The sequence below is a fragment of the Paraburkholderia sp. BR10141 genome (assembly GCF_056155635.1).
Map to the genome: position 1 here is coordinate 110,721 of NZ_JBMIQH010000013.1, position 56,665 is coordinate 167,385.

Annotated in this window: 49 protein-coding genes (1 of these 49 running past the window's edge); 20 read left to right on the forward strand and 29 right to left on the reverse strand. The window is 65.8% G+C overall.

Going from position 1 to position 56,665, the window contains the following annotated elements:
- The 7 genes from ACOJB8_RS19590 to ACOJB8_RS19620 form a co-directional block, all read right to left on the reverse strand.
- A protein-coding gene (locus tag ACOJB8_RS19590) for an SDR family NAD(P)-dependent oxidoreductase (RefSeq protein ID WP_069266094.1) crosses the window boundary here: on the reverse strand, positions 1-107 show its 5' portion. It extends 688 nt beyond the left edge of the window; only the first 107 of its 795 coding nucleotides appear in the window; it begins with the start codon at positions 105-107; its stop codon lies beyond the left edge, outside the window.
- Positions 108-254: 147 nt separating this feature from the next.
- Complete coding sequence (locus ACOJB8_RS19595; RefSeq protein WP_475013753.1) at positions 255-2,387, reverse strand: phosphocholine-specific phospholipase C; 2,133 nt, start codon at positions 2,385-2,387, stop codon at positions 255-257.
- A gap of 102 nt (positions 2,388-2,489) precedes the next feature.
- Complete coding sequence (locus tag ACOJB8_RS19600; RefSeq protein ID WP_069266092.1) at positions 2,490-2,999, reverse strand: PRC-barrel domain-containing protein; 510 nt, start codon at positions 2,997-2,999, stop codon at positions 2,490-2,492.
- An 87-nt stretch (positions 3,000-3,086) separates the two neighbouring features.
- Positions 3,087-3,293 (reverse strand): hypothetical protein, encoded by a 207-nt coding sequence (locus ACOJB8_RS19605; RefSeq protein ID WP_342947124.1) that lies wholly within the window; start codon positions 3,291-3,293, stop codon positions 3,087-3,089.
- A gap of 259 nt (positions 3,294-3,552) precedes the next feature.
- Positions 3,553-3,903, reverse strand: coding sequence for a response regulator (locus tag ACOJB8_RS19610; protein WP_368685097.1), 351 nt, complete (start codon positions 3,901-3,903; stop codon positions 3,553-3,555).
- Positions 3,904-4,070: 167 nt separating this feature from the next.
- Positions 4,071-4,373 carry a DUF2795 domain-containing protein gene (locus tag ACOJB8_RS19615; protein WP_069266089.1) on the reverse strand — a complete coding sequence of 101 codons (303 nt, stop codon included), beginning with the start codon at positions 4,371-4,373 and terminating at the stop codon, positions 4,071-4,073.
- Positions 4,374-4,505: 132 nt separating this feature from the next.
- Complete coding sequence (locus tag ACOJB8_RS19620; RefSeq protein ID WP_368603472.1) at positions 4,506-4,808, reverse strand: putative quinol monooxygenase; 303 nt, start codon at positions 4,806-4,808, stop codon at positions 4,506-4,508.
- A gap of 386 nt (positions 4,809-5,194) precedes the next feature.
- On the opposite strand from ACOJB8_RS19620, the gene ACOJB8_RS19625 reads away from it, so the two are divergent.
- On the forward strand, positions 5,195-5,392 hold the full coding sequence (locus ACOJB8_RS19625; RefSeq protein ID WP_475013757.1) for a hypothetical protein: 198 nt from the start codon (positions 5,195-5,197) through the stop codon (positions 5,390-5,392).
- A gap of 588 nt (positions 5,393-5,980) precedes the next feature.
- Positions 5,981-7,282, forward strand: coding sequence for an alpha-hydroxyketone-type quorum-sensing autoinducer synthase (cqsA, locus tag ACOJB8_RS19630; protein WP_368616280.1), 1,302 nt, complete (start codon positions 5,981-5,983; stop codon positions 7,280-7,282).
- A 60-nt stretch (positions 7,283-7,342) separates the two neighbouring features.
- On the opposite strand, the gene ACOJB8_RS19635 is transcribed toward cqsA, so the two are convergent.
- The 4 genes from ACOJB8_RS19635 to ACOJB8_RS19650 all read right to left on the reverse strand — a co-directional run bounded on the left by ACOJB8_RS19635 (position 7,343) and on the right by ACOJB8_RS19650 (position 12,461).
- Positions 7,343-8,368, reverse strand: a complete 1,026-nt coding sequence (locus ACOJB8_RS19635; RefSeq protein ID WP_475013760.1) for a response regulator — start codon at positions 8,366-8,368, stop codon at positions 7,343-7,345.
- Positions 8,365-9,687: a sensor histidine kinase gene (locus tag ACOJB8_RS19640; protein ID WP_475013762.1), complete on the reverse strand. Its 1,323-nt coding sequence runs from the start codon at positions 9,685-9,687 to the stop codon at positions 8,365-8,367. The genes ACOJB8_RS19635 and ACOJB8_RS19640 overlap by 4 nt, the downstream gene beginning before the upstream one ends.
- A gap of 324 nt (positions 9,688-10,011) precedes the next feature.
- Positions 10,012-10,833 carry an alpha/beta fold hydrolase gene (locus tag ACOJB8_RS19645; protein WP_475013846.1) on the reverse strand — a complete coding sequence of 274 codons (822 nt, stop codon included), beginning with the start codon at positions 10,831-10,833 and terminating at the stop codon, positions 10,012-10,014.
- A gap of 14 nt (positions 10,834-10,847) precedes the next feature.
- On the reverse strand, positions 10,848-12,461 hold the full coding sequence (locus ACOJB8_RS19650; RefSeq protein WP_475013764.1) for a benzoate-CoA ligase family protein: 1,614 nt from the start codon (positions 12,459-12,461) through the stop codon (positions 10,848-10,850).
- Positions 12,462-12,590: 129 nt separating this feature from the next.
- Between ACOJB8_RS19650 and ACOJB8_RS19655 the strand changes: the two genes are divergently transcribed.
- The 5 genes from ACOJB8_RS19655 (at position 12,591) to ACOJB8_RS19675 (ending at position 18,742) form a co-directional block, all read left to right on the forward strand.
- Complete coding sequence (locus ACOJB8_RS19655) at positions 12,591-13,547, forward strand: helix-turn-helix transcriptional regulator (RefSeq protein WP_368616277.1); 957 nt, start codon at positions 12,591-12,593, stop codon at positions 13,545-13,547.
- Between the two features lie 126 nt (positions 13,548-13,673).
- A complete protein-coding gene (gene boxC / locus ACOJB8_RS19660; RefSeq protein WP_475013767.1) occupies positions 13,674-15,350 on the forward strand; it encodes a 2,3-epoxybenzoyl-CoA dihydrolase in 1,677 nt (558 codons plus the stop codon).
- Between the two features lie 39 nt (positions 15,351-15,389).
- Positions 15,390-16,829, forward strand: a complete 1,440-nt coding sequence (gene boxB, locus ACOJB8_RS19665; RefSeq protein ID WP_475013769.1) for a benzoyl-CoA 2,3-epoxidase subunit BoxB — start codon at positions 15,390-15,392, stop codon at positions 16,827-16,829.
- A 52-nt stretch (positions 16,830-16,881) separates the two neighbouring features.
- Entirely contained in the window at positions 16,882-18,141 is a 1,260-nt protein-coding gene (boxA, locus tag ACOJB8_RS19670) for a benzoyl-CoA 2,3-epoxidase subunit BoxA (RefSeq protein WP_475013771.1), read from the forward strand.
- 151 nt (positions 18,142-18,292) lie between these two features.
- Positions 18,293-18,742 (forward strand): PaaI family thioesterase, encoded by a 450-nt coding sequence (locus ACOJB8_RS19675; protein ID WP_069266079.1) that lies wholly within the window; start codon positions 18,293-18,295, stop codon positions 18,740-18,742.
- Between the two features lie 20 nt (positions 18,743-18,762).
- On the opposite strand, the gene ACOJB8_RS19680 is transcribed toward ACOJB8_RS19675, so the two are convergent.
- Positions 18,763-19,674, reverse strand: coding sequence for a ketopantoate reductase family protein (locus tag ACOJB8_RS19680; protein ID WP_342947134.1), 912 nt, complete (start codon positions 19,672-19,674; stop codon positions 18,763-18,765).
- Positions 19,675-19,736: 62 nt separating this feature from the next.
- On the reverse strand, positions 19,737-20,594 hold the full coding sequence (locus tag ACOJB8_RS19685) for an NADPH-dependent oxidoreductase (RefSeq protein ID WP_342947135.1): 858 nt from the start codon (positions 20,592-20,594) through the stop codon (positions 19,737-19,739).
- A gap of 266 nt (positions 20,595-20,860) precedes the next feature.
- Between ACOJB8_RS19685 and ACOJB8_RS19690 the strand changes: the two genes are divergently transcribed.
- The gene (locus ACOJB8_RS19690; RefSeq protein WP_368727670.1) at positions 20,861-21,721 is read left to right on the forward strand and encodes an oxidoreductase; all 861 of its coding nucleotides are present in this window, start codon (positions 20,861-20,863) and stop codon (positions 21,719-21,721) included.
- A 9-nt stretch (positions 21,722-21,730) separates the two neighbouring features.
- Here ACOJB8_RS19690 and ACOJB8_RS19695 read toward each other — a convergent pair whose 3' ends face one another.
- Both ACOJB8_RS19695 and ACOJB8_RS19700 read right to left on the reverse strand, forming a co-directional pair.
- Positions 21,731-22,372 (reverse strand): hypothetical protein, encoded by a 642-nt coding sequence (locus tag ACOJB8_RS19695; RefSeq protein ID WP_069266075.1) that lies wholly within the window; start codon positions 22,370-22,372, stop codon positions 21,731-21,733.
- Positions 22,373-22,386: 14 nt separating this feature from the next.
- On the reverse strand, positions 22,387-23,781 hold the full coding sequence (locus tag ACOJB8_RS19700; RefSeq protein WP_342947137.1) for a selenium-binding family protein: 1,395 nt from the start codon (positions 23,779-23,781) through the stop codon (positions 22,387-22,389).
- A gap of 250 nt (positions 23,782-24,031) precedes the next feature.
- Between ACOJB8_RS19700 and ACOJB8_RS19705 the strand changes: the two genes are divergently transcribed.
- Positions 24,032-24,367: a DUF4148 domain-containing protein gene (locus ACOJB8_RS19705; RefSeq protein ID WP_321927677.1), complete on the forward strand. Its 336-nt coding sequence runs from the start codon at positions 24,032-24,034 to the stop codon at positions 24,365-24,367.
- 129 nt (positions 24,368-24,496) lie between these two features.
- Here ACOJB8_RS19705 and ACOJB8_RS19710 read toward each other — a convergent pair whose 3' ends face one another.
- Complete coding sequence (locus ACOJB8_RS19710) at positions 24,497-25,054, reverse strand: TetR/AcrR family transcriptional regulator (RefSeq protein WP_475013775.1); 558 nt, start codon at positions 25,052-25,054, stop codon at positions 24,497-24,499.
- Positions 25,055-25,164: 110 nt separating this feature from the next.
- Here ACOJB8_RS19710 and ACOJB8_RS19715 point away from each other — a divergent pair, with 110 nt between their 5' ends.
- The 3 genes from ACOJB8_RS19715 (at position 25,165) to pbpC (ending at position 34,613) form a co-directional block, all read left to right on the forward strand.
- Entirely contained in the window at positions 25,165-25,953 is a 789-nt protein-coding gene (locus ACOJB8_RS19715; RefSeq protein ID WP_475013777.1) for an SDR family NAD(P)-dependent oxidoreductase, read from the forward strand.
- A 336-nt stretch (positions 25,954-26,289) separates the two neighbouring features.
- A complete protein-coding gene (locus ACOJB8_RS19720; protein WP_475013780.1) occupies positions 26,290-32,340 on the forward strand; it encodes an alpha-2-macroglobulin family protein in 6,051 nt (2,016 codons plus the stop codon).
- 53 nt (positions 32,341-32,393) lie between these two features.
- Positions 32,394-34,613, forward strand: coding sequence for a penicillin-binding protein 1C (gene pbpC / locus ACOJB8_RS19725; protein ID WP_475013848.1), 2,220 nt, complete (start codon positions 32,394-32,396; stop codon positions 34,611-34,613).
- Between the two features lie 13 nt (positions 34,614-34,626).
- Here pbpC and ACOJB8_RS19730 read toward each other — a convergent pair whose 3' ends face one another.
- The 6 genes from ACOJB8_RS19730 to ACOJB8_RS19755 all read right to left on the reverse strand — a co-directional run bounded on the left by ACOJB8_RS19730 (position 34,627) and on the right by ACOJB8_RS19755 (position 40,883).
- Positions 34,627-36,171, reverse strand: a complete 1,545-nt coding sequence (locus ACOJB8_RS19730) for an efflux transporter outer membrane subunit (protein WP_475013782.1) — start codon at positions 36,169-36,171, stop codon at positions 34,627-34,629.
- Positions 36,168-37,148 (reverse strand): HlyD family secretion protein, encoded by a 981-nt coding sequence (locus ACOJB8_RS19735; protein WP_342947189.1) that lies wholly within the window; start codon positions 37,146-37,148, stop codon positions 36,168-36,170. Before ACOJB8_RS19735 ends, ACOJB8_RS19730 begins: the two co-directional genes overlap by 4 nt.
- Before the next feature lie 7 nt (positions 37,149-37,155).
- A complete protein-coding gene (locus tag ACOJB8_RS19740) occupies positions 37,156-37,365 on the reverse strand; it encodes a DUF1656 domain-containing protein (RefSeq protein ID WP_027818583.1) in 210 nt (69 codons plus the stop codon).
- Between the two features lie 37 nt (positions 37,366-37,402).
- Positions 37,403-39,541: an FUSC family protein gene (locus ACOJB8_RS19745; RefSeq protein ID WP_069266067.1), complete on the reverse strand. Its 2,139-nt coding sequence runs from the start codon at positions 39,539-39,541 to the stop codon at positions 37,403-37,405.
- A gap of 17 nt (positions 39,542-39,558) precedes the next feature.
- Positions 39,559-40,023, reverse strand: coding sequence for a MarR family winged helix-turn-helix transcriptional regulator (locus ACOJB8_RS19750; RefSeq protein WP_069266182.1), 465 nt, complete (start codon positions 40,021-40,023; stop codon positions 39,559-39,561).
- Between the two features lie 173 nt (positions 40,024-40,196).
- Positions 40,197-40,883 carry an HAD family hydrolase gene (locus ACOJB8_RS19755; RefSeq protein WP_475013785.1) on the reverse strand — a complete coding sequence of 229 codons (687 nt, stop codon included), beginning with the start codon at positions 40,881-40,883 and terminating at the stop codon, positions 40,197-40,199.
- A 197-nt stretch (positions 40,884-41,080) separates the two neighbouring features.
- Here ACOJB8_RS19755 and ACOJB8_RS19760 point away from each other — a divergent pair, with 197 nt between their 5' ends.
- Positions 41,081-41,827: a class I SAM-dependent methyltransferase gene (locus ACOJB8_RS19760; protein WP_475013850.1), complete on the forward strand. Its 747-nt coding sequence runs from the start codon at positions 41,081-41,083 to the stop codon at positions 41,825-41,827.
- 32 nt (positions 41,828-41,859) lie between these two features.
- Here ACOJB8_RS19760 and ACOJB8_RS19765 read toward each other — a convergent pair whose 3' ends face one another.
- Positions 41,860-43,005, reverse strand: a complete 1,146-nt coding sequence (locus ACOJB8_RS19765) for a pyridoxal-phosphate-dependent aminotransferase family protein (RefSeq protein ID WP_475013852.1) — start codon at positions 43,003-43,005, stop codon at positions 41,860-41,862.
- Between the two features lie 345 nt (positions 43,006-43,350).
- Here ACOJB8_RS19765 and ACOJB8_RS19770 point away from each other — a divergent pair, with 345 nt between their 5' ends.
- Positions 43,351-43,752: a PaaI family thioesterase gene (locus ACOJB8_RS19770; protein WP_069266065.1), complete on the forward strand. Its 402-nt coding sequence runs from the start codon at positions 43,351-43,353 to the stop codon at positions 43,750-43,752.
- A gap of 105 nt (positions 43,753-43,857) precedes the next feature.
- Here ACOJB8_RS19770 and ACOJB8_RS19775 read toward each other — a convergent pair whose 3' ends face one another.
- The 3 genes from ACOJB8_RS19775 to ACOJB8_RS19785 all read right to left on the reverse strand — a co-directional run bounded on the left by ACOJB8_RS19775 (position 43,858) and on the right by ACOJB8_RS19785 (position 46,689).
- Positions 43,858-44,652 (reverse strand): ABC transporter ATP-binding protein, encoded by a 795-nt coding sequence (locus tag ACOJB8_RS19775; protein WP_475013788.1) that lies wholly within the window; start codon positions 44,650-44,652, stop codon positions 43,858-43,860.
- Between the two features lies 1 nt (position 44,653).
- The gene (locus tag ACOJB8_RS19780; RefSeq protein WP_475013790.1) at positions 44,654-45,550 is read right to left on the reverse strand and encodes an ABC transporter permease; all 897 of its coding nucleotides are present in this window, start codon (positions 45,548-45,550) and stop codon (positions 44,654-44,656) included.
- 149 nt (positions 45,551-45,699) lie between these two features.
- A complete protein-coding gene (locus tag ACOJB8_RS19785) occupies positions 45,700-46,689 on the reverse strand; it encodes an ABC transporter substrate-binding protein (RefSeq protein ID WP_475013792.1) in 990 nt (329 codons plus the stop codon).
- A gap of 1,014 nt (positions 46,690-47,703) precedes the next feature.
- Between ACOJB8_RS19785 and ACOJB8_RS19790 the strand changes: the two genes are divergently transcribed.
- From ACOJB8_RS19790 to ACOJB8_RS19810, 5 genes are all read left to right on the forward strand, one after another.
- A complete protein-coding gene (locus ACOJB8_RS19790; RefSeq protein ID WP_069266179.1) occupies positions 47,704-48,819 on the forward strand; it encodes a branched-chain amino acid ABC transporter substrate-binding protein in 1,116 nt (371 codons plus the stop codon).
- A gap of 147 nt (positions 48,820-48,966) precedes the next feature.
- Complete coding sequence (gene livH, locus ACOJB8_RS19795; RefSeq protein ID WP_069266061.1) at positions 48,967-49,893, forward strand: high-affinity branched-chain amino acid ABC transporter permease LivH; 927 nt, start codon at positions 48,967-48,969, stop codon at positions 49,891-49,893.
- A 7-nt stretch (positions 49,894-49,900) separates the two neighbouring features.
- Positions 49,901-51,172, forward strand: coding sequence for a high-affinity branched-chain amino acid ABC transporter permease LivM (locus ACOJB8_RS19800; RefSeq protein WP_475013795.1), 1,272 nt, complete (start codon positions 49,901-49,903; stop codon positions 51,170-51,172).
- Entirely contained in the window at positions 51,169-51,939 is a 771-nt protein-coding gene (gene livG, locus ACOJB8_RS19805; RefSeq protein WP_158760306.1) for a high-affinity branched-chain amino acid ABC transporter ATP-binding protein LivG, read from the forward strand. The genes ACOJB8_RS19800 and livG overlap by 4 nt, the downstream gene beginning before the upstream one ends.
- Positions 51,939-52,640 carry an ABC transporter ATP-binding protein gene (locus ACOJB8_RS19810; protein WP_069266058.1) on the forward strand — a complete coding sequence of 234 codons (702 nt, stop codon included), beginning with the start codon at positions 51,939-51,941 and terminating at the stop codon, positions 52,638-52,640. The genes livG and ACOJB8_RS19810 overlap by 1 nt, the downstream gene beginning before the upstream one ends.
- 95 nt (positions 52,641-52,735) lie before the next feature.
- On the opposite strand, the gene ACOJB8_RS19815 is transcribed toward ACOJB8_RS19810, so the two are convergent.
- Complete coding sequence (locus tag ACOJB8_RS19815) at positions 52,736-53,947, reverse strand: helix-turn-helix transcriptional regulator (RefSeq protein ID WP_342947148.1); 1,212 nt, start codon at positions 53,945-53,947, stop codon at positions 52,736-52,738.
- 365 nt (positions 53,948-54,312) lie between these two features.
- Here ACOJB8_RS19815 and ACOJB8_RS19820 point away from each other — a divergent pair, with 365 nt between their 5' ends.
- Positions 54,313-54,915 (forward strand): DUF4337 domain-containing protein, encoded by a 603-nt coding sequence (locus ACOJB8_RS19820; protein WP_069266055.1) that lies wholly within the window; start codon positions 54,313-54,315, stop codon positions 54,913-54,915.
- 4 nt (positions 54,916-54,919) lie between these two features.
- On the opposite strand, the gene ACOJB8_RS19825 is transcribed toward ACOJB8_RS19820, so the two are convergent.
- Entirely contained in the window at positions 54,920-55,456 is a 537-nt protein-coding gene (locus tag ACOJB8_RS19825; protein WP_256094817.1) for a hypothetical protein, read from the reverse strand.
- A 93-nt stretch (positions 55,457-55,549) separates the two neighbouring features.
- Complete coding sequence (locus tag ACOJB8_RS19830) at positions 55,550-56,032, reverse strand: YjjA family protein (RefSeq protein ID WP_069266054.1); 483 nt, start codon at positions 56,030-56,032, stop codon at positions 55,550-55,552.
- Positions 56,033-56,665: the final 633 nt, after the last annotated feature.

Consider the following 56,665-nt stretch of genomic DNA (forward strand, 5'->3'; position numbering starts at 1 on the left):
ACGATCACGTCGGCGCCCGCGAGCGCGAGGCCCTTGGCCGCGGCAAGGCCGATGCCCGCAGCCGAGCCGGTGACGAGCGCGAGTTTTCCAGTCAGATCGATTTTCATGCGGGCTCCTTGAGGGGGAAGGCTGGCCGCGCTTTCCAACGCGCGTTGAATGCGTATCGAACGTCCTGGACGCAACGTCGCGCGCGGCCATCGTGAAGGGAACGGGCAGTGTACTGCGTGCGCGCTTCGGATGCGTTCTCAGGCGCCTCACGCACCCATCGCCGGATCGCTCACGCTGTCCCTGCCGGTTTCTACCCGGCCCGCGAAGCGCCTTAGCACGCCGTTCTCCGCGGTCAGCGTGAAGTCGTACCAGCCGCCCGAATCCGCGAGCGCCCAGTTCGACTGCACCTGTTCGCCGGCGCGCAACGCGTAAGTCCAGGGCCCGTCGCTGCGGTAGGCATTGGCCGCCACGCTCACGTTCGAAGCTGCGCTCGCGCGATTCGCGATGCTCAGCTCGAGTGCATTGCTCGCGGCGTCGTAGCGCACGCGCACTTCGGGATTGGGGCCATGCGCGGCCGCGCGCACATTGCCCTCGAAGGCGCGATGGAAACCGTTCGGGCCAAGCACCCACAGGTGGTAGCCGCCGTCGTCAGCGGCGCTGGGCGTCCACGTGTCGCGCAGTGTCTTGCCGGCTTCGACGGTGTAGCGGCGGGGCGACCTGTCGAGATGAAGCGTGTCGTACACGTGGAAGACGGCGCCGGCGTTGCCTTCGTTGCCGAACGCCAGTTGAACCTTGTGATGACGCCCGTCGACGCTCGCATCCACGTTGAGGCGGTACGGCAGCGCGCGCGAGGGCCGCGCGCGGCGCGCCTGCTGCGGCATGGCTTGCGTGCCAGGCTGCGGCACCGGCACGGGCTTGAGCGCGTTCTGCTGCTTGTTGAGCGCATCGGCGTCGGCCTTCGTGGGTGCCGAAAACGCCTGCACGGGCTTTTCATTCGGCGTGCTGAAGTTGAACGCCGAGGTGAAATCGCCGAATACCGCGCGCCGCCACGGGCTGATATTCGGTTCGCGCACGCCGAAGCGCGTTTCGATGAAGCGCAGCACCGACGTGTGATCGAAGACTTCGGAGTTCACATAGCCGCCCGTGCTCCACGGCGAAACGACGATCATCGGCACGCGCGGCCCCGGCCCGAACGGCAAGCCGTCTGGCTTGACCGGCTTGCCGTCGCCGGGAGGGTTCGGCATGGTGAAGTATTCGTGGCGCGTAGTGGCCGTGGATTTGCCTGCGTACTCGCCGTCCTTGATGGGCGAGGGTGGGCAAGGCGGCGGCATGTGATCGAAGAAGCAATCGTTCTCGTCGAAGTTCACGAAGAGCACGGTCTTGCTCCAGATGTCCGGGTTGCGCGTCAGCGCTTCGAGCAGCCGTTGAAGATAGTACGCGCCCTGGCCCGGCGTCGAAACGGCGGGGTGTTCGGAATAGGCTTGCGGCGCGATGATCCAGCTCACCTGAGGCAGCTGGTTTGCCGCAATGTCGTCATTGAGCGCCTGCAGGAAGCCGCCATCGGGCATGGTATTGCCTACCCCTTTATAGAGCGGCTCGCGTGCGTCGAGCGCCTGGGTCCACGGCACGTTGGGCGAGCCATCGATCGCCTCGAGCACCTTGCGATAGTTCGCGAACCCCACAAGCGGATTGTCGGTGTAGTTATCGGGCTGGTTTTCGTACACTTTCCACGTCACGCCTGCGGCCTGCAGGCGTTCCGGATAGGTGGTCCATTTCAGGCCCGTGGACGGCGCGCCGATGTTGTCCCAACCATTGTTGTCGACCACGGCATAAGGCGAGGCCGTAGGGCCGTTGGTGCCGGTGAACAGAAAGAGCCGGTTCGCATTGGTGCCGCCATGCAGCGAGCAGTAGTAGGCATCGCAGATCGTGAAGGCGTTGGCGAGCGCGAAATGAAACGGCAGGTCGGAGGCCTGGAAATAGCCCATCGAGGCGGCGCCCTTGAACTTGGGCCAATGCGTCATGCGGCCGTGGTCCCAGGCCTCGTGGGCGTCGGCCCAATTGTGCGCGCCGCCCGCGAGCAACGCGTTGCCCTTGCGGCTGTCCAGGTAGAACGGCATCAGCGTGCGTGTGCCGTCGCTCTGTTGCCATACATTGGCGCCGTGGGGCAGGGGAATCGTGATGCGGTCCGAGAAGCCGCGCACGCCGAGCAGCGTGCCGAAGTAGTGGTCGAACGCGCGGTTTTCCTGCATGAAGACGACGATATGCTGCACGTCTTCAATCGTTCCGGTTGCGTTGTTGGCAGGAATGGCCAGCGCCCGCTGGATGGCGGGCGAAGCCAGGCTCAGCGTCGCGCCCGCGGCGGCGGCGCGAAGGAAATCACGGCGGTCCATCGAAGTCATGGTGTGTACGCGTTGTTGTCGTTGTGCTCGCGACCATCAGCATGACACGTTGGCGCCGCCGCGGGCGCCCGATGAACGGTTACGGGTGCACGTGCGCGCCCGTCAGAGCTTTACGCCTCCGGCCTCCGGCGGCTCGCGACCCGGCTCGTCCAGCGGCAGGCTCGCGGCGTCGTCGCTCCAGTACGGCTCGCGGCCGAAGTACTGGTGCACGGAGCTGGCCCAGGTACGATCGGCCATCGAGGGCCACTGGCCCTTGTCGAAGCCCGGTGCGTTCTTCACGCGCTCGGAATTGAGCGCGATCACGAAGCATTTGCGTGCCGCGTCGAGCGTGAGGGCATTCCACGGCACCGCGAGCAGCTTGTCGCCAATGCCCAGGAAACCGCCGCTCGACATCACCATGTAGGCAATGCGGCCGCTTTCCACGTCGAGCATGATTTCCTTGACCTTGCCGACTTCGTCGCCGTCCGAACTCATCACGCGGTCGCCGTCCAGCGTACTGGCCGCCATCACTTCGGGGCCGGGGCCACGCGTGTCCGACTGGTCGCGGCCGACGATACGAGCACCGTCGCCGCTGCGCGGCGCCGAACCGATTGGGGTTTGCGAGTAGGTCATGACGTTCTCCTTTCGGTTATCCAGAAGACTGCGGAAGTTGATGGCGCAACCATGCGCCATGGCGATCGTGGTGGCTTGAAGGAAGATTCACTTGCTCTTGCCGCCGCCGTCCAGGCCCGCGCCTTTGCGCCACACTTCCTTGCCTTGCTCGGAGAGCTCGCCGCTGCTGTGGGTGGCGTCTGGCTCGGTGCCGTGCACGGCCATATCGCCGCCCGGCGGCTCTGTGGCGCCCTTCTTCTCGCGCTTGCGTTGCGCCACGCGCTCGTCGTGCGAGCGGCCTGCGTATTCACTCATTTCGACCTCCCTTGAATATGCGCATCGCATCTCGACGCAATGCGGCTAGGGTTCGATCCCATGCCGGCCCGAAATGGACCGGCCACGCCGATTAGGAGCATGGGTCATGCCGTGACGTGCAGGGCGCGGCTATCGATCGAGAACCGGTCAGGAGGCCGAATGAAGGAAGCGGCCGTGAGTGGTCGCGTTGCGCGCCCCGAGCGTCAGTCGCTACAACGACGATGTAAATCGTTCATGCGGTGGACGAGGCTGGAGCGCGTCACGGTGTGGCGAGCCGGTGGAGGATGTCGAGCAGTTGCGAAACCGCGAAGGGCTTACGCAGGAAGCCCACGACGTCGGCGTCGGGGGGCAGGGTGACGAGCGCGGAGACGAGCACGAGCGGCACGCCCGCAAGCTTGCTGCTGCGCCTCATTTCGCGCATGAGGGAGAGACCGTCCATGCGCGGCATCATGCAGTCGGAGATCACGACATCGGGAGGGTCGGCGAGTGCGCTTTGCAGGGCATCCGAACCGTCTGCGGCAGTTCTGACGCGATAACCTTCCTGCCCGACCAGTTCTTTGAGCGCATCGAGCGCGTTTGTGTCGTCGTCGACTAGTAATACGGTAGCCATACGTCTCTTGCGTGAGCGGCCCGGCCGATCATGGCGGCTGGGCCTTTGTTCTTCGCGATCGCGTCGCCGCGGGCCGAGGGTATCCGGCGGCCGTCCCGCAGCGCGCAATTTCTGTTCCTGCGGCGTGCAGGAACGATCCTCGCCCGGCATCGTTGCCGCTTCGGTCGTCATCTTCGCGTCGCCGCGCCCCGTTGGGCGGTCGAGCCGCGCGCGCCCAGTTGCGCCGCGACGATGAGTGCCGAGACTTCGGGAAAGCTGCCGAACGCCTCGTCCGGCAAGCGGCGCAAAGCGTCGATCACGTCGCGCGGCGCGCCGCTGCGCTCGGCGTTTTCGATCAGCGTGGCGGGGTGCGCGGGCCAGGTGACGCGTTCGAGAGCATGCAGCACACGATCGCTCAGCGCCTCTGCATTCGAACGCGCCTCGTCTGGGGTGTCAGCTCGTGTGGCCTCGCAAGCGGAAGCAGGCTTCATCGGCTCCTCCTTCGAAGATCTTGACGGCTCGCGCAGTTGCCGTTCCCGGCGCCTTGACCGGCGCGCGCCCCATTTACAGGCAGGGAAAGGACGTGACCGCGCGCACGTCCTGTCGGGCAATCTGGCGGCCGTTCAGGCGGGAAGCTTGTCGGCGAGCACTTCGGCGCGGCGGATCTGCGGCGGCGCGGCCAGCAGTTCGCCCGCGCGCGCCATCAATGCCGCGGCCACCTGGCCGTTCAGATGCGCGTTGCGGCCGGCTTCGTCGTCGAATGCATCGAAGATCGCAAACGTCGTGGCGTCGAAGCGCACGCCGAACCAGGCTGGCGTGCCGGGCTCCGCATCGACCAGCGGTTTCGCGCTCGCGAGAAATGCCGCGAGGTCCTCTTCCTTGCCGGGCTGCGCGTGCAGCTCGACGTACAACGCATGCTGGGTCATGACATGGCTCCTGTTACGTCGTGGCGACTCAGGCATGGTCGCGGTCCTGCGGGGCGTTCGTCAAGCGGCGGGAGGGGGCGGCGAGCTTTTCCCGCCTGCCGTGCGAAGATTACGATTCGTAGTCCAAATAGAGTCGCGTGGCTTCGCCGTTTTGTCTGACCACGCCGGGTCACCGCCGCGCGACGGCTGACCAGCCATGCGGTCTTGAATCTCCCCGTTTCATGCGGCCTTCTACGCGTCGCTCGGCTGGCTCTCACTGCGTTGCCCCCCGCCCGAGCGCCCCGTGTACAGCTACCGGTTCGTGACCCTGGCGGCCTGGCTGGGCGCGTTCGCTCACGCGCCGCGCCTTTCTCGCCCAGGCGAACGCATCGCTCGATGAATTGCGCGTGTTGACGCTCTCCGTTCGCCGCAGCGCCGACGCTCACGCCCGCGACTCCGGCGAAGAGCCCCACGACGGACTGACGGTCAGCGCCGGCGTCGATGAACTGCAAGCGCAAGACTCGCTCGCCGCCTTGATGGCGCGCGCCGACGCCGCGCTCTATGTCGCCAGGTCACGCGGGCGCGACCGCGTCGTGGCCATCTGACGATTCCGTCGGTCCCCTTCGCGCGATCTATGCGTGATGAATCAACGCTCGCGTCCTCTCGCGGCGCGACGGGCAATCCTTGTCGAAACTCCATGCGCTACGCATAGTTGCGCACTGCGAAAGCTTAACAGCGCTGTTTTTAAACGATAATTATCAATGGCGCGACCGACGTTGCGTGCAGCGTGAAGGCGCTTTCGCTGCATGACGTATAGGGTCCAGGTGGCCTGCGTGGCGCGCCTCAAAAATTTTCGGGCGGGCGTTTCTTCCCTTGTAACCAGTGGCGATCACGCGAAGCGGGATTCGTGCGGATATGAAGGCGCCTGCTCCCGGCGCCCCGCGCCCGCATTGGTTTTCTCTCAAGCGCGCTCTGGCGCCGCCGGCCGTGACCACTCCCCGCCGCGCGCCGCGACTCACGCGCTCGCCAGTCATTGCATCACCCACATTCATAAGTCCGCTGCCGGAATGCGCACGTCAGGCCTCATCGCGCGTGTCGTTTCGTTGCGGACACATTACGGGCCTGCCTTTCGGAATCCTTCCTGACCAGACAAGTCGCCTCCGGGGCCGGCCTTTAACCACAAGGAGCCTGAGATGAAAGTTGGCAGCAACTGGCGTAACGCACATAACAACGACGCGGCATTGCCCGCATTCCTCGCAGCACGTGTCGATCGCTACTACACCGAGCGCGTGCAGGAAAGCTGGGCCGGGGGCCACATTATGAAGGGCCGTGTTGCCGATGCTGATGCCTTGCACCTCTCGAGTAATGATTACCTTTCGATTGCGCGCCACCCAGAGATTCTTGATGCAATGTGCATGAGCATCCGCAAGGAGGGCAACGGGCTTCTGATGTCGGGTGTCTTCCTCCACGGCGACGACTGCCCGCAACTCGCGCTCGAAGACCGCTTCGCGTCATACATGGGGGCTGAAGCGAGCGTGCTGTGCCAGTCGGGTTTTGCCGCGAATACGGGGCTGATCCAGTCGATCGCCAATGCGCAGACGCCGGTGTACGTCGACATGATGGCGCATATGTCGCTGTGGGAAGGCATCCGCAGCGCCGGCGCGCGCGCGATCAGTTTCTTCCACAACGATGTCGATCACCTCGAGCAGCGCATCCAGCGCTACGGGGCCGGGATCGTGATCGTCGATTCGGTGTACAGCACGAACGGCAGCGTGGCGCCGCTCACGGCGATCGCCGAAGTGTGCGCCGAGCACGAATGCGTGCTGGTCGTCGACGAGTCGCATTCGCTCGGCACGCACGGCCCGCACGGTGCGGGCATGGTGGCCGAACTCGGGCTGATCGACCGCGTGCATTTCCGTACCGCGAGTCTTGCGAAGGCGTTTGCCGGCCGTGCGGGCATCATCAGCTGTTCGCGGCGCTTCCAGGAGTATTTCAAGTGCGAGGCGCTGCCCGCCATTTTCAGCTCGACGCTGCTGCCGCATGAAACGGCGGGTCTCGCTGCGACGCTCGACGTGATCGAGCGCGAAGACTGGCGGCGCACGCGCGTCGCGGCCAACGCGCGTTACGTGCGCTCACGGCTTGCCGATCTCGGCTACAACCTGAACGGCAGCGAAACGCAGATCATCGCGCTGGAAGCCGGGCCTGAGCCGCAGACGATCATCCTGCGCGACGCGCTCGAAGCACGCGGCATTTTTGGTTCGGTGTTCTGTGCACCTGCCACAGCGCAGAACCGCTCGCTCGTGCGGCTCTCGCTCAATGCGGCGCTGTGCGAGGAGGAACTGGAGCGGCTCGTCGAAGTGTGCGCGGAAATTCGCGACGAGGTGCAGATGTGGAACTGGCCGTCCACGCGCCGCAACGAACGCAATGCGGGTCGTGCGCGCGTGCGTCTGCCGCAGGCTGTGGTGAACATGCCGATGGTGGCTGTGGCGGCCTGAGCCGTGCGCGATTGAGGCAGCGTGGAGCGAGACAGCGGTAGCGTGGGGTGCGCCCGATTATCAGGGCGAGTCCCACGCCGCCTGGATCTCGCGGTCCAACTGGTCGAGATGCCGGTCGTAGGGCAGCACGTTGTCGAGCGCGAGCCCCGCCGGCTTCTTCACCAGGGCGTAGAGATAGCGGCGGTCGCCGTGAAACTCCGATGCGGGGTGCATATACGGCTGCCATTCGATGCACTGCGACGGGTAATAGCCTTCCGTGCGCCAGAAATACGGCAGGCTGCGACGGCTGTCGAGCTCCGCGAGAAAGCTGATGGGCGCACCTTGTTCGACGGCGATTTCGCGCACGCCGCGCAGCGATTCGTCGGTGTGAATGACGAGCAGGTATGCGGTGCCGACACCGTCGAACATCAGGAGTCCGTGCGGTTGATACGAGAGATAGTGCTCGACGATGCCCAGTGAATCGGCAATGCCCTTCACGTGCGCGGCGAGCGCATGATCCTTGAGGAATGCATATTCGGATACGGCGAGCGCGTCGAGCACCGTGCTGCAGCAGCGGTCGAAATACGCGCGCTGCATATCGTCGATCGCCTGGTTCAGCGTTTCCACCGCGTCGACTTCATGCTTGCGGATGAAGCGGTCGATCAGCCCTTCGTTGAAGCTCTTTACGGCCACGTGCTCGTCGGCTTTGCCGGTCAGCACGATTTTCCTGATCGACGGGTCGGTAATGCGCCGGCAAAACTCCATGCCGTTGAGTTCTGGCATGTCGTAATCGACCACCACGACCGAAACCGACTCGAAGCGCGAGGCGTTATGTACGAGACTACGTATCGCATCGACGCGCATGGCGATGACCTGGTGCGCATCGTTTTCTTCAGTACGGTCCAGATAGGGGCTGAAGATAGGCTCCGCCGCGCGGTCACGCGGCGTACGGCCATTGAGGAATTTCAGCGCCTCAGAGGGCGAACTGAACAGGCGGAAGGCCAGGTCGGGGTCGAGTTGCAGGCTCAGGTTCGAAAGGAACGCGGCGCTGTCGTCGACGAAGGCGACGGTGGTCGGATAGGAGAACGGCTGAATGGCTTTCGTCATGGCGCAGGGAATGTCAAAACGAACTCGGTGTATTCGCCTTTTACGGAAGAGCAGGTGATCGCTCCACCCATCGCTTGCATGACATCGCGGCAGAATGCCAGCCCGATTCCTGCTCCGAGCGTCACGTCATCGGTGGCGGTTGTCGAAGTATAAAAGCGCGTGAAGATGTGCGGCAATACCTCAGGGGAAATACCGGTGCCCGTATCGCTGAAAATTAAACGATTGGCCCTTTGCCCTGATTCAAGACGAATCGAAATCTGCGCGCGGTCGATGCTGCCCATATGCCTGAAGGCATTTTTGAGCAGATTGAAGAGCACGTGAACGGTAAGCATCTCAGATCCGTGGAATTCGAAATCGGGGCGCAGATTGCAGATTACCCGACGCCGGTCGCCTTCGCGAAACGGAAAACGCGCGAGTGCGGTTTCGACGCAATGTACGATCGAACACATCGTTGCGTTTTGCATGTTGCCGCCCGTGAAGCGCGCCGTGGCGAGCAGCATGTCGATGATCGCGTTCGAATGCAGTGCTTCCTGTTCGATGCGGCCTGCCACGCCTTGCAGGGAATGCAGATGCGCCACGCGTATTTTTGGCACGGGCAAGCGGCTGCGCTGGGCGAGTTGATAGGTGTCGAGCAGCGCGGGCAAATAGCGCATGAGGCCAGCGGCGCCCACGCGTATCGCCACGAGCGGCGTGCGCAGTTCGTGCGCCACGCTGCCCGCCGTGGCCAGCATGGCGCGCTCCTGTTCGATCTGAATGCGGTCCTGATCGTAATTGGCCACCGCACCGATTGCCACCGCGAACGAAAAGATCGCCAGATGGGTGAAATAGTTCGGCCCGAGCACGATGGGGTAGGTGGTGAGGCAGTAGGCCACCACCGCGAGGCTGATGCCCACGAGGAACTGCAGCACGAGCATGAGCCAGTCGAGCAGCAGCACCATCACGAACGCCGCGATCAGCGCGCTTTCCACCCACACTTCGTTGCCGTTGTTCTTGAGCAGCATGAACGTGAAGAAGAACGGCAGTGCGTAGAGCGTGCAGAAGTACCAGTACCACGGCAGCAGCTTTTTCAGCGCGGCGGGCCAGCGCTCGAACGCCAGGATCGGTATGAACAGAAACGAGCCGATCAGGCGCAGCGTGAGATTTTCATACGGCTGAGGAAAGAGGTCTTTCCAGACGTAGTAGTAAAGCGGGAAGCCCACGCTCGCCACCACGGCGAGCGGGCGCATGCGGCGCTTCACGTATTGCAGGTTGCGCAGCGCGGGCGCGAAGGCGCGCACGAAGCGCGGGCGCATCGACGCCCAGGCTCGCCTCAGTCTCACCGAGGTTCTTGAAACGTTCATCAGAATGGAATCGCTCATCGTTCTGGCCGGCGCGCGTGTTCCGGCCGGTCTTCTTGCGTCTCGCTTTTTTTGGTGCCCCGTTTTGCTATGGGTTTCGCGTGGTCGGACCCCGTCTCCACCGTGCAAAGAAAGACAATATCACCAAAGGATTGCAGCGATGAGGCGGGTTTGGCCCTTAGTTTGGCCTTCGATGGGCTGAGGTACCGCGTTGGCGGGGGAGCGTTATGCGCGGTGCATCGATTTGACCCTGCCTGGAGGCATTCGGCGCGCGCTGGAGGGTGTTGCGGGGACGCTGAGTTGTTTTCAGGCCGCGGGCTTGCGCTGTGCCCAAATGAATGGCTCGATGACGTCGTCCAGCGGCTGCGGCGCATCGCGATGGGGAGAATGGCCGCCCTGCGCGAGCGCGTGGACGCGCGCGTGGGGCACGGCCGGGCCAATCGCTTCGACTTGCGCCATGGTGCCGTAGTGGTCGTCGAGCGCCTGCACGGCGAGTAGCGGCGCGCGAATCGACGCCAGTTCGCCGACGATGTTCCAGGAACGGAAGGCGGGATCGAGCCAGATATCGTTCCAGCCGTAGAACGCGGAATCGACGTCGTCGTGATAGCGCGCGAGCTTTTCGCGCAGGCGGGTCGTTTCGTACGCAACCTTCGCCTCGCCGATGCTGTCGACCGAAATGTCTTCGACGAACACGTGCGGCGCAATCGCCACTGCACCCGCGAGTGCTTCGGGGAAAGCGGCGGCGTAGAGCAGGGCGATGGAGGCGCCGTCGCTATGACCGATCAGCCACATGCGTTTGCGTTCGCCAGCGCTTACGCCGAGTGCGTCGAGCACCGCAGGTAGAACATCGCGCGCCTGCGCCGACATGAAATCGACCGGCCATTTGACGCCTTGCGCGCGCGGTGTGGAACGGCCGTAACCCGGACGCGAATAAACGAGCCCGCGCATGCCGAGGCGTTCGCAAAGCGCGGTGGGCCAGTCTTTCCACATTGCGATCGAGCCGAGACCCTCGTGCAGGAACACGGCGAGCGGCACATCGCTGGCGGCCGTGCCGATCCAGCGATATTCGATGCGCAGTGCATCGCGCGTGGACGTGGCGGGCAGATCGGCGAATTCGCTTTCGTTCATGGCGTTTGTCACTGTCACGACTGAAACTGCTGACGCAACCGGAAACGCTGGATCTTACCGGTGGCCGTCTTGGGCAGATCGTCGACGAACAGGATGTCGCGCGGATACTTGTGCGGCGCGAGCCGTGTTTTCACGAACGCCTTCAACTGCTCGGCCAACGCGTCGTGCGAAGTTTCCATGGCCGTTTGCTTGAGGACGACGAACGCGCAGGTTTTCACGAGGCCGCCCTGATCGACGCCGATCACGGCCGCTTCGAGCACGGCGTCGTGCTGCATGAGCACCATCTCCACTTCGATGGGCGAGACATACTGGCCGCTCACCTTGAGCATGTCGTCGCTGCGGCCCGCATAGACATAGGCGCCGCCCGGCAGGCGCCGGTACTTGTCGCCGCTCCTCACCCAGTCGCCGAGGAAGGTCGCGCGCGACTTCTCGCGATTGCACCAGTACATCACGGCCGCGCTCGGCCCGCGGATGAAGAGGTCGCCGATCTCGCCGTCGGGCACGAGCGCGCCGCTCTCGTCGCGCAGTTCGATCTCGTAGCCGGGCACGGGGCGCCCCGTGGTGCCGTATTCGACCGCGCCTGGCCGGTTCGAGAGGAAGATGTGCAGCATTTCCGTGGAGCCGAGGCCGTCGAGAATGTCGCTGCCGAAATGTTCCCTGAAGCGCTCGCCCAGTTCGCGCGGCAGCGCTTCGCCTGCGGACGTGCACACGCGCAGCGCGACGTCGGCGCGTGCCGGGAGGTTCGGCGCGGCCATCATGCTCGCGTAAAGCGTGGGCACGCCGTAGAACACCGTGGGCCGATGCTGCACGAGGCGTGCGAATACGGCGTTGGCAGTGGGGCGTTCGGCCATCAGGATCGTGGTCGCGCCTACCGAGAGCGGAAACGAAAGGCCGTTGCCGAGGCCATAGGCGAAGAACAGTTTGGCCGCCGAAAACACGATGTCGTTTTCGCGTATGCCGAGAATGGGCTTCGCGTAAGTCTCGACGGTCCAGTAGAGATTGGCATGCGTATGCACCGTGCCTTTGGGCTTGCCTGTCGATCCCGACGAGTAGAGCCAGAAGGCGATGTCGTCACAACCCGTTTGCGCGGCGCGCGCGGCGGGCTCGGCGCGTGCGATCAGATCGGCGAGAACATGTTCGGGTTCATGCGGAAGCGACTGTGAAGCGCGCGGAGAAGCAGGCGGCGAAACGATTAACTGGCAGTCCTCACATTGTGCTTCGGCCAGCGCGGCGCTCACGGCGGGCAGCACCGCGCCCGAGGCGATCACCACGCGCGCGCGGCTGTGCGTGAGCATATACACATAGTCGGCCGGCGTGAGCAGCGTGTTGACGACTACCGGCACGATACCCGCATAGAGCGCGCCGAGAAACGCAGTGGGCAACTCGACGGTATCGAGCATCACGAGCAGAACGCGCTCTTCCGCGTGGACGCCCAGCGCGCGCATGGCGGCCGCAAAGCGGCGGGCCTGCATTTCGAGTTCGCCGTAGCTCAGCGTGAGCGTGTCGTCGATATAAGCGGTCTTCGCGGCGCGCGCGGCGTTGAGCGCGAACAGATGCGTGGCGAAGTTGAATTGCGCGGGCGGCGGCACGGCCGTGGCGTGTTCCTGCGATGCTGCTGGGATTGTCACGGTGTTGTCTCCGCTCAGTCTGATTCGATCGGATTTGTCGTCGATCAACCTTTTCGCGGAAAATTAGCCGTTAGTAAAATGCATGTCAAGCACTATAGTACATAAACACGGATTCAGGGATTCCCTAAGATGAAGCAAACTTACATTGCGGAGCTGCCAGCCGAAGCCGCCGACGACGCCTCGCGCGGCGAGCGCACCGAACGCGATCCGTTCCTGACCGCCATGGGCGAGCGCGTACGCATGCTGCGCGCGCGGCGCGGCATGACGCGCAAGACGCTGGCGGCGGAAACCGGGCTTTCGGAGCGGCATCTGGCGAATCTGGAGTCCGGGGTAGGGAATGCCTCCGTGCTGGTGTTGCGGCAGATCGCGACCACGCTGAACTGCCCGCTCGCCGAGGTGATCGGCGACGTCACGACATCCTCTGCGGAATGGCTCCTGATCCGCGAGTTGCTGCAGGGGCGCGATCCGGCCGCCTTGCAGCGCGCGCGCGTGGCGCTCGCGGAGATGTTCTCGCACACGAGCGCCGACCCGCACCGCAACGAGCGCATCGCGCTCATCGGGCTGCGCGGCGCGGGCAAGTCTACGCTCGGGCGCATGCTCGCGCAGGAGCTGAAGGTGCAGTTCGTCGAGCTGACGCGGGTGATCGAGCAGCTGGCGGGCTGTCCGCCTTCGGAAATCCATTCACTCTATGGCGCGAGCGCTTATCGTCGCTACGAGCACCGGGCGCTGGAGGCCGTGATCGCGGAACACCCACGCGCCGTGATCGCCTCGCCGGGCGGCCTCGTTTCCGAGCCCGCCACGTTCAACGTGCTGCTCGCGCATTGCTTCACGGTCTGGCTGCAGGCCGCGCCCGAAGAGCACATGCGCCGCGTCGTGGCGCAGGGCGACCTGCGGCCCATGTCGGGCAACTCGGGCAACAGCGAGGCGATGGACGACCTCAAGCGCATCCTGGCTGGCCGCAGCGAACTGTATGGCCGCGCCGACATGACCTTCGACACCAGCGAAAAGACGCTCGCCGACGCTTACCTGCAACTGCGTGACCGGCTCGCCGCCCGGCTGGCCGCGGAGGCGCCCCGCATCGAATGAGTGGCGGGCGCGGACCGCGGCATCGCGGGTTTACCCCGTGCATGCACTAAAATGCACTAATGTGCTTTACATGAGCATTCCATTGCACTATCGTTCATTGAAACGATGTGTAGACAGGAGACGCTCATGGCCGCAGCCGAAACCGCCGTCGCCCCGCAGCGGGTCGATTACCGCACCGATCCCTCGCAGTACCGGCACTGGAAGCTCACGTTCAATGGCGCGGTGGCGACGCTCGGAATCGACATCGCCGAAGACGGCGGCATTCGCGACGGCTACAAGCTGAAGCTGAACTCGTACGACCTCGGCGTCGATATCGAACTGCACGATGCACTTCAGCGCATTCGCTTCGAGCATCCGGAAGTGCGCACGGTCGTGCTGACCAGCCTGAAGGACCGCGTGTTCTGCTCCGGCGCCAACATCTTCATGCTCGGCCTCTCCACTCACGCCTGGAAGGTCAACTTCTGCAAGTTCACCAACGAAACGCGCAACGGCATGGAAGATTCGTCGCGCCATTCGGGCCTGAAGTTCATCGCGGCGGTGAACGGCGCGTGTGCCGGCGGCGGCTACGAACTCGCGCTCGCCTGCGACGAGATCATGCTCGTGGACGACCGCTCGTCGTCGGTGGCGCTGCCGGAAGTACCGCTGCTCGGCGTGCTGCCGGGCACGGGCGGCCTCACGCGCCTCACCGACAAGCGCAAGGTGCGCCACGACCGCGCCGATATCTTCTGCACGGTGGTGGAAGGCATTCGCGGCGAGCGCGCGAAAGCCTGGCGTCTCGTGGACGACGTCGTGAAGCCGAACCAGTTCGGTCAGGCCGTGCAGGCGCGCGCGCTCGAACTGGCCGCCGCGAGCGATCGTCCCGCAGACGCGCGGGGCATCGCGCTCGCGCGCATCGAACGCGTGCAGCACGACGGCGGCCTGAGCTATGCCACTGTCGATGTCACGATCGACCGCGCGAAGCGCACCGCGACGTTCACGGCGAAAGCGCCCGCCGCGGCACCTGTTTCGGATATCGAATCAATCGTCGCCGCCGGTGCATCGTGGTGGCCGCTGCAGTTCGCGCGCGAGCTGGACGACGCGATTCTCTCCATGCGCACCAACGAACTCGACATCGGCACGTGGATTCTCAAGACCGCAGGCGACGCGCGCATCGTGCTTGCCGCCGACGCCGCGCTGCTCGCTCACCGCGACCACTGGTTCGTGCGCGAGACCATCGGCATGCTGCGCCGCACGCTCGCACGCATCGATGTCTCTTCGCGTTCGCTGTTCGCGCTGATCGAGCCGGGCTCGTGCTTCGCCGGCACCTTCGCCGAATTCGCGTTCGCCGCGGACCGCACGTACATGGCCGCGCTGCCCGCGAACGAAGACGAAGCACCGGCCATCACGCTCTCGGAAGCGAATTTCGGCCTCTACCCGATGGTCACGCATCAATCGCGCCTCGCGCGGCGCTTCTATGAGGAAACCGAACCACTCGATGCCGTGCGCGCGAAGATCGGCGAAGCGGTCAAGCCGGTCGAGGCGGAGCGCCTGGGCCTCGTGACGGCCTCGCCCGACGACATCGACTGGCCCGACGAAATCCGCCTCGCACTGGAAGAGCGCGCGGTCATGTCGCCCGACGCGCTCACGGGCCTGGAGGCGAATCTGCGCTTCAACGGGCCGGAGACCATGGAAACGCGCATCTTCGGGCGGCTCTCCGCGTGGCAGAACTGGATCTTCAACCGGCCCAACGCCGTGGGCGAGAAAGGCGCGCTCAAGGTGTACGGCAAGGGTAGCAAGGCGCAGTTCGACGTCGCCCGCGTCTGATCTCCGACTCCGCCAAGGCGTTTGCCACAAGGAACCGCAATGTCCACGATCAACTCTACGATTAACTACGGCGAAAAGATCCCGAACAACGTCAACCTCGCCGACGACCGCGCGCTGCAGCGCGCGCTCGAGCAGTGGCAGCCGAACTTCCTCTCGTGGTGGGGCGACATGGGGCCAGACGGCTCGCACGGCTACGACGTGTATCTGCGCACGGCGGTGAGCGTCGACGCGGGCGGCTGGGCGCACTTCGATCACGTGAAGATGCCTGACTATCGCTGGGGCATCTTCCTCACGCCGGGCGATGCGGACCGCAAGATCCATTTCGGCGCACACAAGGGCGAGGCCGCGTGGCAGGACGTGCCGGGCGAACACCGCGCGAACCTGCGCCGCATCATCGTCACGCAGGGCGACACGGAGCCCGCCTCGGTCGAGCAGCAGCGCCATCTCGGCCTCACTGCGCCCTCCATGTACGACCTGCGCAACCTGTTCCAGGTGAACGTGGAGGAAGGCCGGCACCTGTGGGCGATGGTGTATCTGCTGCATCGCTACTTCGGCCGCGATGGACGTGAGGAAGCGGAAGCATTACTGGAGCGCCGCTCGGGAGACGACGACAACCCACGCATTCTCGGCGCGTTCAACGAGAAGACGCCCGACTGGCTGGCGTTCTTCATGTTCACGTACTTCACCGACCGCGACGGCAAGTTCCAGCTTTCGGCGCTGTCCGAATCCGGCTTCGATCCGCTCGCGCGTACGACGAAATTCATGCTGACCGAAGAGGCGCATCACATGTTCGTCGGCGAATCGGGCATCTCGCGCGTCGTGCAACGCACCGCGCAGGTCATGAACGAGCTGAAGACCGACGACGTGAACCGCTTGCGCGCCGCGGGCGTGATCGACCTCGAAACGATCCAGCGTTACCTGAACTTCCACTACTCGGTGACGATCGACCTGTTCGGCGCCGATCACTCGTCGAATGCCGCGACCTTCTATAGCTCGGGCCTGAAGGGTCGCTACGAAGAGACCAAACGCGACGACGACCATCAGCTCGAAGGCCAGCAATACCGTTTGCTCGACGTGCAGGACGGCAAGCTCGTGGAGCGCGAGGTGCCGATGCTCAACGCCATGAACGAAGTGCTGCGCGACGACTACATCAAGGACTCGATTGCGGGCGTGAACCGCTGGAACAAGGTGCTGGAAAAGGCTGGCATCGATGTTCGTCTCACTGTGCCGCACAAGGCGTTCAACCGCCAGATCGGCACGTTCGCGGGCGTGCGCGTGTCGCCGGACGGCCGCGTGATCGGCGAGACCGAATGGGCCGCGAACGAAGCGAAATGGCTGCCCACGGCGGAAGACCGCGCCTATGTGGCCTCGCTCATGGGCCGCGTGATCGAGCCAGGCAAGTTCGCCAACTGGATCGCGCCGCCGCCCATGGGCATCAACCGGCAGCCCGTCGATTTCGAATACGTGCGCTTTAACTGAGGGGAGCGGCGGCGCGCAGCCACGTGTTCGCGCGCCGCGGTGGGAGACAATCATGAACGGTCCGCTACCCGTGGGAATTATCAGGCAACACCTGATCGATCCTGAAATCTGCATACGCTGCAATACGTGCGAGGAAACGTGCCCTGTTGACGCGATCACGCACGACGGCACCAACTATGTGGTGAAGGCCGATGTCTGCAACGCCTGCATGGCGTGCGTGCCGCCGTGCCCGACCGGCGCGATCGACAACTGGCGCAACGTGCTCAAGACCGAGACGTACACCATCGACGAGCAGTACACGTGGGACGAACTGCCCGCGCACAATGCATCGGTGGGCGCGCCGGTCGAAACGGAGGAATCGAGCGGTGTGGCCGGCGAGGCGCAAGCGGCGCCGAATGCCGCCGATGCGCCCGTGGGCGGCTCCGACATGCTGCGTGGCTCGACCGTGCCGCCGTGGTCGGCGGCGCGCCCCTATGTCCAGCTCTACACGCACAAGGCGCCGACCACGGCGACCGTGGTCGGCAACTATCGCCTCACCGACGACGCCACTGAAAGCGATATCCATCACATCGTGCTCGACTTCGGCACCATGCCGTTCCCGGTGCTGGAAGGCCAGTCCATCGGCATTCTGCCGCCGGGCGCGACCCTGGAAGGCCGAGCCCATCACGCGCGCCAGTACTCGATTGCGAGCCCACGCGACGGCGAGCGCCCCGGCTACAACAACGTTTCGCTCACGGTGAAGCGTGTGACGCGCGATCACAGCGGCAACGCAACCGATGGCGTGTGCTCGAACTATCTCTGCGATCTGAAGAAGGGCGACGTGGTGACCGTGATCGGGCCGTTCGGCAATACCTTCCTGATGCCGAACCATCCGAACTCGCATCTGCTGATGATCTGCACGGGCACCGGCTCCGCGCCCATGCGCGCGATGACCGAATATCGCCGCCGCCGCAGGCTCAAGGGCGCGACCGGCAAGCTCATGCTTTTTTTCGGCGCACGCACGCAGCAGGAATTGCCTTACTTCGGACCGCTGATGAACCTGCCGAAGGATTTCATCGACACGAACCTCGCCTTCTCACGTACGCCGGGCCAGCCGCGGCGCTATGTGCAGGACGTCATGCGCGAGCGCGCCGTGGACGTCGCGCAACTGCTCAAGGACGGCAACACACACGTCTATGTTTGCGGATTGAAGGGCATGGAAGATGGCGTGCTGCAGGCGCTCCAGGAAATCGCCGAAAAACACGGAATGGGCTGGGAGGCGTTGTGGGATCGACTCAAGCGGGAAGGGCGGCTGCATCTCGAGACGTATTGAAACGTCCGCTGCAATGAAGCGAGGCCTGATTCGAAACACATGAGAGGCCCCCGATAGTTTAAGCACGATCGTGCGAAAAGCGTTACGATGGCGCATCGCTCAGGCGTGGACAGTTGCGAACCGACGCGCGCCGCAGATGGAGACTGCCTCGATGAACCTCGTTGCCGAAATGCCCGCCGGCCTGACCGGCGTCGAACAATTGCAGCACTTGCTGCACGGGAGCCGTGGCCCGGCCATCGGCGAAACGCTCGGCTTCAGGCTGGTCGAAGTCGAGGAGGGCCGCGTCGTGTTCGAGGGCACGCCCGGGCTGCACGTGTACAACCCCATCGGCACGGTGCACGGCGGTTATGCGGCCACGCTGCTCGATTCCGCGTGCGGGTGCGCGGCGCATTCGCGGCTCAACGCGAGTCAGGGCTACACCACGCTAGAGCTAAAGGTCGCGTACCACCGCCCCATGACTGCCGACACCGGCACCGTGCGCGCGGAAGGGCGCGTGCTCAGCATCGGCCGCCGCGCGGCCTTCACGGAGGCCAGCATCACGGATGCACAGGGCAAGCTTTACGCGTCCGCCACCTCCACCTTGCTCGTGTTCGACCGCTGACTCAACGAGACCGGAGCGAACTAGATCGCCGCGCGCGCCTTGTCCTCGATGAGCCGCACGAGCGTTTGCAGCATCCGGTTCGCAGGCGTGGGCACGCCCAGCGCCGTGCCGCGCTGCACGACATAGCCGTTGAGGTGATCGATCTCGCTGAGCTTGCCGCGCGCGAGATCCTGCGCCGTGGACGAGTATTGGCCCGGCATGGTCTGCGCGATGCGCGTCACGGCGCTGTCCATGTCCGGCGGCAGCGTCACGCCGTCTGCCTGCGCGACGGCCATGCATTCACCGACGATGTCGCGCATCGTCTCGCTCACGCCCGCACCCTTCACGAGACGTCCATAAGGCAATTGCGTGATCGCCGAAAGCGCGTTGTACGCGCAGTTCACGATCAGCTTCGCCCAGAGCGCACCGCGTACATTAGGTGAGATTTCCGTGGGCACGCCTGCGTCGATGAGCGTGCGCGCAACGGCGTCGCTCGCGCGCGAAGGCTCGATCACCAGCTCGCCGCGGCCGTGATGGCGTACGTGGCCGGGCCCCGCCATCTCCGTGGCGACGTAGACCACGGCGGCCGCCACGTCCTGCGGGATCACCGTGCGCAGGCGCTCGGCATTATCGGCGCCGTTCTGCAGCGTGAGCACGAGCGTGCCGGCGCCCAGATGCGGTTTGATCGCGGCGCCTGCGCTTTCGGTATCGGTCGACTTCACGCAGAACAGCACGAGGTCCGCGCCCGCGACGGCGGCGGCTTCGGTGCTGGCCGAGAGATGCGGCGCGCCGATGCGCTCGTCGAACTGCTGCGCTTCGAGGCGCAGCCCGTCGCGCGTAATGGCCTCGACGTGCTGGGGCCGGCCGATCAAGACCACATCGTGTCGCGCGCGAGCGAGCATGCCGCCGTAAAAGCAGCCTACTGCGCCTGCGCCCATGACGGCGACTTTCATTTGCGTCTCTCCTGTGTGGCGTGCTTCGTTGCCTGAAATGTTCCGCGGCGTGCCGGTGCGCTTCAGCGCAGCTCGAAGCCGAGCGCGTTGAGCGCGTCGCGCAGGCGGTCGCGGCCGTGCAGCGACTCGCGGCTGCGCCAGCGCGCGAGCGATCGCACGGTCCAGCCTGCCGCGCTCAATCCCTGGGCGGTCTGGAAGCCGCCCATGACTTCGTCGTAGCGGGCAATCGCGGCCGCTTGCGACGGCGCGTCGTATTGCTCGCGATGGAGCACGACCTCCTGCGGCAAGCGCGGCTTCACATCCGCAGGGCGCGTTTCGTCGGGATAGCCCACGCACATGCCGAATACGGGGAGCACGCGCGGCGGCAGACCCAGTTCCGCGGCAACCTGCTCAGGCTGATTGCGGATGCCGCCGATATACACGGCGCTCATGCCGAGCGATTCGAGCGCGACCACGGCGTTTTGCGCGGCGAGCGCCGCGTCGATCATGCCGACGACCAGCGTCTCCATGTAGTGCAGACCTTCGACGCTCGCCCCGCTGCGCGCGCCGGCCGCTTCGAGACGCGAGAGGTCCGCGAGCCACACGAGAAAGAGCGGTGCTGCGCGAACGTGCGACTGGCCGCCCGCCAAGTCGGCGAGGCGCGCACGGCGTTCGGGGTTTTCGATGGCAACCACGCTCCACGTTTGCAGGTTCGACGAAGTCGATGCCGATTGCGCCGCGGCGATCAGCGTTTCGAGCGTGCCGTCGGGCAACGGACGGTCCGCGTAGTTGCGCACCGAGCGGTGCGCGAGCAGGGTGTCGAGCGTATCGTTCCAGGCCGGCAGCGGCGCGGACCACGGCGTGCCATAGCGCGCTTCGAGGGCGCGTACAGCATCGGCGAAATCGGCAGCGGGTCGTGCGGGCGTGGTGACGGTGGACATCGGGTTTCTTCTCCGGCAACTGACAGTGGATTCTTGGCGCTGAAATTCGGGGCACCAGGCGCCGTATGGTACATGGCCCGCGCGATCCGCGCAGGCGTTCATCGGCGCGGGCCCACGGACCCACGGGCGCGCCAGCAGAGTTCGTGCGTGACCGGTATCATCAGAGGCTGCGCATGCGTTCGAAAGCGACCTGCTTCGTGCGGCGCCATCTTCCGCTTCCCCCTGTCTTCGGCAGCCCTGTCTGCCCCTTCTTCCGAGGCCTTCCCATGTCCGTTGATTCCCCGAATGCGTCGCCGGTCTGGTTCGTGACCGGCTGTTCGACCGGCTTTGGCCGCGAGCTCGCCCGCGCCGTGCTCGCGCGCGGCTGGCGTTGCGTGGCGACCGCGCGCAACAAGGCGTCGCTCGACGATCTCGCGCCCGAGGCCGGCGATCGCCTGCTGCCCGTCTCGCTCGATGTGACCGACGCCGCGCAAATCGACGCCGCCGTCGCGGCCGCGCAACAGCAGTTCGGCGCGATCGACGTGCTCGTCAACAACGCGGGCTACGGCTATCAGAGTTCGATCGAGGAGGGCGAGGAACGAGAGATCCGCGCACAGTTCGATGCCAACGCATTCGGCCTGTTCGCGCTCACGCGCGCGGCGCTGCCTGGCATGCGTGCGCGCCGCAAGGGCCACGTCATCAACATTACGTCGGTGGCGGGGCTCGCGGGCTTTCCGGGTTCTGGCTACTATGCTGCCTCGAAGCACGCCGTGGAGGGATTCTCCGATTCGCTGCTGTCCGAAGTTGCCCCGCTCGGCATCAAGGTGACCTGCGTGGAGCCGGGGCCGTTTCGCACGGACTGGGCAGGCCGCTCGCTCGTGCAAACGGCGAGCCGTATCGACGACTACGCCGAAACGGCGGGCGCGCGTATGCAGCGCACGGCGCAAGGCAGCGGGCATCAGCCGGGCGATCCCGTGCGCGCGGCGCAGGCGATGATCCGCATCACCGAAACCGAAAAGCCGCCGCGGCATCTCGTGCTGGGCGCATTCGGCGTGGATGCAGTGGCGAATCGCTTGCGCGCGGCGCTGGCCGATATCGAGGCATGGCGCGAGGTGAGCCTCGGCACGGACTATCCGGCGGGGAGTTGAGCCGGCGGCTCACGCCGTTGCGATCAGCAATGTGCCCGTTGCCACGAGCGCGCCGCGCCAGAGCCAGTCGAAGTTGATCCAGCCTCGCCGCAGCACGCCGAGACCGAGATACTCGTAGGCGAGCAGCGCGATGACGGCCGTGGTGGCGAGCGTCGTGGCGGTATGCAGCGCGGTGAACGCGAACGACAGCGCAAGCGGGTTCGCAAGGCCCGCTGCGCCGGCCGCTCCACCGCACAGCGGCAGCATGGCGGGCATCAGCATGAGCCCCGCGCCGTGCAACGTGGCCATCAACGCAGACCACGCCGCAAGCCCGGCAAAGCCCACGGTCATCCCCACGCGCACGCGGTGCCGGTGCCCGTACGCGTACTGCCACGCGGCCCACGCGATCAGCAGCGCGCCCAGGCACGCGTGCAGCGCCGCGCCGGGCAGATGCGCGCCGAGCGCCGCGGTGGAACTCGTGAACAGCAGAATGGACGCGGCGTGACCGAGCGCGATGGGCGGCAAGGCGAGCAGCAGCGCCGTGCGGCTCCCGCGCTGAAGCCCGAGCGCGGTCGCGAAGAGCCAGCCCATCGCCGGATTCACGCCGTGAAAGACGCCGCTGCCCACCACGGCTGCCCAGGCGCCCCAGTGCGCGCCGAAGACCTCCTCCATATCGTGCTCCGCGCTTATGGGTAGCAGTACGAATCGGATGAGCAGTCGCCGCCTTCGAGCCGGATCTGGTGCGGCCGGTGCGACTTCGGCCATTCGACGAAGAAGCGCTCGTCGAATTCGAGGCCGCCTTCGGGTGCGGCGTCCAGCTTCACCATCCAGCCGTCGATGCCTTCGGGATAGAACTGCGCGTCGATCGCGCCATAAAGCGAGTTGCTGAAATAGACGCGCCGGCCGTCGCGGCTCACTTCGACCATTTGCGGGCCGCCGTTCAGCGCGCGCTCGGGCGCAAACGGATGCGCCGCGCGCGCGGCGATGCCGCCGATGCGCACGCAACCCGTCAGGCGCGCATTCTCAGGGTCCGACACATCGTATTGGCGCAAATCGCCCGTTCCCCAGCACGCCGCGTAGAGGAAGCGGTCGTCGAGCGAGAGCGCGATATCGGTGACGAGCGGCGGCACCGCGGCAAATCCCTTGAGCATGGGCGGCAGATGCTCGGGATCGGCCGGCTCGGCCGGAATTTCGATGATCTTGCGTGCGGCCCACTGGTCGCCGTCGAGATACCACTGCCAGATCGAGGCCGAGAGGTCCTTCAGGCTGATCACGGAGTTCACGAAACCGTAGGGGCGCGTGGGATTGTGCGCGGGGCGCAGCTCGAACACGAGCTGGTTTTCCGCGCCGAAGTCGAGCACCTGCTTGTGCTGGCGCGTATGCAGATCCCAGAAGTGCAGGCGATGGCCATACTGGCCGCCGAGCAGGACCTCGGGCACGAGGCCGTTTTCGAAAGTCGCGGGCAGTCCCCACTCGCTCGTCACGAGCGTGTCGTAGCCGAGGTGCCACCAGCCGTCGTAGGCGAGCTGTTGCGGGCCGCGGTCGATCTCCCACTGGCCGAGAATATCGAAGCTCTCGTGGTCCATCAGGAAGACGCCGCCGGGCGCCTCGCCTTGCGCGTTCGCAAGCGACGTCACATAAATGCCATCCGGCCCGCAATGCACGGTGTGCGGGCGCGTGTAGCCCGCGCGCTGCGCGACGCTCTCGGGCTCGTGCACGCGCGCGATATGCGGGCGGCGCGCGTCAGGCTTGGTGTCGACAATATGAATGCGCGACGAGCGCAGACCGGGCACGATGAGATAGCGGCGCTCGGTATGCGCGTGGGGGGCGTTGGGGCACAGGCACGAACTGCAGGCATTCCAGCCGAAATGGTGGAGCTCGTCGCCGACGTTGGGCATTGCCAGCCGATGCACGATGCGCCCGAAATCCGGCGAGCGGGGGTCCAGATCGACCACGTCGAGCGAATCGGGCACGCTGCGCGTGGGGTCGAAGCTGGCGACGTATGCCAGTGTCTCCGCTGGGGCTTCGCCTGCCATGCGCGCAGACGGGTAGAAGGTCGGGTCCGGTTGCCACGTCGCCATTGCTGCCCCCTCATCGAAGATTCGGAAGAGCCCCTATCATGCATCAGAGTGGCACAGTGCGTTGCATACGTGTTCCATATTCCATCCGGATAGAAGCTTATGCATTGGAGCAGTGAAAACCGATTAGGTGCGCTGCGGGAATAGTAAATTCGCTTTTGCAGCATTTATTCGCGACGCCAACGTTCCTAGACTTGTACTCAACGGATGCAGACAAGCCGCTGCGCCGATTTCAAGTTACTGGAGGTTAGTCATGAGAACGCTCATCAAGGCCGTTGCGATCGCTGCGGTGCTTGCAGTGCCGGCCATTTCATTTGCACAGTCGCAAGGCACCAATGGTCCTGTGACGCGTGCGCAGGTGCGTAGTGAGCTGAAGCAGCTCGAAGCCGCGGGTTATCGTCCCTCGGTGAACGACCTGTATTACCCCGCGGATCTGCAACAAGCCCAGGCGCGAGTGAACGCACAAAACGGTGGGGCCGTTGCGCAGGCAACCGGCTATGGCCCGGCCACCAGCGGCTCGTCGGAAAGCGGTGCACGTACCGACGGCGCGGTTAGCAGCTATTCGCCGCCGGTATATAACGCGCACTGAGTTTTACGGCGGCAGGAAGCCGATTCATACCGCATGAAGATATTCAGCCCGCGACGGCACGAAAGCGCCGTCGCGGGCTGATTCATTTGCTGCCTGCTTACACGGCGCACATATCGGCCGCTTTTCGTTTTAGTCGTGCGGCGCCCCACGCTCGCCAATCCACTTGCGTGTCGACTCGAGGATCTCATTCGATAGCACGGGCTCGTCGCACAGCCGCGCAAGCACGACTGCGCCCACCATCGCGGCCCAGCCGCCGATCGCCGCCTGGCGCGCCGCTGCGCCGCCGGCGCCGTTCATGCCCCCGCTCAGGCGCTCGATTTGACGCTCCAGACCGGCCGCCATGACGGCGCGCGCTTCCGGCGTTTGCCGCGCGGTCTCGGCTGCGAGCGCCGCGGTCGGGCAGCCGTCCGCCACGTTGTCGCGATGTTCGGCACTGAGGTAGCGCGCCGCATAGCGCACCAGATCGGAATCGCCGCCTTCGCCCTGGGCAAAGACGTGGGCGAGCGTTTGCGCGATCAACTCGTCCTTCGATTTGAAATAGCCATAGAAGCCGCCGTGCGTCAGACCGGCGGCGCTCATCACGTCCGCGACGGTGACCGCATCGTAGCCGTGCTCGCGAAAAAGGCGGCCGGCGGCTTGCAGGATCTGCTGGCGATTCATTTCTACCTGTTCGCGACTGACCCTCATTGTTCTCTCCGCTCTCCATCATTCGACGCTTGACATTATATATGATGGTCATCATGATTCTGTTTACATGACGCTCATCATGAAAACAGAATTCCCAAGGAGAAGTTTCGATGTCTGCTAAACCTGCTGTCTTGATCACTGGCGCGTCCACGGGTATCGGCGCCGTCTACGCCGACCGTTTCGCAAAGCGCGGTCATGACCTCGTGCTGGTGGCGCGCGATCGCGCCCGCATGGAAGACCTCGCTGCGCGCCTGCGCGAGCGCGATGGTGTGAACGTGGATGTCGTTCGCGCCGATCTGGCCTCGCACTCGGATCTTGCGCTGTTGGAGACGCGCCTTGCCGATGACGCACGCATCGGTGTGCTCATCAATAACGCGGGTGCGAGCCTGCCGGGCACGTTCGTCGAGCAGGGCCCGGACGCCGTGGCCGGCCTCATTGGTCTGAACGTCACGGCGGTTGCGCGCCTCGCCGCGGCAGTCGCGCCGCGTTTCGCGCGCGAAGGCAAGGGGGCGATCGTGAATGTCGGCTCCGTCATTGGCCTCGCACCCGAGTTTCGCTCGAGCGTGTACGGCGCAACGAAGGCGTTCGTGCTGTATTTCTCGCAGTCGTTGAATCTGGAACTCGGCGGCAAGGGCGTGTACGTGCAAGCCGTCGTGCCGGGCGCCACGCGCACCGAAATCTGGGAGCGCTCGGGCAAGGACGTGAATGCGCTGCCGGCCGTGATGGAAGTGGACGACCTCGTCGACGCGGCGCTCGTGGGCTTCGACCGGCGCGAGACGGTGACGATCCCGCCTCTGCCCGACGCGCAGCAGTGGGACGACTACGAAGCGGCGCGATCCGCAATGTTCGCGAACTTCGGGCAGTCGCAGCCGGCGGCGCGGTATCGCGAAGCCATGTAGTCCGATGTATTGCGGGCGGCCAGCGACCGCCCGCGTTGCATGGCGAGCCGCGAGGCGCGGCCGCCGTCACAGCGCACCTTCGCTCCCACTCTCACCGGCTCGCGTCCGCAAGCCCGGCCAGCCTCTTCCCAGCAGTCCTCGCTTCGCCTTAACCCGTTCGCAAAATCAGCGGTTTCCGATATCGCGAGTGCCCGATTCGCGCAATGCTGCGCGCGAGGCTCCCGCGTGAGCGCGTGGCCGGCCATTCCCGGCGCGCGGGCGCGCGGCGCCCTGTACCATTCACCGCACGCCGCCCGGCAATGGCCACGCGGCGCGCGCGCAAACGAGGACCGGTCGATGCAACGAATAACACGAACAACTGGCGGGTGGTGGACGTTGGCGCTTGCCCTGGTGCTGGGCTTATGCATGGCGTGGGCGTGGCGCGCCTACGCGGCGCGCGCGGTGAGCGTATCGCCGCAGGGCACCGTGGCGCAGGTGCGCCAGGTGGTGGTGAAGTTCGATGAGGCCATGGTGGCGTTCGGCGCGCCCGATGCAAAGGACCCCGCGCGCCTGCAATGCAGCAATGCGGCGGCCAGCGCGGGCCAGGGTCGGTGGATCGACGGGAAAACGTGGGCTTATGATTTCGCGGCCGACCTGCCGCCCGATGTGCAATGCAGCGTGACGCTAGTCGACGCGCTCAAATCGCAGGCGGGCAACGTCGTGACGGGCGTGCGCCGCTTCACGTTCTCCACGGGCGGCCCCTTCCCGCTGAGCTTGCGTCCCTATGGCGGCGAAATAGAGGAAAACCAGGCTTTCGTGCTGAAGCTCAATGGCCCCGCCACGCCGGCTTCCGTGCGCGAACACGTGTGGTGCGAGTCGGGCGGACTCGGCAACCGCATTCCGGTGCAGCCTGTCGATGCGTCCACGCGCGCGGCGCTGCTCAAGCATTTCCGGCTCGAAAAGGACAGCGCGAGCGTGCTCACGCTCACGTGCCAGCAAACGCTGCCCTCCAGCGCGAAGATGCAGCTCGTGTACGGCAAGGGCGTGCTCGGACCGAACGGCACGCCCAACGACGTCGAGCGCCGCTTCGATTTCACGGTGCGCGAGCCGTTCACCGCGAGCATGAGTTGCGAGCGCGAGAATGCGAAGGCGCCATGCACGCCGCTGCGGCCTCTGCGCATCGACCTGAGCGCGCCGATTGCGCGCGCCGACGCGCAGAAGTTCCGTCTGCAAGGCCCGAAGGGGGAAGTCGCGCCGGCTTTCCGCCCCGATGACAAGAACAACGAGGTCGGCTCGATCTCGTTCTCCGCGCCTTTGCCCGAGCGCGCGACGCTTACGATCACCGCACCCGCCGGGCTCAAGGACGTAAGCGGCCGTGCGCTCGCGAACGCCGATCTTTTCCCGCTGCATACGGCGACCGCGCCAATGCCGCCGCTCGCGAAATTCCCGTCCTCGACCTTCGGCATCATCGAGCGCTACGCGGAGCCCGGCACGCCGCCGCTCGTGCCGGTCACGCTGCGCAACGTAGAAGCCGACCTGCACGTGCAGGGGCTCAACGCGGGCGAGGCGAAGTTCGCGAAGCTCGCGGTGCAGTCCGATACCGACATGCGCCGCTGGATGCGCCTCGTCGACCAGTTCGACAATTTCGGCATGAGCGAGACGTCGATCGACAAGCAGATGCCGGGGCTGCTCGCGCGCGCGAAGTCGCCCGTGGTGATTCCGCGCACGACGGGCGAGGGTGACGACGACGCGAAGGAGCGCATCATCGACGTGCGCTCGCTCTCACTGCTCGATGGCCAGCCAGGCGTAGAGACGCTCACGCTGCCCAAAGCCGATCCCAAGGCGTTGCGGCCGTTCGAAGTGGTGGGCATTCCCGTGCCGAAGCCGGGCTTCTACGTGATCGAACTCGCTTCGCCTTCGCTCGGCGCCTCCTTGCTCGGCAAGCCGGCGCCCATGTACGTGCGCACGACCGTGCTCGTCACCAACCTGGGTGTGCACTTCAAGCAAGGCCGCGAGAATAGCGTGGTGTGGGTCACGTCGCTCGACAAGGGCGAACCGGTAGCCGGCGCCGAGGTACACGTATCGGATTGCAACGGCGAGATGCTCGCCACGGGAAAGACGGATTCCCATGGACTCCTGACGATAGACGGACCGCTCTCGAATCGTCGCGACTGCGGCGAAAACAGCTTTAGCGGACTGTTCGTTTCGGCGCGCATCGACGACCCGAAAACGGGCCCCGACATGGCCTTCGTGCAATCGGACTGGAATCGCGGCATCGAGTCGTGGCGCTTCAACGTGCCGACCGACACGAGCGTGCAGCCCACGGTGCGCGCGCATACCGTGTTTGACCGCACGCTGCTGCGCGCGGGAGAGACGGTGTCGATGAAACACTACATCCGCGCGCAGACGATGCATGGTTTCGCGCTCCCGCAGCAGTACCCCACACGCGTGACGATACGTCATGCCGGCAGCGGGCAGACATGGCATCTGCCACTGAAGTGGGCCGCCGACCATACGGCGGACTCGACCTTCGTGTTGCCGCCCGAAGCGAAGCTCGGCGAATATGACGTCTCGCTCGACGACGGGGACGCGAACGCGAGCACGGCAGGCGACGGCAACGACGAAGCCGACAACAGCGCGGACGCCATGCATATGAGCTACGACAGCGGCAGCTTCCGCGTGGAAGCCTTCCGCTTGCCGGTGCTCAAGGGCACGATCGCCGTGCAGAACGAGAAGACGTCGCCGCTCGTCGCCGCTACGCAGGCGAGCGTGGCGGTGCAGATCGATTATGTGTCGGGCGGCGCGGCTTCGAATCTGCCTGTGCAGGTTTCGGCGCTCGTGAAGGACACCACGCCGTCGTTCGCCAGCACGTACAGCGATTTCAGTTTCGCACCGTATGTGAGCCGGAGCCCGGCCGATAACGCGTCGGAAGACGAGGACAGCGGCCCGCGCGAGGACAACGAGGTCGCGAAGCTCGTGGCCGACAAGGAGCCGCTCACGCTCGACCGCAACGGTGCGGGCACGCTCGTGCTGAAGAACCTGCCGGCCGTGGACGCGCCCAAGCGCCTCGCGCTCGAAGCGACCTTCGCGGACCCGAACGGCGAAGTGCAGACCATCAGCGGCGCGGCCACGCTCTGGCCCGCTGCCGTGGTGGCGGGCATCAAGTCGGGGCATTGGGTCTCCGTGGGCAGGACCGTGCCGGTCACCGCACTCGCGCTCGATCTGCAGGGCAAGCCGCACGCGGGCGTGAAGCTCGAGGTGCGCGGTGTGGCGAAGATCACGACGACTTCGCGCAAGCGCATGGTGGGCGGCTTCTACGCCTACGACAACCACACGGAAACACGCGATCTCGGCACGCTGTGCAGCGGCACGAGCGACGATCACGGCTTGCTCACCTGCGACGCGAAGCTCAAGGAAGCGGGCAATATCCAGCTCGTAGCCACGGCGCGCGACGGCGACGGCCATGCCTCGACGGCCACGACCTCGGTATGGGTCACGCGCGAGGACGAGCTCTGGTTCGGCAGCGAGAACACGGACCGCATCGACGTGTTGCCCGAAAAGACGAGCTACGAGCCCGGCGAGACCGCGCGCTTCCAGGTGCGCATGCCATTCCGCTTTGCGACGGCGCTCGTGGCCGTGGAACGCGAGGGCATCATCGAAACGCACGTGGTGCAACTCGACGGGCGCGATCCGACCGTCGAACTGAAGGTGAGCGACACGTGGGGGCCCAACGTCTACGTTTCGGTGCTCGCGCTGCGCGGGCGTATTCACGAAGTGCCGTGGTATTCGTTCTTCACCTGGGGGTGGAAAGCGCCGCTCGAATGGGCCCGTGCGTTCTGGTACGAAGGGCGCCAGTACGAGGCGCCCACGCCGCTCGTCGATCTTTCGAAGCCGGCTTTCCGCTACGGGCTCGCGCAGATCCGCGTGGGCGACGCGGCGCACCGCCTCGCGGTGAGCGTGACGCCCGACGCGAAACGCTACGCGGTACGCGCGACGTCCCACGTCCAGTTGCGCGTGCAGCTTCCGGGCGGCCAGCCGGTGCCGGCGGGCACGCAGATCGCCGTGGCAGCCGTGGACGAAGCGCTGCTCGAACTCATGCCCAACCGCAGCTGGGATCTGCTCGACGCCATGCTGCAGCAACGCGCCTACGGCGTGGAGACGGCGACGGCGCAAATGGAGATCGTCGGGCGGCGGCACTTCGGGCGCAAGGCGGTGCCGGCGGGCGGCGGCGGCGGGCATGGCGCGACGCGCGAACTCTTCGACACGCTGCTCTACTGGAACCCGCGCGTTACGCTCGATGCGAAGGGCGAGGCGCAAGTGAGTGTGCCGCTGAACGACTCGATCACGCGTTTTCGCATCGTCGCGATTGCGGCGAGCGGGGTGGCGCGTTTCGGCACGGGCAGCGCGACCATCGAGAGCACGCAGGACCTGCAGCTGATCTCGGGCCTGCCGCCACAGGTGCGCGAGGGCGACACCTTCCGCGCGCAGTTCACGCTGCGCAATACGACCGCGCGCGCGATGAAAGTGCTGGTCGCGCCGAACGTACCGCCGCTCGCGCTGGCCGCGCAGACCGTGGAGCTCGCGCCCAATTCGTCGCGTGAGATTGCGTGGACGGTTGCGGTTCCCGACGATCTCGCCGAGGCGGAGCGGCCCGCGCTCGTGTGGAACGTGAGTGCGGCGGAGCAGGGCGGCGCGCATGCGGCGGATGCGGTGAAGCTCGCCCAGCAGGTGAGCGCGGCGATACCCGTGACGGTGCAGCAGGCCACGCTCGCGCAGGTGGACGGTACGCTGTCGATTCCGGTTGCGCCGCCGGCTAACGCGAGCATGACACGTGCAGGCGCGGTGCGTGGCGGCATTGCGGTGTCGCTGCAGCCGAAGCTCGCGGACGGCCTGCCCGGCGTGCGCCGCTGGTTCACGCGCTATCCGTATTCCTGCCTCGAGCAGCAGACGTCGATAGCGATCGGCTTGCGCGACCCCGCGCGCTGGCAGGCGGAGCTTGTGCGCCTGCCGGTGTATCTGGACCGTGACGGCCTCGCGAACTACTTCCCGCCCGCCGACGACAGCGCGAGCCGCGGCAGCACCGCGCTCACCGCGTATCTGCTCACGATAAGCGACGAGGCGTCGAAGCTCGACCCGCGCTTCGCGCTTCCCGATGCCTTGCGCGGCAGGATGGTGGAGGGCCTCACGCGCTTCGTGGAAGGCCGCATCGAGCGCAATTCGTGGGCGCCGCGCCGCGATCTGGATCTGCGCAAGCTCGCCGCCATCGATGCGCTGTCGCGCTACGGCGCGGCGAACGCGCGCCAGTTCGGCTCGATCGAGATTGCGCCGAACCAGTGGCCCACTTCGGCGGTGATCGACTATGCGGAAAGTCTCGCGCGCATGCGCGACGTGCCGGACCGCGCGGAGAAACTGGTGCAGCTCGAGCAGATCCTGCGCGCGCGGCTCACGTGGCAAGGCACGCAGCTGACCTTCTCCACGGCCGCCGAAGACGATTTGTGGTGGCTGATGACGGGCACGGAGGTCAACGCGGCGCGCCTCGCGCTGGCCTTTGTCGACAACCCCGCGTGGAAGGAGGAAATGCCGCGGCTCGTGGCGGGCCTGCTCGCGCTGCAACGCAACGGCGCATGGAGCACGACGACGGCGAATGCCTATGGCTCGCTCGCGGTCGAGCGCTTCTCGCGCGTGTTCGAGCACGACCCGGTGACGGGCGCGACGAAGATCCAGCTCGGCGATACGTCGCGCATCGTCGACTGGAACGCGGCGGCTCAATCGGCGGCTCAATCGGCGGCGCAAGCGGCATCGGGCGCCAGCGGGGCCACGGCGGCGACGCGCAACGCGCCCGCGCGCAGCACGCTGCTCGCATGGCCAAAGCAGAACGCGGCCGTGCCTCTCACGTTGACGCATGAAGGAAGCGGCAAGCCATGGGCCACGGTGGAAAGCCTCGCGGCGGTCGCGTTGCGTGCGCCGTTCGCGGCAGGCTATCGCATCACGAAGACCATCACGCCGGTGGACGCCACGGTGAAGGGCGTGCACACGCGCGGCGACGTCGTACGCGTGCGCCTCGACATCGACGCACAAACCGACATGACGTGGGTCGTCGTGAACGACCCTATCCCCGCGGGCGCGACGATCCTCGGCTCGGGGCTCGGGCGCGATTCGGCCGTGGCGACGCAGGGCGAGAAGCAGGACGAGAACGGTCCGTGGCCCGCGTTCATCGAGCGCGGCTTCGACGGTTATCGTGCGTACTACGAGTTTCTGCCCAAGGGCAAGGTGTCGGTGGAGTACACGGTGCGGCTGAACAACGTCGGCACCTTCGGGTTGCCGCCCACGCGCGTGGAGGCGCTCTACGCGCCGGCCACGTTCGGCGTCGCGCCAAATGCGCCGGTGGTCGTGAAGGCGGCGCCGTGAGCGGGCCATTCGCGCTACGGCATCGCGCGGCGTGCGCACTCGGCGCCGCCGCGCTGTGCTTCGTGCTCGTGCCGCTGCCCGCGCTTGCACTGCCGACTTTCGATGATGTGCGCGGCCAGTGGAAAAGCTCCGACTGGGTTCTGCTGGCCCGCGACGGCACGCCGTTGCAGCGCACGCGGGTGGAACACGCCGCGAGGCGCGGCGACTGGGTCGCGCTCGCCGACGTGTCGCCGGCGCTGCGCGAGGCGATTGTCGTTTCGGAGGACAAACGATTCTATGAACACAGCGGCGTGGACTGGCGCGGCGCGACTGCCGCCGCCTGGGCGAACCTGTGGAGTACCCGCACGCGTGGGGCATCTACGGTCACGATGCAGCTCACCGGACTGCTCGACGACGACCCGAAGCACTCGGGCCAGCGCTCGCTCGCGCAAAAGGCCGTGCAAGCCGTGGACGCGCTGCGGCTCGAACGCACCTGGCGCAAGGACCAGATTCTCGAGGCGTATTTGAACCTCGTGCCGTTTCGCGGCGAGACCGTGGGGCTTGCCGCGCTTTCGCAAACGCTGTTCGGCAAGGCGCCGTCGGGGCTCGACGAACGCGAATCGGCCGTCGCCGCCGCGCTGATCCGCGCGCCCAATGCGCCTTATACGAGGGTCGCCACGCGAGCGTGCCGCATCTTGCGCGACATGCGCGCAGCGATCGTCGAGAGCGGTTGCCCGAATCTCGATGCTTTCGTGCAGATCGCCTTCGCGCGCCCGGCCATCGCCACCGACGATCCCTCGTTCGACGGGCGCGGCGAAAACTCGCCCCAGCTTGCGCCACACTTCGCGCGCCAGATCGCGAACGCCGTGCATCCCGCGCCCGGCATGCACGTGCGCTCGACGCTCGACGCGAACCTGCAACGCTACGCGCGCGACACGCTCACGCGCACGCTGATCGAACTCAATGCGCGCGCGCATCCGCGCAACGTGCAGGATGGCGCGGTCGTCGTGCTCGATAACGCAACCGGCGACGTGCTCGCGTGGGTCGGGTCGTCAGGCGGCCTGTCGAAGGCACGGGAGGTCGACGCAGCGCTCGCGCTGCGCCAGGCGGGCTCGACGCTCAAGCCTTTTCTCTACGCCGAGGCCATCGACGAGCGCCGCGTGACGACCGCCTCGCTGCTCGACGACGCCCCGCTCGATCTCGCGGCAGGCGGCGGCCTCTACATGCCGCAGAACTACGACAAGGGCTTCAAGGGCTGGGTGAGCGTGCGCACCGCGCTCGGCTCGTCGCTGAACGTGCCGGCCGTGCGTACGCTCGTGGTGGTGACGCCGCATCGATTCGCGAAGACGCTCACGGCGCTCGGCTTGCCGCTCACGCAGGCGGGCGACTACTACGGCTTCAGTCTCGCGCTGGGCAGCGCCGACGTGAGCCTCGTCACCCTCACGAACGCGTATCGCGCGCTGGCCAATGGCGGCGTCGTGAGCCCGATCGCCGATTTGCCCGCGTCTGCGCAGGCCGCATCGAATAGCGCGTCGAAGCGGGTATTCAGCCGCGAGTCGGCGTTCATCGTCACGGATGTCCTCGCTGACAACAATGCGCGCACGCGTACCTTCGATTTCGATAGTCCGCTGGGTACGGGCATGTTTTCCGCGGTCAAGACGGGCACGAGCAAGGACATGCGCGACAACTGGACCGTGGGCTTCACGTCGCGCTATACGGTGGGCGTGTGGGTCGGCAACGCGGATGGCTCGCCCATGTGGGACGTGTCGGGCGTCACGGGCGCGGCGCCGGTGTGGGCCGCCATCGTCGGCTATCTGCATCGGCGCGTGCCGAGTGTCGCGCCTGCCGCGCCGCGGGGTGTCGAGCGCGTGCGCGTGCAGTTCGCCAATGCCGTGGAGCCATCCCGCAACGAGTGGTTCATCGCGGGGACGTCTACGCCGCTCGTGGGCCTCGCATCGAGTGCCGCCGATCTCGCGCGTGGGCCCGCGCAAATCGGCAGCCCCGTGGACGGCACCATTTTCGCGCTCGATCCCGACATTCCCGCGCAGCGTCAGCGTGTCTGGTTCGAGCGTGCCACCGGCTCGAGCGCGCGCGTGAACTGGCGCCTGGACGGCAAGGCGTTGGGCGGCGCCGCGCGCCTCGCGTGGCTGCCCTGGCCGGGCAAACACACGCTCGAACTCGTCGATGCGAGCGGACAGGTGACCGATACCGTGCGCTTCGAGGTACGCGGCGCGCTTGCGAAGCCGCAGAAGTCGATGCGCGCCGACGCCGCGCAAGGCGGCGTGGCGCGCTGAGGGAGAGGCGAGCTTATTTCTCGGGCGCAGTCGCGGCGGTTGCCGCCGGTGCTGCTGAAGCCGGTTGCGTGCCTTGCGCCCCCTGCTGCTGCAGCGTTTGCTGATTGCCCTCCCAGCCGCCGCCGAGCGCGAGGAACAACCGCACCTGGTCGAGCGCGACTTCGCCTTCGGCCGCCGCGACCTGTGCGTGCACACTGGTGAGCGTGCGCGTGGCGTCGAGGTCGGAGAGGAATGGTTCGCGGCCCGCCGCATAGAGACGATGCGTTTCGTCCGCCGACTGCTGCGCCGACGTATAGGCCGTGCGCAGTGCATCGGCGCGCTGGTCGTCGGCGGCGTAGGTCGCGAGGCTCGACTGCGTTTCGCGCAGCGCGTTGAGCACCACGCCGTCGAAGTGCGCGAGCGCGCCGCCCGTCGCGGCCTCCGCGGCGCGCACGCGGTCGCGCTGGCCGTTGACCGGGAAGGTCCAGCTGATCAGGGGTCCGAATGACCAGGCGTTGGTCGCAGGGGTGAACAGGTCGCTCGTCAGGCCGACTGTGCCCACGCCCGCACCGAACGTGACGTCGGGGTACATCTCGGCGATCGCCACACCGATGCGCGCCGTCGATGCCGCGAGCTGGCGTTCCGCCTCGCGCACGTCGGGGCGGCGCTTGAGGAGCGCGGCGCCGTCGCCGACGGGAATCGGCTGCTTGAGCCTCGGCAGGCGTTTGCACGCGAGCGCGGCGGGCGGCAGGTCCTTGGGGGCGCGCGCGAGCAGCATGGCGAGCTGATACTGGGCCACGCGGCGGCGTCCCTCGAAGCGCGGGATATCGGCGGCGATCGTATTGGCCTGGGTCTGCCCGCGCGTCACGTCGGGCTGGTTGCCGCGGCCCGCGTCGCGCAGGCGCTTGGTGAGCGCCACGCGCTCGTTCTGCAGCTTGAGCGATTCCTGCGCGATCTCCAGTTCCTCGGCGGCCGAGCACGATTCCACGTAAGCCTGCGCCACGTTGGCGACCACGGTGATGCGCGCGAGGTCGGCCGCGGCTTCCACGGCTGCGTCGTCGGCGCGCGCGGCTTCCACGCCGCGCCGGAGCTTGCCGAACAGGTCGAACTCGTACGAGATGTTGACGCCGAGGTCGCCCAGCGTCGCGACAGGCACCTTTTCGAACAGGAGGTACTGCTCGCCCGACACCTGCGCGCGCTCGGCGGTGGCGTGCGCGGTGCCCGAGAAGCCGCCCTGTGCATTGGCGATGTCGACCGCCGCACGCGAGCGCGCGAGATTCGCCGCCGCCACGCGCAGGTCGGTGTTCGACTTCAGCGCCTCCTGCACGAGTTCGTTGAGCGTGGGGTCGTCGTAAAGCTGCCACCAGTTGGCGGGCACGCCCAGTTGCGAGACGGGCGCATGGTCCGCGCCGTCGATCGGCCCTTGCGCGAGCGGCGCATTGACCGCGGCTTCCTGCGGCACGTGATAGTTGGGACCGAGCGTGATGCACGCGCCCAGCGCGAGCGCGAGCGGCGCGAGCGCGAGGTTGGGCCAGACGTTGGGCGACAAGCGGCGGCGCCAGAGACTACGGCGTGTCATTGCGAAGCTCCGGCAGCCTGGGAAGCGGCGGGGGCGCTCGCATTCATGGCGGGCTGCGAAGCGACGGCGCCGCTTGCGTTGTTCGCGTGGGCGGCCTGGCGGTCGTTGTTCGCTTCCGTGCGCACGGCCACGGTTGCCGTTCGCCCCGCGATCATGCGGAAATCGGCGGGCACTTCGTCGAGCGCCACGCGCACCGGAATACGCTGCGCGAGACGCACCCAGCTGAACGCCGGATTCACGTTGGGCAGCAGGTTCGGCGCCGCCTGGCGGTCGCGGTCCTCGATCGCCGCGACGATGCTCTGCACATGACCACGCAGCGGGCGCGTCTCGCCCATCACCGTGATCTCCACGGGTTGGCCGATCTGAATGCCGTGCAGGCGCGTTTCCTCGAAATAGCCATCCACGCGGAACGAATGCATGTCCACGACGGCGACCACCGCGCGGCCTGCCGTGACGTATTCGCCAGCCCGCGGCGCGCGGTCGTTCAAATAGCCGTCCACGGGGCTCACGATCGTCGTGCGCTGAAGATTGAGCCTGGCGGTGTCGACCTGGACCTGGGCGTCGGCGGCCGCGGCCTCGCCCTGATCGACGCGCGTGCGGCTTTCCTCGAGCGTTTCCGCCGCCACGAGATTGCCGAGCCCGATATTGCGTGCGTATTCGCGCTTCGCCTGGGCGAGCGTGGCCTTGCGCTGCTCGAGCGCGGCCTGCGCGAGGCGCAGCGCGAGCGAGTAGCGCGCCTGGTCGATCACGAACAGCACCTGGCCTTGCTTGACCTGCTGGTTGTCGACGACGTCGACGCGGGTGATGAGTCCGCCCACGTCGGGCGCGACCTGGATCACGTCGGCGCGCACGCGGCCGTCGCGCGTCCACGGCGAGAACATGTAGTAGTTGACGATGCGCCACAGCACGAGGGCGGCGACCACGACGACGATGAGCGTCAGCAGGATCTGTCCTGCGGAGAACCAGGTTTTTTTCACGTTCACGTTAATTCACGAAGCGATGCGACACGATGATGACGGCAGCCAGCACGAAGACATAGATGCCGAGATCGAAAATGGAACGATGCCACACGAGGCGGTAAAAGCCGACGCGCGTGAGCACCTTGCCGATCACGACATTGATGAGGTACGCAATCAGCATCAGGACGAGCACGGCGGGCACGAACACGCCAAAGATATCGATTTCGCCGATCATGATGCGAGTTTCGAAAAAGGATGAGAGGGACGCGCGCTCATGCCGCGGCCTCCGGGTTGGAAGGCGATTGTGCCGCAAGGGCCGGATAGAGCGCGATGCGCAGGCCCACCAGCGCGTGCAGCGTGTCGCGCAGCCAGCGCTGCGAGACGAGCGCGCGCGGCGCGGGCTGGGCATCGGCGTCGGCAAGCGTGGCGGGCGGCAGTTGCGCGCGCGCGCGGGCCGCCACGCGGCGCATGGCGTCGTCGATGCTGGAGAGCAGCGCCGACGGGGCGTCCTGGCGCTCGCTCGCTCGCGCGCAGCGCGCATAGTGGTCGCTCACGCCCGCGAGCACGCGGTCGATCGCGTCGGGCACGTCGCCGTCGAGCTTGTGGCGCGAGCGGCGCAAATCGAGCGAATTGAGCGCGATACGCAGGTCGCGGAAGCTCTCGATCGACGGATGGCGGTGCTCGTCGGAAGCCGCGAGACGCGGAATGAGCTGCATGAGGCGATCGACCATGCGTGACGTGAGGTTGCGCTGGTCCGCGATAGGCGTGGGCGATGCCGAGAGCGCGACATCGCTCCAGCTCGAGCGCAGGAGGCGCCGCGCCGCGAGCTCGGCGCCGAACGGGCGCGTGACGCGCGTCCACAGGTAGGCGAACAGGAGGCCCGCCACACCGGCAATATTGCTGTTCAGGAAGACGAAGAAGTCCGACTCGTAAGCACTCTGCACGCTGATGAAGGTGGCCGTGTTCACGGCCACGAGCATCGTCACCATGTTGAAGGCCGGGCGCGGAATGAGCGTGCCGATCAGGATGAACGGGCCCGCGAACAGCAGCACGAGCATCGCGAAGTCGTGCACCTTGGGCAGCGCGACGAACAGATAGAGGCCCGCGAATACCACGCTCGCCGCGGTAGCGAGGAAGAAGCGGAACACCAGCGGCGCGGGCTCGTCGGATGCCGCAAAGAAGCAGCAGGCCACGGCCGCGAGCGTTACCGCGCCCGCGCCGTCGTGCCAGCCCGAGCTGACCCATAGCCAGCAGGCCACGAGAATCGCGCTCACCGGCACGAGGCACGAAAACACCATGAGGCCGCGATCGTAGAAGCGTTCGGTGCCGCCAAGGCGCCAATGGCGATAGCGCGGCCGCCACGAGCCGATTTTCGCTTCGTGCGCGATGAGCGCGCGCAGCGCGCGGCAGTCCTGCCACACGTCGATCACCTGGCCGAGCCGCCAGAGCGCGTTCGAGAGCAGCGCGCCTTCCCAGCTCGAGAGTGCGTCGCGCGCGGGCTGCAGCGTCGCGATGCGCTTGCGCAGATTCTCTGCGGTCGGGTCGCCCGCGTCGTCGTGCATTTCGGCGGCGCGCGTGGGCAGCGGTTCGTCGAACCAGCGCGCCGCGTCGGCGAGCAGGCTGTCGAGGCCCTCCGGCCACACGTGCAGATCGCGGCGCAGCGCGACGAGCGGGTCGGCGAGCGCGGAGATCATCGGCAGAAAAAGCTGCATGCGCCCGCGCAGCGACTCGGCGCGCTCGAGGATCTCGGGGTGCGTGTGGTCGTAGCTCAACTGGCTCAGCAGGAATTCGAGCTGGTTGACCGTGGCGGCGAGACGTTGACGGCACGCCGAAAGCGCCTTGCCCGCAATATGGCCCGAGAGCGTTTCGCGGCCGTACCAGGCGGCGTCGCGGAACCATGCGTCGGCGCGCTCGATGAGTGTGGGCGCGAGGCGGCTAGGCAGGATGTTGCTGCCCACCACGCTCGCGCAAATGATGCCGACCGTAATTTCCTGCGTACGCGCGATCGCCACGTCGAACACCGTGGTGGGATCGCTCACGGTGGGCAGCGCGATGAGCGGCATCGTGTAGCCCGCGAGCATGAACACGTAACTGCGCGCGGTGCGGTCGGAGATCGCCAGATAGAGCAGCGTTCCCGTCCAGGTCGCGACGATCGCGCTGAAGAGCAGCGGCGTTTCGACGAAGGGCGGCACGAGCGCGACGGCGGCGGCCGCGCCGAGCGCGGTGCCCAGCGCGCGGTACAGCGCCTTCGAGCGCGTGGCGCCGACGAACGGGTTCGAGACGATGTACACACTGGCCATCGCCCAATAGGGGCGCGGCAGCTGAAACTTGAGCGCGATATAGAGCGCCAGCATCGACGCGGCGAAGGTCTTGACCGAAAAGAGCCAGTCGCGGATGGAGGGGTAGGTCATGAGTCCGCTTTCTGCTTTCAGTCGTGTAAGGGCCGGTCAGCCTGGTCTGCGGGGGGAACGGCGTTGAACGCGTTGAGCACGCGCAGCGTCGCTTCGAGGTCGGCGCGGCTCACGCCTTTGAGCACGCGGGCTCGCAGCGAGCGCAGCTCGTCCTCCATGCGCTCGGTCACGGCGCGGCCTTCGCTCGTGAGCGAAATCGTTTTTGCGCGGCGGTCGTCGGGGTCTTCGTCGCGGCGCACGAGGCCCGCGGCGCACAGCTGGTCGAGCAGGCGCACGAGCGACGGGCCTTCGATGCCCACGTGCTCCGCAAGCGTCACCTGGCGCACGGCTTCGCCAAGGCGCCCGGCAGTGAGCAGCGGCGCGGCGCACGCCTCGGAGACGTTGTATGCGGTGAGGGCGCCGTGCGTGGTGCGCCGCCATTTGCGTGCCGCCACGACGAGCGTGCTGCTGACCGCAAGGCGTAAAGTATGAAGATTCGACATCGGCGGATCATAGCCCAAAGCGATTCGATAGCAAACTATCTTTTTCTTTCGCAGCGCCACGAATCGGATGGTATGCGACTCGTCGGCGGCCTGCTTTCTATCTGATGCGGGGTGATGCGTACGGCCAACAGTGCGCGAGGCGCACGGCTTTTTTGGCGTTGTTTCGTACGCGCTTAACTATTTGACCAGCGGGAAAGCAGGGCGGGAAGCTGCACCATGTCGGTGAATACGTGTGCGACGCCCGCCTCGAGCAGCGCCTGAGCGCTGCTGTGGCCGGGCTCGGGCGGGCTGAAGCCGAATACCGTGGCGCCCGCGGCGAGGCCCGCGCGCGCGCCCGTGACCGTGTCCTCGATGACGGCGCAGCGGGCGGCCTGCACGCCGAGGCCGGCCGCCGCCGCGAGATAGACATCGGGATGCGGCTTGCTGCGCGGCGTTTCGTGGCCGCTATAGATGTGGCCGGCGAAGCAGTCGAGCAGGTTCACCTTGCGCAGCTGCAGCTCGACCTTGCGCCGGTCCGCACCCGAGGCGACGGCGATGCGCCCGTTCATTGCCGCGTGCACCGCGCGCACGGCGGCGGGCGCGCCCGGAATCTCGACGAGATCGCGCTCTAGCGCGTCGTTGCGGCGCGCGCGAAAACCTTCGAGCCAGGCGTCGGTAATCGTGAACCCCGTATGCGCTTCGATGCGCGCGGCCTCGTCTTTCACGGCCTTACCGACGAAGATGCGCATGGCTTCGTCCACCGTGAGTGTCCAGCCGAGTTCGCCCAGCATCTGCGTGAGCACCACGTGCGTAATGCGTTCTGAGTCGACGAGCACGCCGTCGCAGTCGAAGAGGATGGCGTCGAAGGGGATGGGGGACATCGTTTGCCTGCGGTTGCTTTCAGTTGCCTGCGGTTGCGTCATGCGGCGCGCATCGGGATCGCGCACGCAAGAGCGCGATGATAACCGGGGTCGCGTTTGCGTGGCTTTCTCTCGGGCAAGCCGTGCAGGGCGCGGCGTTGGTCGGCCCGTGCGAAACGATGGACAATAGCGTACCCAATCGCTACCCCACCGCTCTGATGTCCACCGACGAAAAGACCCCCAAGGAACTCCCCGGCCGCGCCAGCTACACACAATTCGCCGACCGCTACGCCGAGCAGGCCCCGGTCAAGCCGCACAACGCGCTCTACGAACGGCCCGCCACACGCTCGCTGCTAGGCGCGGTAGCGGGGCTCGACGTGCTCGACGCGGGCTGCGGGCCCGGCATCTTGAGCGCGGAGCTGGCGGGCGAGGGCGCACGGGTGCAGGCCTTCGACGTCACGCCCGCGATGGTCCAACTGGCGAAGGCGCGCTGCGCAGGCCTCGCGGTCGATATCGCGCAGGGCGATCTCGGTCGGCCGCTCGACTGGCTCGCGAGTGGCTCGGTCGACCGCATCGTGTGCTCGCTGGCCCTCGACTACGTCGAGCACCTCGCGCCGACATTTCAGGAGTTTCACCGCGTGGCGCGCCCCGGCGCACTGCTGGTGTTTTCGATGTCGCATCCCATGCGCGACTGGATCGACACGCGCACGCGCGGTTCGCGCACCTACTTCGAGACGACGCGGTTCGGCCTGCATTGGGGCGGCTTCGGCGAGCCGAAGCCGTGGGTGGAAGCGTTCAGGCGCCCGCTTGCCGATATCTTCAACGCGCTCATGGAAGCGGGCTGGGCCATCGACCGCGTGCTCGAGCCCATGCCACAACCGGAAATGAAGGCGGTGTCGCCGGCGCTGCATGCGGAACTGGCACAGGCCCCGGCGTTCATCTGCGTGCGCGCACGGCGCGTTTGACTGGTCGAGCGGCGCCATGGCGCCGCAAGCGCTTAGCGCCGCGCTTCGCGCGAGCCGGCCGAAAGCGATTCTTCGAGCGCGGCAACCCCGGCGGGCAGATCGACCTTCACGCCGAGATCGCTCATCGTGCGGCCAAGCGCGTGGACGGTGCGAAAGAGGTTGTGCTCGCGGCACTGCTCGCCCATCTGCCCGATGCGAACGATCGGGAGACCGAACGATCCGGCAATCTCCACCTGGTATTGCTGCGAGATGTGATTGCACACCTCGCGTGCGGTGACGCCCTCGGGCAGCCCGATGCCGACCACGGAATTCAGGCGGCACGTTTGCGGCGTATAGAGCGCGAGACCCAGCGCGCTCACGCCGCTTTGCAGCGCGAGCGAGCAGCGCAGGTGGCGCGCAAAACGCTTTTCGAGCGTTTCCGTGCACACGAGGCGCAATGCTTCGTGCAGCGCCAGCACGCCCGAGACGGGCGCGGTGTAGTGATAGCCGGCGTTGTGCCAGAAGTTTTCGGCGAGTATGGCGTCGAGGCACCAGTGCGTGTTCGGCGCGGTGCGCGTACGCACGCGCTCCCAGGCGGCGTCCGAAAAGGCGATGAGCGAAACGCCAGGGATCGAAGAGAGGCCCTTTTGACCCCCCGTGATGACGACGTCGATGCCCCAGGCGTCCATTTCCAGCGGCATGGTGCTCAGCGTGCAGACGGCGTCCACCACCACGAGCGCGCCGGCGGTCTTGGCGAGCTGCACGATTTCCTTGATCTCGCGGTTCCATACCGTATTGGAGGTTTCGCCGTGCACGATCGTAACGATCGCCGGGCGCGTGCGCTCGATGGCCTGCGCCACGGCTTCGAGCGAGGCGATCTCGCCGTTCGCCACGTCGAGCGTGGTGACCTCGGCGCCCACGCGGCCCGCCATTTCGGCCATGCGCTGGCTGAAGAAGCCGTTGACGATGGAGAGCACGCGCGTGCCCGGCCACGCGAGGTTCGAGATCGCCATTTCCATGGCCGCCGAGCCGGGGCCGGCCACACCGAGCACCCAGTTCGAACGCGTCTGGAACACGTAGCGCGCCATCGTCTTCACCTGGTGAATGACGCGCGCCATGGTGTCGCCGAGGTGATTGATGACGACGGTATTGGCCTTGGCCACGGCGTCGGGAATCGGCACGGGGCCCGCACCCATCATGAGGAGCGGCTCCTCGGGCAGGATGCGGTCGAGCGTTTCGACGGTGGGGCAAGGCACGGGCGCGGCCTCGGCCGCTGCCGCCGCTGTGCGCGAAGGGGCCAGCGGGTCGGGGTGGAGCGCGTTGTCGTTCATCTTGAGTACCTGGTTTCGCTTGAAGGGGGTTGCGTGAGACGCGCGCGATAGGCGCGCCATCGGGCAGTGTTGTGCGGCGCGGCAGCGCTGACCATGTACAGTTGCGCGGAATTTCGCTGAACAGTCGTACGGGCGGCGCAGCGGCCCGCTGCGGCATTGCGGCAGCCACCCTATAATCAATCGCATCGCCCGATAATGCAAGGAAGACAGCGTATGTCGCAATTCGCCGTGGACAACCCGTTTCTTGAAACGCTCGGCGTGAGCGTCGCGCAGTGGCGCGAGGGCTACGCGGAGCTCGTGATGCCCATCGACGCCTCGAAGCTCAATCGCCAGGGCGTGCTGCAAGGCGGCGCGATTGCCACGCTGCTCGACGCTGCCGCCGGCTACGCGGGACTCTTCGCGCCGGTCGGCGATCCGCCGCGTCATGGCTTCACCCTCTCGCTCACGACCAACTACCTCGACAAGGGGCTTGGCCAGTTCGTGCGCGCGAAGGGGTTTCTGGAGCGCGGCGGCCGCTCGATCTTCTTTGCGCGCGCCGAGGCGTGGGTGGACGATCGTTTGCTGATCGCGAGTGCGCAGGGGACCTTCAAGTATTCGTATCCGAAGAAGGCATGACCGAAACGCCGCCCATTTGAATCGGTATCCGAAATAATTCCGCTGAAAAGCAAAAGCCCGCCGCTTCGAGTGAAGGGCGGGCTTTTTAACGCTGGGCGCGGACACTTACCCCAGCAGCAGCGCGTCGTCGTCGAGCTTCTCGTGGCGGGTCTGCTCGAACATGCGCAGGAGGTCCGGCACGTCGAGGCCGCGGCGCGCATCGCCCGAGACGTCGAGCACAACCTGCCCCTGGTGCAGCATCACCGTGCGCTGTCCGTAGTCGAGCGCCTGGCGCATGCTATGCGTGACCATCATGGTCGTGAGCTTGGCCTCTTCTACGATGCGTGCGGTCAGCTCCAGCACGAACGCGGCCGTTTTCGGATCGAGCGCCGCCGTGTGCTCGTCGAGCAGCAGGATGCGCGACGGCTGCAGCGACGCCATCAGCAGACTCACCGCCTGGCGCTGGCCGCCCGAAAGCAGGCCGATGCGATCGGACAGGCGGCTTTCCAGACCCAGATTCAGGAGGCGCAGCTTCGCGCGGAATAGCTCGCGATCCTGCTTTTTCAGCGCAGGGCCGAAGCCGCGGCGCTTGCCGCGCGCCATCGCGAGCGCCATGTTTTCTTCGATGGTGAGCGCCTCGCAGGTGCCGGCCATCGGGTCCTGGAACACGCGCGCGACGAGATGCGCGCGGTCCCACGCCTGTTTTTTTGTGACGTCCTGGCCGTCGATGGTAATCGTGCCGCCATCCACCCTCTGGTCGCCGCTGATCGCGTTGAGGAAGGTGGACTTGCCCGCGCCGTTCGAGCCGATCACGGCCACGAACTGGCCGCTCGGGATTTCGAGCGTGAGGCCCCGCAGCGCGCGCGTTTCGATCGGCGTGCCGGGGTTGAAAGTCAGTTTGAGGTCTTTGGCGCTGAGCATCTCATGCCCTCCCGTTCTTGCGGCCAAACAGCTTCTTGCGCGTGGCGGGCAGCACGAGCGCGATCGTCACGAGCACTGCAGTAACGAGATTCAGGTCCTGCGCCTTGAGGCCGATGAAGTCGCTGTTGAGCGCGAGCGCAATGAAGAAGCGATAGAGAATCGCGCCGAGCACGGCGGCGAGCGTGGTCAGCATGAGCCGGCGCGCGGGCAGGATGCTCTCGCCGATGATCACGGCCGCAAGCCCGATCACGATGGTGCCGATGCCCATCGAAATGTCCGAACCGCCCTGGGTTTGCGCGAAGAGCGCGCCGGCCAACGCGACGAGCGCGTTGGAGAGCGCCATGCCGGCGAGCGTCGCGCGGCCCGTGGCGATGCCCTGTGCGCGCGCCATGCGCGGGTTCGCGCCCGTTGCGCGCAGCGCGAGCCCGTATTGCGACGAGAAGAACCAGTCCACGCCGAACTTCGCGGCCATCACGACGACGAGGAGCGCGAGCGGACGCAGCACGTAGTCGGGCAGCCAGGCGGGCTGGATGAGCGTGAATACCGTCGACTCGGAAATGAGCGGCACGTTCGGCGCGCCCATCACGCGCAGGTTGATCGAATAGAGCGCGATCATCATCAGGATGCTCGCGAGCAGATCCATGATCTTCAGGCGCACGTTGAGCCAGCCGGTGATGAAGCCGGCGATGGCGCCAGCGACGACCGCACAGGCGGTGGCGAGAAACGGATCGTGACCGGCCGCGATCAGCGTGGCGGCGACGGCGCCACCCAGCGGGAAGCTGCCGTCGACGGTGAGATCGGGGAAGTTGAGGATGCGAAACGAGATCAGCACCCCGAGGGCCACGAGACTGAAGATCAGGCCGATCTCGAGCGCGCCCAGAAGCGAGTAGAGGGACATGAGGAAGAATCCTGTTGCGGTCTGCGGCGGCGGTGCGCCGGAGTCGACGCGCGGCGCACCGCCCGGATGGGGCGGCGCGCCGTTGCGCGTGTAAGTGGCCTTTATCGGGCCAGGCAGTGTGCCTGCGTGGGATGCGCCATTCCGGCGCCTTACTTCACGACCGTGGTCGCGTCCTTGAGCAGATCGGCCGAGAGCGTCACGCCCTGCTTTTGCGCGGCAGCCGGGTTCACGAACAGTTGCAGCTGGCTGCTGGTTTCCGAGGCGATCGCGCCGGGCTTCTCGCCCTTGAGAATACGCACGACGACCTTGCCCGTCTGGTGGCCGAGGTCGCTGTAGTCGATGCCGAGCGCCGCGATGGCGCCGCGCTTCACGCTGTCCGTATCGGAGGCGACGAGCGGGATCTTCGCGTCGTTGGCGACCTTCACGAGCGCTTCGTAGGCCGAAACGACGTTGTTGTCGGTGTTAGTGTAGATCACGTCGACCTTGCCGATCAGGCTCTTCGCTGCGGGGCCGATGTCCACGGTGCGCGGCGCGGCGGCTTCCTTGAGCGTCATGCCCTGTTGCGCGAGCAGTGCCTTGAGCGCCTTCACGACGACGACCGAATTCGCTTCGCCGGGGTTATAGACCATGCCGACGGTCTTCGCATTGGGCACGACGCGCTTGATGAGCGCGACCTGCTTGTCGAGCGGCAGCTTGTCGGAAACGCCGGTCACGTTCGTGCCGCTCGGCGTCCACGTCCTGACGAGCTGCGCGGCCACCGGATCGGTCACGCCCGAGTACACCACGGGCACGGATTTCGTTGCGGCCACAACGGCTTGCGCCGACGGCGTCGCGATGGCCACGATCGCGCTCGGGTTGTCGCCGACGAACTTGCGCGCGATCTGTGCGGCGGTGCCCGTGTTGCCCTGCGCGCTCTGGTATTCCCACTTGAGGTTCTTGCCGGCGTCGTAGCCCGCGGCCTTGAGTTCGTCGCGCACGCCGTCGCGGATCGCGTCGAGCGCGGGATGCTCGACGATCGACAGCACTTCCACGGTCGCGGTTTCGGCGGCGCGTGCGGCGGCCGAAGTCAGCGCGAGTGCGGCGGCGCCGGCGAGCAGGGAAAGGGTGGCGGCAGCGGCTGCCTGCTTGAAGGTCTTCATTCTGTTTGATCTCCCCCAGTGCTGGGTTCTTGCGGTTTTTTCGGATCTGCACGGTGTGGCGTCGCCGGCTTCACGCGTGGCGCGAGAGCACGCGGCATGCGCCGTAGTGGTGCATGCGGGCGCGGCGAGGGAGCGAGGATACCACCGTCTCTTGCGGGGCTGGAACGCGGTGCCGAGCCAGTGAGGCGGGCGCGCCACGGTGTCGCGCGGATTAATTCGAACTCACGCGATTCGATTATGAGAAAAATTCGCGCTTTAACGAAAGCTTTCGCGGTTCCATAGTGGAAGGCGGAAAAGTAGGGTGGTGTGAGATTTATTGTGCCAGTTCAGCGAATATAGAACTTCAATTTTAAGGATTTCGTAATATTTGTTCTTTGAAATCAATGATTTGGCGCATTGTGCATTTAGGGTAATCCCGATTGATCGATTATGGGATCGACGCTTTTATCGCGATAAAAGATTAACTTTTAAAGTTATTGCAAGATGCCATTCGTCGATCAGATTTCATTGAAATTAAAATAACGATCGAGAGTGCGTAAAAATCAAGAAATGCAGGAATTCCATACATCCGCGCCAGTCGGTCATCGCAGCCCGGTGACTAGCCCGCCGTCCGCCCGAAAGACTATTTTCACGAGCGTTTTCAAGCGCTTTCCGACATGCCCCTCTATTGACCGATTTCAAAACTCAACTCGATATCCGAAAAAACCCCTGGTTGCGGTGAAATGGGATTATTGATAGCATCCGCCGGTCGCTGATTCAGGCCGGTCCACCTTTCCGGTACGAATTGCAGCGAACGGGGCAGGCGGAATGCTTGCGCAACAGAGTCTGTAACTCAGCAGTCTCTCCGAACTCAGTCGCCTACCAGGGCGCTGATACACGCCGGGCCCCGTCACGTCTTTTTTCTCTGGTGCTCGTCGTGGTTGTTCCCCATTAAAGATCATTGGGGCGCTGTTCGTTTGCGCAGGTCATTCCGTCTGACCGGTTGACCCGAAAACAATCGAGGAGCTCCTGATGATGTCGTTGTCCCGCCTTACCTCCGTTTCCGTGGCCGCCGCGCTGCTCGCATTTGGTGCAAGCGCAAACGCCGACACCGTGAAGATCGCCATTGCCGGCCCGTTCAGCGGCCCGGTCGCCCAGTACGGCGACATGGTCAAGGCGGGCGCGCTGACTGCGATCGAGCAGATCAACGCCGCCGGCGGTGTGAACGGCAACAAGCTCGAAGCCGTCCTGATGGATGACTCGTGCGAGCCGAAGCAGGCTGTCGCCGTCGCCAACAAGATCGTTTCGCAGCACATCCAGTACGTGGTCGGCCACGTCTGCTCGGGCTCGACGATTCCCGCTTCGGACATCTACGAGAACGAAGGCGTCGTGATGGTCACGCCGTCGGCCACCGCGCCGCAGCTGACCGAAGGCAAGAAGCGCCAGTTCATCTTCCGCACCATCGGCCGCGACGACCAGCAAGGTCCGGCTGCCGCCGCCTACATCATCAACAAGGTCAAGCCGAAGAAGGTCGCAATCCTGCACGACAAGCAGTCGTACGGCCAGGGCATCGCCACCTCGGTCAAGGCCGCGCTCGACAAGGCGCACATCCCCGTCGTCGTGTTCGAAGGCATCAACGCCGGCGATTCGGACTACTCGGCAGTCGTCACGAAGCTCAAGTCGCAGGGCGTGGACTTCGTCTACTTCGGCGGCTATCACCCGGAAATGGGCCTGCTCATGCGCCAATCGCGTGAACAGGGCGTGAAGGCCACGTTCATGGGTCCGGAAGGCGTGGGCAACAAGGACGTGACGGCCATCGCCGGCCCGGCTTCCGAAGGCATGCTCGTCACGCTGCCGGCCGACTTCGCTTCGGACCCTGCCAACGCCAAGCTCGTGAAGGCCTTCGCCGACGCCAGGCGCGACGCCAACGGCCCGTTCCAGATGCCGTCGTACGCGGCAGTCGAAGTGATCGCCGACGGCATCGCCGGCGCGAAGAGCACGGACCCGACCAAGGTCGCGGCCTACCTGCACAAGAACGCGTTCAACACGCCGATCGGCAAGGTCGAATACGACGCACAGGGCGACCTGAAGTCGTTCCGCTTCGTCGTCTACACGTGGCACAAGGACGCCACCAAGACCGCTGCGAACTGATCCCGGCGCTGCACGCTGCTAACGCCCCGCCTTCTCGTGGACGGGGCGTTTTTATAGCGGTTGTGCGCGCAACCAAAAAAGGGTTGGTACGGTTCCAAAGGTCTCTCCACAGGTCTCTCATCGGCTTCACGGCCGCGGGGCTTACGCATGAATGATTTTCTTCCTCAGTTCACCCAGCAGCTCGTCAACGGGCTCACGCTGGGTGCGATCTATGCGCTGATTGCCATCGGCTACACGATGGTCTACGGCATCATCGGCATGATCAACTTCGCTCACGGCGAGATTTACATGATCGGCGCCTATGTGGGCCTCGTCACGCTCACGGCCATCGGCACCTCGGCGGGTTATCCGCTGCCGCTCGTGCTGGGCGCGGCGCTCATCGTCTCGGTGGTGGTCACCGGGCTCTACGGATTCGCGGTCGAGCGCGTGGCGTACCGGCCGCTGCGCGGCGGGCCGCGCCTCGTGCCGCTCATCTCCGCCATCGGCATGTCGATCTTCCTGCAGAACTACGTGCAGATCGGGCAGGGCGCGCGCGACGTGTCCGTGCCGATGCTCATTTCCGGCGCGCTCGACTTCAACATGGGCGGCAACTTCGAAGTGACGGTTCCGTACTCGCGCATGCTGATCGTCGGCGTGACGCTCGTGCTGATGATCGCGCTCACGCTCTTCATCTCGCGCTCGCGCATGGGCCGCGCGTGCCGCGCCTGCGCGGAAGACATGAAGATGGCGAACCTGCTCGGCATCGACACGAACCGCGTGATCTCGTTCACCTTCGTGCTCGGCGCCATGCTCGCGGCGGTGGGCGGCGTGCTGATCGGTCTAACGATCGGCAAGCTCAATCCGTATATCGGCTTCATCGCGGGCATCAAGGCGTTCACGGCCGCGGTGCTGGGCGGCATCGGCAGCATTCCGGGCGCGATGCTCGGCGGCGTGCTGCTCGGTCTCGCCGAAACCTTCGCGTCGGGCTACATGCCTGCGGAGTACAAGGACGTCGTGGCCTTCGGCCTGCTCGTGCTCGTGCTGCTCTTCCGTCCCACCGGCCTGCTCGGCAAGCCGGACGTCGAAAAGGTGTGAGGTCGAAATGAGTCAGACTGTTTCGGTTCGCGTGGCAGCAGTTGGCCCGTCCTCGTCGCAAACGGTGAAAGGCGCGCTCGCCGCCGCCGTGGCGACCATCATCCTCACGGCCCCCATCCTGGGCCTGCAACTCACGCTGGATGGCTATCAGGTCGTGCTGCAGCAGCACTGGCGCCCGGTGTGGATCGCGGCCGCCGTGGTGTTCGTGTTCCAGCTCGTCAAGCCGATGTTCGTGCGCGCCACGAGTCACGTGCGCTTGCCCCGGGCCCCCGCGCTCGGCGCGCGTCAGCAGCGCGTGACGATCTGGGTGCTGCTCGCGTTCGGCGCGGTGTTCCCGTTTCTCGGTTCGCGCGGCGCGATCGATGTGGCGACGCTCGCGCTCATCTACGTGATTCTCGGCCTCGGCCTCAATATCGTGGTGGGCTTCGCGGGTCTGCTCGACCTCGGCTACGTGGGCTTCTACGCAGTGGGCGGCTACACGTATGCGCTGCTCAACCAGTACTTCGGCTTCACGTTCTGGGAATGCCTGCCGCTCGCCGCGCTTGCCGCGGCCACCTTCGGCTTCGTGCTCGGCTTCCCGGTGCTGCGCCTGCGCGGCGACTATCTCGCCATCGTCACGCTCGGCTTCGGCGAGATCATCCGCCTCTTGCTCAATAATCTCACGAGCATCACGGGCGGCCCGGACGGCATCTCCAGCATTCCCAAGCCCACCGTGTTCGGCTTCGAAATGGCCCGCCACGCGAGCGTGGAAGGCGCGAAGACGTTCAACGAGTTGATCGGCATCGAGTACAGCGGCGAGCACATGGTGATCTTCCTCTACCTGCTCGCGCTCGTGCTGGTGGCGTTCACGTTGTTCGTCACGAGCCGCCTGCTGCGCATGCCCATGGGCCGCGCCTGGGAAGCGCTGCGCGAAGACGAGATCGCGTGCCGCTCGCTGGGCCTGAACCCCACGCGCATCAAGCTCTCGGCGTTCACGCTGGGCGCGTCGTTCGCGGGTCTCGCCGGTGCGTTCTTCGCGGCGCGCCAGGGGCTCGTCACGCCCGAGTCGTTCACCTTCATCGAGTCGGCGCTGATTCTCGCCGTGGTGGTGCTGGGCGGCATGGGCTCGCAGCTGGGCGTGGTGCTCGCCGCGGTCCTGCTCACGGTGCTGCCCGAAGTGGCGCGCGGCTTTGCCGAATACCGCATGCTGATCTTCGGTCTGGTGATGGTGCTGATGATGATGTGGCGTCCGCAGGGCCTGTTGCCCGCGAGCCGTCCGCACGTGGAGTTGCCGCAATGAGCGCACAAGCGTTGTTGAAAGTAGCCGGCTTGCAGATGCGCTTCGGCGGTCTGCTGGCCGTGGACGGCATCGACTTCGACGTGCGTCCGGACGAAGTCTTCGCGATCATCGGGCCGAACGGCGCGGGCAAGACCACGGTGTTCAACTGCGTGGGCGGCTTCTACAAGCCCACCGCGGGCGACATCGTGCTCGAAGGCCACGCCATCACAGGCCAGCCGAGCCACCAGGTCGCGCGCCGCGGCCTCGTGCGCACGTTCCAGAACATTCGCCTCTTCAAACAGTTGACGGTGCTGGAAAACCTCATGGTCGCCCAGCACCTGAAGGTCAACCGCAACATGCTGAGCGGCCTGTTCGCGACGCCCGCCTATCGCCGCGCCGAACGCGCCGCGCTCGAGCGTGCTGCGTACTGGCTCGAGCGCGTGGGCCTGAAGCAGGTCGCGAATCGCGAAGCGGGCACACTGTCGTACGGCCATCAGCGCCGGCTCGAAATCGCGCGCTGCATGATCACCGATCCGCGTCTTCTGATGCTCGACGAACCCGCGGCAGGCTTGAACCCGCAGGAAAAGGTCGAGCTTCAGCAGATGGTGGACGGCCTGCGCAACGAGTTCGGAATCTCCGTACTCCTGATCGAGCACGACATGAGCCTCGTGATGGGCGTGTCGGACCGCATCCTGGTGATGGAGCACGGCAAGCCGATCATGATCGGCAAACCCGACGAAGTGCGCAACGACCCGCGCGTGATCAAGGCCTATCTCGGAGAGGACTGATGCTGAAGCTGGAAAAGGTCCATACCCACTACGGCGCGGTGCAAGCGCTGGCGGGCGTGTCGATCGAAGTGAACAAGGGCGAGATCGTCACGCTGATCGGCAGCAACGGCGCCGGCAAGACCACGCTCATGATGACTGTGTGCGGCACGCCGCGCGCATCCGCGGGGAAAGTGACGTTCGAAGGCGAGGACATCACGCGCATGCCCACGCACGAGATCATGCGCAAGGGCATGGCGATTTCGCCGGAAGGCCGCCGCGTCTTCCCGAGCCTCACGGTGCTCGACAATCTGCAGATGGGCGGCTTCTTCGCCTCGCAGCACGAGATCGATGCGGGCATCGAGCACGTGTTCAAGCTGTTCCCGCGCCTGAACCAGCGTGCGAAGCAGCGCGCGGGCACGATGTCGGGCGGCGAGCAGCAGATGCTCGCCATTGGCCGCGCGCTCATGAGCAAGCCGCGTTTGCTGCTGCTCGACGAGCCCACGCTCGGCCTCGCGCCGCTCGTGATCGCGCAGATCTTCGACATCATCCGCACGATTCGCGAAGAGGGCGTGACGGTGTTCCTCGTCGAGCAGAATGCGAACAAGGCGCTGCACGTGGCCGATCGCGGCTATGTGCTGGAAACCGGACGCGTCGTGCTCGCCGATAGCGCCGACAATCTGCTCGCCAACGACAACATCAAGCGGGCCTACCTGGGCGGTTGATCGTCGCGGACAAGACCGCACTGCGGCCCGCGCCATCCGCGTTCATCGAACGCGGGATGCGCGGGCCGCTTCTTTTGCGTCGACGAAATGTCGAATCAATCGCCGCGTGCAATCGCAAGCTGCGCGATCAAACGCATCAGCTCGGCCTGGCGGCGCGTGGTGGTTTTCGCGAACACGTGATGCAGATGCGTGCGCACCGTCGAGGGCAGCACCTGCAGCACTTCGGCCACGTCCTTAGGGTTGAGGCCCTTGCCGACCTCGCAGGCCACGCGCGCTTCCGCGGGCGTGAGTCCAAACAGCGCGATAAGACGCGTTTCCACGCCGCGCCGCGACGATTGCGGATCGATCACGATGAGCATGGCCGTGCCGGCGCGCGAGCCGTGGGCGAAATAGTCGGCGTGACGGTGCTCGCCTAGCGGCGAAATGAGCGCCTGCAGCGGTTCGTCGGGCGGCTGGCGGGCGATCAGCATCGCGCCGCCGCTGCGCCCGCGCACGTCGCGCCCCGCGGCTCGCGCAATCAGCGAGCGCAACTGCTGGGTGGCGGCTGCCGTGGCGGCGCTGAGCACGGCGTGTTCGGTGCGCAGCCCGTTTGCGCGCGCGAGCTGCGCCGTGGCGGCGCGATTCGCGAACACGATGTGCGCATCGGCGTCGACGATCAGCACGCCATGCGCGAGCGCGTCGAGTGCGTCCGCGGGGGCATTCGCGCTTTGATCGCGCGAGGCGAGGGTGCGCGCCGTGTGCCGCTGCACGCGCAAGGCATTGCGCAGATGTGGCAGCAGCGTGCGCAGCGCGTCCAGTTCGTCTTCGCTATAGAAGCGTGTTTCATGGCGCAGCGCGCCGAGCACGGCGGCCATATCGCCTTCACGCAGCACGTTGGCGAAGGCCACCGTGTAGAAGCGCTGCGGGCGCACCCACTCCTGCACGAAGGCGCTGCGTTGCAGACTCCCCTGCGAGTGGATCATCGTGTCGGTGACGAGCGTGCCGGCGGCCCAGCGGCGCACCTGCGGCACGAGCGGATCGAAGCCGCCGTAGTGCTGCGCGTACGATTGGGCAAACGAAGCGTCGATGCCGTCCCACTCGGCGAGCGAGAACGTGCTTTCGGGCGGCAGCATGGTGAGATTGACGTGTTGCGCGCCGATGCGTTGCGCGATGCGCGCACACACATCCGGCCAGCGTTGCGCGTCAAAGCCGGCATCGTAGATCGCGTCGATCAGGCCGCCGGTATCATCGGGCTCGCCGTACCGCGCGCGCGCGCTGTGTGCCACAGTATCGATAGCCGCGGCGTGTGCGGCCGTGATGGGCCCCATGATGGTCTCCAGGCTGGAAATTATCGACGGCAGAAGGCCTCAGGGCAGGCCGCACGAGGCTGCATACAGGGCCATGTGGCACTGCAACGACGCAAGGGGGCGCTCAGGGCTTGAATCCACGTTTGCAAACGGCGGGCGGGAGGGGATGCACTGCAACATCCCGGGGTACCTATTCTGAATGAATAGACGATCAAACCTACGATTCGCTTTCGTCAGAAGAGATTTCGGGTTTCGTTACATCCGATGCATTGCGGGTACTGGACAAGCGCGCCGCGCTCACGATAATTGAGCGTCCAAACAGGCGCGCCGCACGGGGAAAAGGCGGTGCGCGTCAGTGAAAGTCAGAGAAAGCGGAGAGTCTTTGGATGTCTGAAGAGTACGAAGTGCATGGACCGCACGACCACGCGGTCGAACACGCCGCGGCGGGCCATGGCGGCCACGGCGAAGGCGATCCGTTCCCGGGCCGCATGGCGGTGATGACCGCCATCCTCGCTTCGATTGGAGCGATCTTTGCCTACCAGAGCGGCAACAGCGAGAACCAGGCGCTCTACTACAAGAACGAAGCGGCGATCCGCAAGACCGAAGCCGCGAATCAATGGGCTTACTATCAGGCGAAGGGCGAGAAGCAGAACCTCGCGGAACTGGGCGCGCAACTCTCCGCGCTAGCGCCGAATTCGGACGCTGCGCAGAAGCGCTTTGCCGCCGACGCCGACCGTTATCGCCAGCAGAAGGAGCCGATCCGCGCCAAGGCGGAGGCACTCGAAAAAATCGTCGAGCAGGACGATGCGCTCAGCGAGCACGTGCTGCATGGCCATCATCGCTGGGCACAGGCCACGACGCTCATCCAGATCTCGATCGCGCTCACGGCGATTACGCTGCTTACGCGGCGGCGCTGGCTACTCAATACGTCGGTGGGCGTCGCGATCGTCGGGGTGGGGCTGGGCGCGTTGGCGTTCTTCGGCGGCTGAGCGCTCACCCGCCGCACACGATCGCCGTGAGCAGCAGCGGCACGACCGATTGCACGGTGGCGTCGCTGTTGGTTTCGCGCACGCGTGAGCGCACCTTCTCCGCAGGCGCGGACACGACCACACCGTAGAGCGGCGAGGTGATCTCCTTGCCGGCGCCGCGCTTGAAGAGCGTGTCGTCGCGGTCGTAGCCGAGCACCACGTAAATGGGGAAGCCGAACGCGCTCAGGCGGCTGCCGCGCACCGGGCTGAACGCGTTGACCGAATTCGCTTCGACGCGGCTCGGCTCGGGCTCGATGGATTTTTCGTCAATCAGCGACGAAATGAATGTGTGAGGATCGGACTTGCAGTCGAACTGCTGGTCGTGTGTGGCGGATTGCGTGGCTTGCGCATGCGCGGCCACCGGGACCAGCAGGGCGGCAAAAGCGGCAAGGCCGCTCAGCGCGCTCCGCAGCGTGGCGGCCGGGAGCGCGAATATCACGGGAGTGTAGTGCTTGGTCATAGCTACGAGCAGCAATGCCGAGAGAAGACCGGATGACTCCATTCGACAGCCGGACTTCGTTCGTGTTCAAAGCTTACGGCACATAAATTGCGCGGGCCGTGCGCCCGCGCACATCTTCATGCTGGATGGGGGCGGCTAGAGCATTGACTTCGCCTGGCTCAGGATCTTGTCGCAGACCTGCTTCGTGGCCTCCTCCTTGAGGCCGCCGCCCGTGAGGTCGAGCTTCTGTCCGTTGCCGGCCGTGAGGATGCCGCTCGTGCCCTGCGTATAGCCGCTATCCGTCGTGTTCGCGCCGCCGGGCAGCTTGCCGAGCAGCGAATCCTTCACGTTGCTCGCGGCGTCGGCGTTCAGGTAATTGTTCTTGATGCAGTACTGCAGCACGCCGGTGACATTGCCGAGACTGTTCGAGGTGAGCGATGGTGCCGAAAGCGAGTTGCCGAGGCCGCCCAGATTGCCGAGCGCGCCCTGTGCCGAACCGCTGTTGCTGCCGCCCTGGTTGAGCAGGTTGCCGAGCTGCGCCTGTGCGGCGCCCCAGGGGGCGAGCAGCGCCAGGGTCATGGTGGCCATCAACGCCGTGGCGATGCGCGGCGTTGCGACGCCTGGAACAGACGTTTGCATACACGAATCTCCGTGGTGGTTCAGTGCGCCCTTACTATAGACGGATTCGTTTAGCCGGCTTCGCTACGTGACGCCGCACGAGCGTTCGGTTGGCGGCGGTGCAACCGCTGCGAGGTGCGACCGCCGGGACTCGCCGTGAACGTTTCATGATGCATCTAATGTTTTCATCGCCATGTCATTTGTTGCGGGCACAACGATAGCGCTGCAGGAGCCTGGCGTTCGTCGAGGCGGATGTGTCTTAAGTGGTATGCATGCGTTCGGAATTGCGTAGGGCGGGGATCGTGTGCCAGCTACGCAACGATTGAACCTGTTACAAGTGTATCTGCGCTGTAAAACACTGCGTTTCAGGCTTTTTTTGGCGATCTTTCCGGCTATTCAAGGTTGAGATTGTTTCGAACCGTAACACTTATTACGGCCCTCCTCATCGGCTGGTTTCAGGTGGTATGCTTCCTGCACAATTCTCCCTTGCACGAGTGAGACCACGTGTATTGCGTCAATACAGTGAAAGAACGCACTGCCAGAGTGCGCATCGCGACGCAAATGAACACGTCATACAAGCATATGGTGCAACCGAGCTAGCCAACGCGGGCAACAAGATCCGCAGGCCAGTGCTCCGTCACTGCAGCCCCGGTC

What these genes read in the sequence shown, in the direction of transcription:
- ACOJB8_RS19720 (WP_475013780.1), top strand. Translation starts at nt 26,290, where the DNA reads ATGCAACGAATAACACGAACAACTGGCGGGTGGTGGACGTTGGCGCTT.
- boxB (WP_475013769.1), top strand. Translation starts at nt 15,390, where the DNA reads ATGTCCACGATCAACTCTACGATTAACTACGGCGAAAAGATCCCGAAC.
- livH (WP_069266061.1), top strand. Translation starts at nt 48,967, where the DNA reads ATGAATGATTTTCTTCCTCAGTTCACCCAGCAGCTCGTCAACGGGCTC.
- ACOJB8_RS19675 (WP_069266079.1), top strand. Translation starts at nt 18,293, where the DNA reads ATGAACCTCGTTGCCGAAATGCCCGCCGGCCTGACCGGCGTCGAACAA.
- boxA (WP_475013771.1), top strand. Translation starts at nt 16,882, where the DNA reads ATGAACGGTCCGCTACCCGTGGGAATTATCAGGCAACACCTGATCGAT.
- ACOJB8_RS19605 (WP_342947124.1), bottom strand. Translation starts at nt 3,293, where the DNA reads ATGAGTGAATACGCAGGCCGCTCGCACGACGAGCGCGTGGCGCAACGC.
- cqsA (WP_368616280.1), top strand. Translation starts at nt 5,981, where the DNA reads ATGAAAGTTGGCAGCAACTGGCGTAACGCACATAACAACGACGCGGCA.
- ACOJB8_RS19690 (WP_368727670.1), top strand. Translation starts at nt 20,861, where the DNA reads ATGTCCGTTGATTCCCCGAATGCGTCGCCGGTCTGGTTCGTGACCGGC.
- ACOJB8_RS19610 (WP_368685097.1), bottom strand. Translation starts at nt 3,903, where the DNA reads ATGGCTACCGTATTACTAGTCGACGACGACACAAACGCGCTCGATGCG.
- ACOJB8_RS19680 (WP_342947134.1), bottom strand. Translation starts at nt 19,674, where the DNA reads ATGAAAGTCGCCGTCATGGGCGCAGGCGCAGTAGGCTGCTTTTACGGC.
- ACOJB8_RS19755 (WP_475013785.1), bottom strand. Translation starts at nt 40,883, where the DNA reads ATGTCCCCCATCCCCTTCGACGCCATCCTCTTCGACTGCGACGGCGTG.
- ACOJB8_RS19705 (WP_321927677.1), top strand. Translation starts at nt 24,032, where the DNA reads ATGAGAACGCTCATCAAGGCCGTTGCGATCGCTGCGGTGCTTGCAGTG.
- ACOJB8_RS19800 (WP_475013795.1), top strand. Translation starts at nt 49,901, where the DNA reads ATGAGTCAGACTGTTTCGGTTCGCGTGGCAGCAGTTGGCCCGTCCTCG.
- ACOJB8_RS19760 (WP_475013850.1), top strand. Translation starts at nt 41,081, where the DNA reads ATGTCCACCGACGAAAAGACCCCCAAGGAACTCCCCGGCCGCGCCAGC.
- ACOJB8_RS19745 (WP_069266067.1), bottom strand. Translation starts at nt 39,541, where the DNA reads ATGACCTACCCCTCCATCCGCGACTGGCTCTTTTCGGTCAAGACCTTC.
- ACOJB8_RS19770 (WP_069266065.1), top strand. Translation starts at nt 43,351, where the DNA reads ATGTCGCAATTCGCCGTGGACAACCCGTTTCTTGAAACGCTCGGCGTG.
- ACOJB8_RS19765 (WP_475013852.1), bottom strand. Translation starts at nt 43,005, where the DNA reads ATGATGGGTGCGGGCCCCGTGCCGATTCCCGACGCCGTGGCCAAGGCC.
- ACOJB8_RS19655 (WP_368616277.1), top strand. Translation starts at nt 12,591, where the DNA reads ATGAAGCAAACTTACATTGCGGAGCTGCCAGCCGAAGCCGCCGACGAC.
- ACOJB8_RS19645 (WP_475013846.1), bottom strand. Translation starts at nt 10,833, where the DNA reads ATGAACGAAAGCGAATTCGCCGATCTGCCCGCCACGTCCACGCGCGAT.
- ACOJB8_RS19775 (WP_475013788.1), bottom strand. Translation starts at nt 44,652, where the DNA reads ATGCTCAGCGCCAAAGACCTCAAACTGACTTTCAACCCCGGCACGCCG.
- ACOJB8_RS19595 (WP_475013753.1), bottom strand. Translation starts at nt 2,387, where the DNA reads ATGACTTCGATGGACCGCCGTGATTTCCTTCGCGCCGCCGCCGCGGGC.
- ACOJB8_RS19635 (WP_475013760.1), bottom strand. Translation starts at nt 8,368, where the DNA reads ATGACGAAAGCCATTCAGCCGTTCTCCTATCCGACCACCGTCGCCTTC.
- ACOJB8_RS19780 (WP_475013790.1), bottom strand. Translation starts at nt 45,550, where the DNA reads ATGTCCCTCTACTCGCTTCTGGGCGCGCTCGAGATCGGCCTGATCTTC.
- ACOJB8_RS19685 (WP_342947135.1), bottom strand. Translation starts at nt 20,594, where the DNA reads ATGTCCACCGTCACCACGCCCGCACGACCCGCTGCCGATTTCGCCGAT.
- ACOJB8_RS19820 (WP_069266055.1), top strand. Translation starts at nt 54,313, where the DNA reads ATGTCTGAAGAGTACGAAGTGCATGGACCGCACGACCACGCGGTCGAA.
- ACOJB8_RS19620 (WP_368603472.1), bottom strand. Translation starts at nt 4,808, where the DNA reads ATGACCCAGCATGCGTTGTACGTCGAGCTGCACGCGCAGCCCGGCAAG.
- ACOJB8_RS19695 (WP_069266075.1), bottom strand. Translation starts at nt 22,372, where the DNA reads ATGGAGGAGGTCTTCGGCGCGCACTGGGGCGCCTGGGCAGCCGTGGTG.
- ACOJB8_RS19615 (WP_069266089.1), bottom strand. Translation starts at nt 4,373, where the DNA reads ATGAAGCCTGCTTCCGCTTGCGAGGCCACACGAGCTGACACCCCAGAC.
- ACOJB8_RS19600 (WP_069266092.1), bottom strand. Translation starts at nt 2,999, where the DNA reads ATGACCTACTCGCAAACCCCAATCGGTTCGGCGCCGCGCAGCGGCGAC.
- ACOJB8_RS19825 (WP_256094817.1), bottom strand. Translation starts at nt 55,456, where the DNA reads ATGGAGTCATCCGGTCTTCTCTCGGCATTGCTGCTCGTAGCTATGACC.
- ACOJB8_RS19750 (WP_069266182.1), bottom strand. Translation starts at nt 40,023, where the DNA reads ATGTCGAATCTTCATACTTTACGCCTTGCGGTCAGCAGCACGCTCGTC.
- ACOJB8_RS19810 (WP_069266058.1), top strand. Translation starts at nt 51,939, where the DNA reads ATGCTGAAGCTGGAAAAGGTCCATACCCACTACGGCGCGGTGCAAGCG.
- ACOJB8_RS19790 (WP_069266179.1), top strand. Translation starts at nt 47,704, where the DNA reads ATGTCGTTGTCCCGCCTTACCTCCGTTTCCGTGGCCGCCGCGCTGCTC.
- livG (WP_158760306.1), top strand. Translation starts at nt 51,169, where the DNA reads ATGAGCGCACAAGCGTTGTTGAAAGTAGCCGGCTTGCAGATGCGCTTC.
- ACOJB8_RS19785 (WP_475013792.1), bottom strand. Translation starts at nt 46,689, where the DNA reads ATGAAGACCTTCAAGCAGGCAGCCGCTGCCGCCACCCTTTCCCTGCTC.
- ACOJB8_RS19830 (WP_069266054.1), bottom strand. Translation starts at nt 56,032, where the DNA reads ATGCAAACGTCTGTTCCAGGCGTCGCAACGCCGCGCATCGCCACGGCG.
- ACOJB8_RS19715 (WP_475013777.1), top strand. Translation starts at nt 25,165, where the DNA reads ATGTCTGCTAAACCTGCTGTCTTGATCACTGGCGCGTCCACGGGTATC.
- ACOJB8_RS19730 (WP_475013782.1), bottom strand. Translation starts at nt 36,171, where the DNA reads ATGACACGCCGTAGTCTCTGGCGCCGCCGCTTGTCGCCCAACGTCTGG.
- ACOJB8_RS19740 (WP_027818583.1), bottom strand. Translation starts at nt 37,365, where the DNA reads ATGATCGGCGAAATCGATATCTTTGGCGTGTTCGTGCCCGCCGTGCTC.
- boxC (WP_475013767.1), top strand. Translation starts at nt 13,674, where the DNA reads ATGGCCGCAGCCGAAACCGCCGTCGCCCCGCAGCGGGTCGATTACCGC.
- ACOJB8_RS19700 (WP_342947137.1), bottom strand. Translation starts at nt 23,781, where the DNA reads ATGGCGACGTGGCAACCGGACCCGACCTTCTACCCGTCTGCGCGCATG.
- ACOJB8_RS19710 (WP_475013775.1), bottom strand. Translation starts at nt 25,054, where the DNA reads ATGAGGGTCAGTCGCGAACAGGTAGAAATGAATCGCCAGCAGATCCTG.
- ACOJB8_RS19815 (WP_342947148.1), bottom strand. Translation starts at nt 53,947, where the DNA reads ATGGGGCCCATCACGGCCGCACACGCCGCGGCTATCGATACTGTGGCA.